This window comes from Xanthomonas sp. LMG 12461, assembly GCF_009192935.1.
GTDB classification, from domain to species: Bacteria; Pseudomonadota; Gammaproteobacteria; order Xanthomonadales; family Xanthomonadaceae; genus Xanthomonas_A; species Xanthomonas_A sontii.
This window is the reverse complement of record NZ_NQYT01000007.1, coordinates 1-47878: the sequence shown is the minus strand read 5'-3', so window position 1 is coordinate 47878 and position 47878 is coordinate 1. Positions and strand designations below refer to the sequence as shown.

Annotated in this window: 38 protein-coding genes and 1 CRISPR repeat array; of the genes, 24 read left to right on the top strand and 14 right to left on the bottom strand. The window is 68.9% G+C overall.

Annotation, left to right across the window (positions count from 1 at the left end):
- Positions 1-73 precede the first annotated feature (73 nt).
- Positions 74-2836, top strand: a complete 2763-nt coding sequence (gene metH, locus CEK68_RS02095; protein ID WP_152238385.1) for a methionine synthase — start codon at positions 74-76, stop codon at positions 2834-2836.
- Between the two features lie 73 nt (positions 2837-2909).
- Positions 2910-3821, top strand: a complete 912-nt coding sequence (locus CEK68_RS02090) for an NAD(P)-dependent oxidoreductase (protein ID WP_226977733.1) — start codon at positions 2910-2912, stop codon at positions 3819-3821.
- 250 nt (positions 3822-4071) lie between these two features.
- Positions 4072-6801: direct repeats of the CRISPR family, unit length 31 nt; unit sequence GTCGCGCCCTCACGGGCGCGTGGATTGAAAC.
- 121 nt (positions 6802-6922) lie between these two features.
- On the opposite strand, the gene CEK68_RS02085 is transcribed toward CEK68_RS02090, so the two are convergent.
- The 7 genes from CEK68_RS02085 to CEK68_RS02055 form a co-directional block, all read right to left on the bottom strand.
- Complete coding sequence (locus CEK68_RS02085) at positions 6923-7780, bottom strand: transporter (protein WP_226977732.1); 858 nt, start codon at positions 7778-7780, stop codon at positions 6923-6925.
- A gap of 39 nt (positions 7781-7819) precedes the next feature.
- Positions 7820-9967 carry an acyltransferase family protein gene (locus tag CEK68_RS02080; RefSeq protein WP_152238384.1) on the bottom strand — a complete coding sequence of 716 codons (2148 nt, stop codon included), beginning with the start codon at positions 9965-9967 and terminating at the stop codon, positions 7820-7822.
- Positions 9968-9969: 2 nt separating this feature from the next.
- Positions 9970-10665, bottom strand: coding sequence for a DUF2058 family protein (locus tag CEK68_RS02075; protein ID WP_043092168.1), 696 nt, complete (start codon positions 10663-10665; stop codon positions 9970-9972).
- Between the two features lie 27 nt (positions 10666-10692).
- Positions 10693-10929 (bottom strand): SlyX family protein, encoded by a 237-nt coding sequence (locus CEK68_RS02070; RefSeq protein ID WP_017908102.1) that lies wholly within the window; start codon positions 10927-10929, stop codon positions 10693-10695.
- Positions 10919-12265, bottom strand: a complete 1347-nt coding sequence (locus CEK68_RS02065; protein ID WP_017908103.1) for a UDP-glucose/GDP-mannose dehydrogenase family protein — start codon at positions 12263-12265, stop codon at positions 10919-10921. Before CEK68_RS02065 ends, CEK68_RS02070 begins: the two co-directional genes overlap by 11 nt.
- A gap of 15 nt (positions 12266-12280) precedes the next feature.
- Entirely contained in the window at positions 12281-13231 is a 951-nt protein-coding gene (locus CEK68_RS02060; RefSeq protein WP_148827766.1) for an FKBP-type peptidyl-prolyl cis-trans isomerase, read from the bottom strand.
- Between the two features lie 100 nt (positions 13232-13331).
- Entirely contained in the window at positions 13332-13898 is a 567-nt protein-coding gene (locus tag CEK68_RS02055; protein WP_152238383.1) for a glutathione peroxidase, read from the bottom strand.
- Between the two features lie 130 nt (positions 13899-14028).
- Between CEK68_RS02055 and CEK68_RS02050 the strand changes: the two genes are divergently transcribed.
- From CEK68_RS02050 to CEK68_RS02025, 6 genes are read left to right on the top strand one after another with little or no spacing between them, the layout of a single operon-like run.
- Positions 14029-14271: a hypothetical protein gene (locus CEK68_RS02050; RefSeq protein WP_010344229.1), complete on the top strand. Its 243-nt coding sequence runs from the start codon at positions 14029-14031 to the stop codon at positions 14269-14271.
- Between the two features lie 2 nt (positions 14272-14273).
- The gene (locus tag CEK68_RS02045) at positions 14274-14636 is read left to right on the top strand and encodes a GntR family transcriptional regulator (protein WP_152238382.1); all 363 of its coding nucleotides are present in this window, start codon (positions 14274-14276) and stop codon (positions 14634-14636) included.
- On the top strand, positions 14633-15514 hold the full coding sequence (locus tag CEK68_RS02040) for an ABC transporter ATP-binding protein (protein WP_148827764.1): 882 nt from the start codon (positions 14633-14635) through the stop codon (positions 15512-15514). The genes CEK68_RS02045 and CEK68_RS02040 overlap by 4 nt, the downstream gene beginning before the upstream one ends.
- A complete protein-coding gene (locus CEK68_RS02035; protein WP_043092173.1) occupies positions 15511-16503 on the top strand; it encodes a hypothetical protein in 993 nt (330 codons plus the stop codon). Before CEK68_RS02040 ends, CEK68_RS02035 begins: the two co-directional genes overlap by 4 nt.
- A gap of 43 nt (positions 16504-16546) precedes the next feature.
- The gene (locus CEK68_RS02030; RefSeq protein ID WP_017908109.1) at positions 16547-17368 is read left to right on the top strand and encodes a DUF2807 domain-containing protein; all 822 of its coding nucleotides are present in this window, start codon (positions 16547-16549) and stop codon (positions 17366-17368) included.
- 45 nt (positions 17369-17413) lie between these two features.
- Complete coding sequence (locus CEK68_RS02025) at positions 17414-17974, top strand: DUF2884 family protein (RefSeq protein ID WP_152238381.1); 561 nt, start codon at positions 17414-17416, stop codon at positions 17972-17974.
- A 100-nt stretch (positions 17975-18074) separates the two neighbouring features.
- On the opposite strand, the gene CEK68_RS02020 is transcribed toward CEK68_RS02025, so the two are convergent.
- The gene (locus CEK68_RS02020) at positions 18075-18938 is read right to left on the bottom strand and encodes a DMT family transporter (RefSeq protein ID WP_026143342.1); all 864 of its coding nucleotides are present in this window, start codon (positions 18936-18938) and stop codon (positions 18075-18077) included.
- Between the two features lie 160 nt (positions 18939-19098).
- Between CEK68_RS02020 and CEK68_RS02015 the strand changes: the two genes are divergently transcribed.
- On the top strand, positions 19099-20466 hold the full coding sequence (locus CEK68_RS02015) for a PLP-dependent aminotransferase family protein (RefSeq protein ID WP_152238387.1): 1368 nt from the start codon (positions 19099-19101) through the stop codon (positions 20464-20466).
- 79 nt (positions 20467-20545) lie between these two features.
- On the top strand, positions 20546-20986 hold the full coding sequence (locus tag CEK68_RS02010) for a hypothetical protein (protein ID WP_017908113.1): 441 nt from the start codon (positions 20546-20548) through the stop codon (positions 20984-20986).
- A gap of 217 nt (positions 20987-21203) precedes the next feature.
- Here CEK68_RS02010 and CEK68_RS02005 read toward each other — a convergent pair whose 3' ends face one another.
- The 3 genes from CEK68_RS02005 to CEK68_RS01995 form a co-directional block, all read right to left on the bottom strand.
- Entirely contained in the window at positions 21204-22637 is a 1434-nt protein-coding gene (locus tag CEK68_RS02005) for a class II fumarate hydratase (RefSeq protein WP_152238380.1), read from the bottom strand.
- A 389-nt stretch (positions 22638-23026) separates the two neighbouring features.
- Positions 23027-24031, bottom strand: coding sequence for a YiiG family protein (locus CEK68_RS02000; protein ID WP_152238379.1), 1005 nt, complete (start codon positions 24029-24031; stop codon positions 23027-23029).
- Complete coding sequence (locus CEK68_RS01995; RefSeq protein ID WP_152238378.1) at positions 24028-24264, bottom strand: hypothetical protein; 237 nt, start codon at positions 24262-24264, stop codon at positions 24028-24030. Before CEK68_RS01995 ends, CEK68_RS02000 begins: the two co-directional genes overlap by 4 nt.
- Before the next feature lie 164 nt (positions 24265-24428).
- Between CEK68_RS01995 and CEK68_RS01990 the strand changes: the two genes are divergently transcribed.
- The 9 genes from CEK68_RS01990 to CEK68_RS01950 all read left to right on the top strand — a co-directional run bounded on the left by CEK68_RS01990 (position 24429) and on the right by CEK68_RS01950 (position 36982).
- Entirely contained in the window at positions 24429-25748 is a 1320-nt protein-coding gene (locus CEK68_RS01990; RefSeq protein WP_017911492.1) for a hemolysin family protein, read from the top strand.
- 37 nt (positions 25749-25785) lie between these two features.
- Positions 25786-27153, top strand: a complete 1368-nt coding sequence (gene purB, locus CEK68_RS01985) for an adenylosuccinate lyase (RefSeq protein ID WP_043092179.1) — start codon at positions 25786-25788, stop codon at positions 27151-27153.
- A gap of 182 nt (positions 27154-27335) precedes the next feature.
- A complete protein-coding gene (locus CEK68_RS01980; protein WP_052250739.1) occupies positions 27336-27938 on the top strand; it encodes a DUF3060 domain-containing protein in 603 nt (200 codons plus the stop codon).
- 285 nt (positions 27939-28223) lie between these two features.
- On the top strand, positions 28224-29465 hold the full coding sequence (locus CEK68_RS01975; protein ID WP_152238377.1) for a cupin domain-containing protein: 1242 nt from the start codon (positions 28224-28226) through the stop codon (positions 29463-29465).
- Positions 29466-29472: 7 nt separating this feature from the next.
- Entirely contained in the window at positions 29473-30369 is an 897-nt protein-coding gene (locus tag CEK68_RS01970) for a GNAT family N-acetyltransferase (RefSeq protein ID WP_152238376.1), read from the top strand.
- A gap of 185 nt (positions 30370-30554) precedes the next feature.
- Positions 30555-33380: a 2-oxoglutarate dehydrogenase E1 component gene (locus CEK68_RS01965; protein WP_148829755.1), complete on the top strand. Its 2826-nt coding sequence runs from the start codon at positions 30555-30557 to the stop codon at positions 33378-33380.
- A gap of 47 nt (positions 33381-33427) precedes the next feature.
- Entirely contained in the window at positions 33428-34642 is a 1215-nt protein-coding gene (gene sucB, locus CEK68_RS01960) for a dihydrolipoyllysine-residue succinyltransferase (RefSeq protein WP_152238375.1), read from the top strand.
- Positions 34643-34791: 149 nt separating this feature from the next.
- Positions 34792-36243: a dihydrolipoyl dehydrogenase gene (lpdA, locus tag CEK68_RS01955; RefSeq protein ID WP_148829753.1), complete on the top strand. Its 1452-nt coding sequence runs from the start codon at positions 34792-34794 to the stop codon at positions 36241-36243.
- A gap of 145 nt (positions 36244-36388) precedes the next feature.
- Entirely contained in the window at positions 36389-36982 is a 594-nt protein-coding gene (locus tag CEK68_RS01950; protein ID WP_017913415.1) for a TIGR00730 family Rossman fold protein, read from the top strand.
- A 716-nt stretch (positions 36983-37698) separates the two neighbouring features.
- On the opposite strand, the gene CEK68_RS01945 is transcribed toward CEK68_RS01950, so the two are convergent.
- Positions 37699-40584 carry an EAL domain-containing protein gene (locus tag CEK68_RS01945; protein ID WP_152238386.1) on the bottom strand — a complete coding sequence of 962 codons (2886 nt, stop codon included), beginning with the start codon at positions 40582-40584 and terminating at the stop codon, positions 37699-37701.
- A gap of 219 nt (positions 40585-40803) precedes the next feature.
- Here CEK68_RS01945 and CEK68_RS01940 point away from each other — a divergent pair, with 219 nt between their 5' ends.
- The 5 genes from CEK68_RS01940 (at position 40804) to CEK68_RS01920 (ending at position 45258) form a co-directional block, all read left to right on the top strand.
- The gene (locus tag CEK68_RS01940; protein WP_152238374.1) at positions 40804-41358 is read left to right on the top strand and encodes an RNA polymerase sigma factor; all 555 of its coding nucleotides are present in this window, start codon (positions 40804-40806) and stop codon (positions 41356-41358) included.
- Positions 41355-42509 (top strand): hypothetical protein, encoded by a 1155-nt coding sequence (locus tag CEK68_RS01935; RefSeq protein WP_152238373.1) that lies wholly within the window; start codon positions 41355-41357, stop codon positions 42507-42509. The genes CEK68_RS01940 and CEK68_RS01935 overlap by 4 nt, the downstream gene beginning before the upstream one ends.
- 61 nt (positions 42510-42570) lie before the next feature.
- Complete coding sequence (locus CEK68_RS01930; protein WP_152238372.1) at positions 42571-43164, top strand: YigZ family protein; 594 nt, start codon at positions 42571-42573, stop codon at positions 43162-43164.
- A complete protein-coding gene (locus CEK68_RS01925; RefSeq protein WP_152238371.1) occupies positions 43161-44927 on the top strand; it encodes an ABC transporter transmembrane domain-containing protein in 1767 nt (588 codons plus the stop codon). Before CEK68_RS01930 ends, CEK68_RS01925 begins: the two co-directional genes overlap by 4 nt.
- Before the next feature lie 118 nt (positions 44928-45045).
- Complete coding sequence (locus CEK68_RS01920; protein WP_010344257.1) at positions 45046-45258, top strand: hypothetical protein; 213 nt, start codon at positions 45046-45048, stop codon at positions 45256-45258.
- A gap of 349 nt (positions 45259-45607) precedes the next feature.
- Here the strand turns inward: CEK68_RS01920 and CEK68_RS01915 are convergent, their stop codons facing one another.
- Together CEK68_RS01915 and pdxY are read right to left on the bottom strand one after the other, a co-directional pair.
- Complete coding sequence (locus CEK68_RS01915; protein WP_152238370.1) at positions 45608-46720, bottom strand: prephenate dehydrogenase; 1113 nt, start codon at positions 46718-46720, stop codon at positions 45608-45610.
- The gene (pdxY, locus tag CEK68_RS01910) at positions 46717-47637 is read right to left on the bottom strand and encodes a pyridoxal kinase (RefSeq protein ID WP_152238369.1); all 921 of its coding nucleotides are present in this window, start codon (positions 47635-47637) and stop codon (positions 46717-46719) included. The genes CEK68_RS01915 and pdxY overlap by 4 nt, the downstream gene beginning before the upstream one ends.
- Positions 47638-47878: the final 241 nt, after the last annotated feature.

Below are 47878 nucleotides of genomic sequence, written 5' to 3'. Positions count from 1 at the left end.
CCCGCGCAGTCCTGCGCGGGCACGCTGCCGCCTGCGCGTGCGCCGGCACCTCCCCGTTTTCGGAACGCTGACCATGTCCTCCGCCCGTCACACCCGCCTGTCCGGCCTGGAGCCGCTGCTGCTGACCCCGGACCTGCTGTTCGTCAATGTCGGCGAGCGCACCAACGTCACCGGCAGCGCGCAGTTCCGCAAGCTGATCAAGGAAGAGCGCTACGAGGAAGCGGTGGAGGTGGCGCGCCAGCAGGTCGCCAATGGCGCGCAGATCCTCGACGTCAACATGGATGAGGGCCTGATCGACTCGGAGAAGGCGATGGTGCGCTTTCTCAACCTGATCATGTCCGAGCCGGACATCGCACGCATCCCGGTGATGGTCGACTCCTCCAAGTGGAGCGTGATCGAGGCCGGGCTGAAGTGCCTGCAGGGCAAGAGCGTGGTCAACTCGATCTCGCTCAAGGAAGGCGAGGCGCCGTTCGTCGAGCACGCGCGCAAGGTGCTGCGCTACGGCGCCGCGGCGGTGGTGATGGCCTTCGACGAGGTCGGCCAGGCCGACACCTGCGCGCGCAAGGTGGAGATCTGCACCCGCGCCTACCGCATCCTCACCGAGCAGGTCGGGTTCCCGCCGGAAGACATCATCTTCGATCCGAACATCTTCGCCGTGGCCACCGGCATCGAGGAGCACGACAACTACGCGGTCGACTTCATCGAAGCCACCCGCGAGATCAAGCGCAGCCTGCCGCACTGCCATGTCTCCGGTGGTGTGTCCAACGTGTCGTTCTCGTTCCGCGGCAACGAGACAGTGCGCCAGGCGATCCATTCGGTATTCCTGTACCACGCCATCGCCGCGGGCATGGACATGGGCATCGTCAACGCCGGCGGCATGCCGATCTACGACGAACTGGACCCGGAGCTGCGCGAGCGCGTGGAGGACGTGATCCTCAACCGCCGCCGCGACGCCACCGAACGCCTGCTGGAGATCGCCGAGCGCTTTAAGAAGGCCGGGACCCGGGACTCGGGACCCGGGACCCGGGAGAAGCTGGCGTGGCGCGAGAAGACGGTGCGCGAGCGCTTGAGCCATGCGCTGGTGCATGGCATCGACGAGTTCGTCGAGGTCGATACCGAAGAGGCGCGGCAGCAGGCCGCGCGGCCGCTGGACGTGATCGAAGGCCCGCTGATGGACGGCATGAACGTGGTCGGCGACCTGTTCGGCGCCGGCAAGATGTTCCTGCCGCAGGTGGTGAAATCGGCGCGGGTGATGAAGAAGGCGGTGGCCTACCTGCTGCCCTACATCGAGGCGGAGAAGCTGCGCAGCGGCGATACCGGCAAGTCCAACGGCAAGATCGTCATGGCCACGGTCAAGGGCGACGTGCACGACATCGGCAAGAACATCGTCGGCGTGGTCCTGGCCTGCAACAACTTCGACGTGATCGACCTGGGGGTGATGGTGCCGACCCAGACCATCCTCGACCGCGCCCGCGCCGAGAACGCCGACATCATCGGCCTGTCGGGGCTGATCACCCCGTCGCTGGAGGAGATGACCCACGTCGCCCGCGAGATGCAGCGGCAGGGCTTCTCGATGCCGCTGCTGATCGGCGGCGCCACCACCTCGCGCGCGCACACCGCGCTGAAGATCGACCCGCATTACGCGGCGCCGACGGTGTGGGTGAAGGACGCCTCGCGCGCGGTGGGCGTGGCGCAGTCGCTGATCTCGCGCGAACTGCGCGCGGCCTTCGTGGCCGCCAACGACGCCGACTACGCCGAGATCCGCCAGCGCCACAAGAACCGCGGCGACGCCAAGCGCCTGGTCTCGCTCGCGCACGCGCGCGGGCAGCGCTTCGACGGCGGCTGGGACGCCTACACCCCACCGGCGCCCAGGCAGCCCGGCCTGCACGTGTTCGACGACTACCCGCTGGACGACCTGGTCCCGCTGATCGACTGGACCCCGTTCTTCCAGGCCTGGGAACTGGCCGGCAAGTTCCCGGCGATCCTCACCGACGAGATCGTCGGCCAGCAGGCCAGCGAGCTGTACCAAGACGCGCGCGCGATGCTGCAGCGGATCGTGGAGGAGAAATGGCTGACCGCCAAGGCCGTGTTCGGGCTGTGGCCGGCGCAGTCGGTGGGCGACGATGTTGTGGTCCTGACGGACCGGGAATCGGGAGACGGGAATGGGGAATCGTCAGGCGCGACCGCGCCGCTCGACCATTCCCGATTCTCCATTCCCCATTCCCTGCACTTTTTGCGACAACAGGTCGACAAGCCCGCCGAGCGCCCGGACTTGTGCCTGGCCGACTTCATCGCCCCGCGCGACAGCGGCAAGCAGGACTGGATCGGTGCGTTCGCGGTGACCGCCGGCATCGGCATCGAACCGCACGTGGCGCGCTTCGAGGCGGCGCACGACGACTACAACGCGATCCTGCTCAAGGCCCTGGCGGACCGCCTGGCCGAGGCACTGGCCGAGCGCCTGCACCAGCGCGTGCGCACCGAGTTCTGGGGTTACGCCGACGACGAGGCGCTGGACAACGAGGCGCTGATCGCCGAGCGCTATCGCGGCATCCGTCCCGCGCCCGGCTATCCGGCCTGCCCCGACCACAGCGAGAAGCAGACCCTGTTCGCCCTGCTCGATGCCGGTCGCAATGCCGGCATGTCGCTGACCGAGAGCTTCGCGATGCTGCCGACCGCCGCGGTGTCCGGCTACTACTTCAGCCACCCGCAGAGCCAGTACTTCGTGGTCGGCCGGCTGGGCAAGGACCAGCTCGCCGACTACGCCCGGCGCAAGGGTGTCTCGCTGCAACAGGCCGAACGCTGGCTGGCCTCCAACCTGGACTACGATCCGGAGTGAGCCCACGCCGACCGCAGGCGCCCCCATAGCGCCTGTGCCGCCCCACGCGCCTTCGAGTGCATCGCCGATGCCCATGTCCACTCCGACCCCATTGAAGATCGTGGTCACCGGCAGTGCCGGCCGGGTCGGCCGCGCGATCCATATCCGGCTCGCGCGCGAGCACCACGTCAGCGGCCTCGACCGGACGCCCTGCTCCACCGCCGACTGGGTCGGCGACCTCGACGATGCCGCACTGCTGGCGCGCGCACTGCAGGGCGTGGACGCCGTGATCCACACGGCCGCGCTGCATGCGCCGCACGTCGCGCATGTGCCGGCGGCGCGCTTCCGCCAGGTCAACGTTGACGGCACGCGCCGCGTCCTGGACGCCGCGGCGGCGGCCGGCGTGCGCCGCATCGTGTTCACCAGCACCACCGCGCTGTATGGCGACGCAGCCACTCCCGACGGCAGCGCCGGCTGGGTCGACGAGACGCTGGCGCCGCAGCCGCAGACCATCTACCACCACACCAAGCTGGAGGCCGAGGCGCTGCTGCGCGAAGCGGCCGACCAGGGCGGTCCGAGCGTGCGCATCCTGCGCATGTCGCGCTGCTTCCCGGAACCGGTCAACGTGATGGCGGCATTCCGCCTGCATCGCGGCATCGACGCGCGCGACGTCGCCGAGGCCCATGCGGCGGCATTGCGGCATGCCGGGCCGGCAAGCGCGACGTTCGTGATTTCCGGCGCCACCCCGTTCCTGCGCGAAGATTGCGCCGAACTGCACACCGCAGCACCGGCGATCCTGCACCGCCGCGCGCCGACGCTGGTGGCGGCGTTCGCGCAACGCGGCTGGGCACTGCCGGAACGGATCGATCGCGTCTATTCGCCGCAACGGGCGCTGGACGCACTGGGCTGGCAACCGCGCCATGGTTTCGCGGAGGTGCTGCACCAATACGACACGCACGTGCCCGAGGTGCTGCCGCCCAACGACGGGCGCGCCGTCAGCGACTGAGCGCCTGGCGCTGATCGGCACACCGGGTTCGGATGGCGGAGCAAGGATGTGCGCCGTCGGCGCGAACCGGAAGCGCCCGGGGTTTTACCGGCCGGTTCGCGAATCCCGATAAGCACTTGATCGAAAAAGCGAAATGCCTGGGCACCATGAAACCGGGCAAGGCAGCCCCGCCCCCTCCACGTCGCCGCACGCCCGTTTCGCGAAATCGGCACTTTTTCCTTAGTCCCGGCCGGCAGTTATGCTGAGGGCTGTCGCGCCCTCACGGGCGCGTGGATTGAAACTGTCCAGCCCGCAGCGCAGCCGCAGGCCGAGCAGAGTCGCGCCCTCACGGGCGCGTGGATTGAAACACCTGTCAAGGGCTTACCTGATGAGCGCCGTAAAAAGTCGCGCCCTCACGGGCGCGTGGATTGAAACCGCCGAAACGCAAGGCACAGCAGCAGGATCACCGCGTCGCGCCCTCACGGGCGCGTGGATTGAAACATTCTCTTTGATTGAGGGGAATTACGTCAGCGGGACGTCGCGCCCTCACGGGCGCGTGGATTGAAACCTTGCCCTGGTACTTGGCGATGCCGTCGGGGTTGGTCGCGCCCTCACGGGCGCGTGGATTGAAACGCGTTAGGGGGCTTATATAGGGGAAGCCTCGTCGTCGCGCCCTCACGGGCGCGTGGATTGAAACGTGAACCGCGTGCCATTGGCATCTGCTGGCACCAAGTCGCGCCCTCACGGGCGCGTGGATTGAAACGGAAGGTCTGTGTAGCCCTTGTTCCTGGCCCAGTGTCGCGCCCTCACGGGCGCGTGGATTGAAACCTTTGTCTTGGCGATGCAGTACACGCCGATGATCTCGTCGCGCCCTCACGGGCGCGTGGATTGAAACCGTTGCTGGATCCGGATTGCTTGTTCACAGCCTCGTCGCGCCCTCACGGGCGCGTGGATTGAAACTCAAAGTCAGCAAACAACCTCGATGCAATTGCTGGTCGCGCCCTCACGGGCGCGTGGATTGAAACTCAAAGTCAGCAAACAACCTCGATGCAATTGCTGGTCGCGCCCTCACGGGCGCGTGGATTGAAACGGCTTCTCTGGCGCCGCGCTTGCTTCACCGACCACGTCGCGCCCTCACGGGCGCGTGGATTGAAACGGCTTCTCTGGCGCCGCGCTTGCTTCACCGACCACGTCGCGCCCTCACGGGCGCGTGGATTGAAACAACGGCCTGCCGTTGATGATCAAGCACATCGCCCGTCGCGCCCTCACGGGCGCGTGGATTGAAACGTCAAGTCGTCGTTGATCGCGACGTCAATCGAGATGTCGCGCCCTCACGGGCGCGTGGATTGAAACCAGTTCAGCGATCCCATTGCCTATGGCGTGGACGGTCGCGCCCTCACGGGCGCGTGGATTGAAACTTGCCGCTGTTGTCCGGCGCCGCGAACATTTCGACGTCGCGCCCTCACGGGCGCGTGGATTGAAACACAGACATCGCAGTGTCCCTGCAGGCCGGGCAGAAGTCGCGCCCTCACGGGCGCGTGGATTGAAACACCATCGCCAAGATGATGGACGCCGACCTGCTGGCGTCGCGCCCTCACGGGCGCGTGGATTGAAACCCCCTCGCTTTTTCCACCACCGCCACCTACCGCGGTCGCGCCCTCACGGGCGCGTGGATTGAAACTTGAGGACGGTAAAGGCATCGGCCACGGTCGGCGTCGTCGCGCCCTCACGGGCGCGTGGATTGAAACTGGACCGGCACGCTGCTGGAGGACCCGCTGGGCCGTCGCGCCCTCACGGGCGCGTGGATTGAAACATCTTCGGGGACTACCTGGCCGAGGGCCTGGCCCCGGTCGCGCCCTCACGGGCGCGTGGATTGAAACAGGTCCTCACCCAACCACTTCTCGCACTGGTCCTGTCGCGCCTTCACGGGCGCGTGGATTGAAACTAACCATGGGCGGCCTTCGGGCCGCCCCGCACAGGTCGCGCCCTCACGGGCGCGTGGATTGAAACAACCAGGAGGACGTGGCTCGCCATGGCGGCCCCGGTCGCGCCCTCACGGGCGCGTGGATTGAAACGTAAGTGGGTAGCACATGGCTAGCGCCATCGCGATCGTCGCGCCCTCACGGGCGCGTGGATTGAAACTGCGCACGATGGGCACGATCGCCACCGGTACCTAGTCGCGCCCTCACGGGCGCGTGGATTGAAACAGTGGAGCGGTGAAATGAACCGCCGGCACCTGCAGGTCGCGCCCTCACGGGCGCGTGGATTGAAACCCGCGCAAGGTGATTGACGACGAAGTCGCCGAATTGTCGCGCCCTCACGGGCGCGTGGATTGAAACAATGAGGGTTATATGACGGTTAGGCGGCACGGGGCGGTCGCGCCCTCACGGGCGCGTGGATTGAAACCGGGCCTACGGCTACGAGACCGCCGAGACCACGCACGTCGCGCCCTCACGGGCGCGTGGATTGAAACTTCAGGCCCGCATCCACCAGCTGCAGCGCAAGGTGGTCGCGCCCTCACGGGCGCGTGGATTGAAACGCCGCCGACGCGCTGCGCAAGATCAGCCAGACCGGGTCGCGCCCTCACGGGCGCGTGGATTGAAACCCGTTGTCCACGAAATAGCTGGCGCCGCCGCTGCGTCGCGCCCTCACGGGCGCGTGGATTGAAACACGATGTTTCGGTCCGGCATAAATCCCGCGATCTTGTCGCGCCCTCACGGGCGCGTGGATTGAAACCTGAAGTCGCGCGGCAAGCGGGTGATCTTCTACCCTGTCGCGCCCTCACGGGCGCGTGGATTGAAACTTCTACAACCTGTTCCTGATGCTCCAGCAGCTCGGCGGTTGCGCCCTCACGGGCGCGTGGATTGAAACTCGATCTTGTTCTTCATTGCGGCTTCCTCGCCTTGTCGCGCCCTCACGGGCGCGTGGATTGAAACTCGCCACGCCGCACCTGTGCGCCGGCCGCTACAGGTCGCGTCCTCACGGGCGCGTGGATTGAAACTCCTTGCCGGCTGGGACTCGCTCACGCATGCGTTTCCCGCCATCCAAGGCGCCTGGGTGAAACCGTTCCAGGCCCTTGGTTGCGCGGAGGCGCGATTCACGCCATCACCGCACCATGGACCTCAGCGCAGCAGCACCGAAATGCCGAGGCCGCCCTGCCAGTCCGGGGTCTGCGACGACAGGCCGCGCAGCACCGACAGATCCAGTTGCACGCGGTTGGCAAACAACCAGGTGACGCCGCTGCCGAGCGCGCGCATCTCGTCCTCGCCGCCGCCGATGCCGGCCTCGACGTAGGCGCTCAGCGTGTCGCCGGCGTAGAACGTGTAGCTCGGCGAGACGCTCCAGCCGGAGCCGTCCTCGCTGTCGCTGACATTGCCGTACAGCGCCAGGCTACGCCCATCCGGCAGGTCCCAGCCGGCACTCACGCCCAGGTCGTAGCGGTGGCCGGCATCGCCGTACGGCGCGCGCCCGACCGGCAGACTGGCGCTGCCGAGCAAGGCCCAGCTGACGCGGTCGCTGGCGCTGGGCAACGCCTGCTTCAAGCCGATGCTGGCGTCGCCGCCACTGTGCCCGCGCTGGTCCTGCCCGCCGCCACGCACGCGCTGCCACACCTGGCTGTCGATCGCCAGCTGCAACTCGGTGCGTGCGCTCAGGCCGAACCGCAGCCGGCTGTTGGCGACGTATTCGGTGCTGCGCACGTCGCCGACGCGGTCGTAGCTGCCATCGAAGAACGCCTGCTCCCAGGCCAACTGTCCACGCTGCAGGGTGGTCGAGGCGAAGCCGATACCGGGCCGGTCGAACGCCGGTGCGTCCTCGGCGCAGGCCACGCCGGCAGTGCCGGTAGTGGCCGCCAGCAGCAGCGCCCCGCGCAGCAGCGCATCGCCGCGGCGGCGCAACTGCGGCCGGCGGCCATGGTGGGTGGCGACGAACGACGGCACCGCCCGCGATCGCTGCGGCGCGAGAAAAGGCAGAACAGGCATGCGCGAACTCCTTGCGATGCGGGAGCGGAGGGCTGCGCCTCAAGGCGCCGGCGGCGAGTGTGCCTGGATCGCCGCAATGTGCGATGTGAAGCCCGGCAGCAGCACCCGGTTGCCGTAGCCGCTGAGGTGATCGGCATCGAAGAACAGCGGGCGCCCGTCGCGGCTGCCGCTGCAGCGCTGCGCGTCGCACAGCAGCGGCAACGGATCCCACACCGAGGCATGCGGCAGCTGCGCGGCGATGCGCTGCAGGCTCTGCAGCACCGGCGCACGGTAGCGCTCCATCGTCGCGCGTGCGATCGGGATGCCGCGCGCGCAGATCGGATTGCCGCGGTTGAACCAGTCCGAACAGCGATACGGCGGCGCACGCAGCACCGGCTTGGGCGCTTCGAAGACGATGCGCACGCCGCGCTGCGCCAAGGGCTGCAGCAGCGCGACCGCAGCCGCTTCGCCAGCGCTGCGCGCGGCCTGCGCCTCGGCACCCTCCTGCTCGGCCATCGCCGCGGTCTCGTCGAACAGGCGGTCCTGATCGGCCAGCCGCAGCACGCGCAGGGCGGGCAGAAACAGTACATCGCCGTCGCGCGCGTGCGCGGCGACGTCGGCCAGGGTGCTGCGCTCATAGGCCTGGCAGCCGGGATTGCTGGCCTGCCAGGCCTGCAGGCCGACGATCGGGCAACCGCCGACGCCATACAGCCGCACCGGCACCCCGCTCTGCAGCGCGAAGCGCCGCAGCAGTTCGTTGTAGGCCAGCGCATGCGAGTCGCCGGCCACGAACACCTGGCCGCCGTCATCGCGGTTGGGCAGCGTGCAGGCGCCACGCTCGAACAGCTTGGCGCTGCCCACCTGCACCGGCACCTGGCGGGTCTGCAGCGCGCACTGCGGAAACTCCCGGCGCAGGCCCTTGGCATAGGCGTACCAGTCCAGCGGATGCCGGCTGACCGTGCTCAACCCGTAATAGCGCTGGGCGTTCTGCAGCAACGCATGGGTGCCGCCGGCGAGCAGCACCAGGCCCAGCCCGGCGACGATGGTCCGCGCCGGCGTGCGTGCGCGGCCGATGCGGCCATGCCGCCACGGCAGCTCCACCCAGCGGTACGAGGCAAGGGCCAGCAAGGCGACCAGCAGCAGCGCCGCGGCTCTGGTCGGCGCCGATTCCAGACCGACGGTCCAGCGGAACAGCACGAACACCGGCCAGTGCCACAGATACAGCGAATACGAGACGCGGCCGATCGCCACCGGTGCGCGGTGCGCCAGCGCGCGCCGGGTCCAGCCGGCCGGGGCGCCATGCAGCAGCGCCAGCAAGGCGAGTGTGCCCAACACCGGCCACAGTCCATCCGGCCACGGCGAGTGGCCGGGACGCGCGCACCACAGGCCGACCACCACCGCCGCCAGCGCCATCGCCAGCAACGGCGAACGCCAGCTCCAGGCGCCCGGCGGCGGCGCCTGCGTCCCGGCCTCGAAGCGTCCGCGCAGCGCCAGCACCTGGTACAGCAACACGCCGCTGCCCAGTTGCCAGAAGCGTGCGGTGGTCAGGTAGAACGCGGCCGCCGCATCGCCGGCATCGCGGCTATGCCGCCAGGCGAACGCCAGCGAGGCGGCCGAGGCCAGCGCCACCAGCAGCGTCGACCACACCCGACCGCGGCCGCCACGGTTCCAGGCCAGGAACAGCAGCGGGAACAGCAGATAGAACTGCTCCTCCACGCCCAGCGACCAGGTATGCGTGTACGGATTGAATTCGGCCTTGGGCGAGAAGTAATCGTTGCCGGTCGCGGCCAGCACCCAGTTGCTGAGGCCGACGAAGGCCATGCGCCCGGTCCTGGCGCTGGTCTCGCTGAGCCAGGACTCGGGAATGAACAGGCCGCTGGCCAGGGCCGTGACCAGCAGGCACACCACCAGGGCCGGCGCGATGCGGCGCAGGCGCCGCGCATAGAACTGCGCGAACACGCCCAGCTGTCCGGCCGCCGGCAGGCGCTGCAACGACGCGCTGACCACGAAGCCGGAGATCACGAAGAACATGTCCACGCCGGTAAACCCGCCCGGCAGCCATGCCGGATCGAGGTGGTAGGCGATCACCGCCAGCACCGCGATCGCGCGCAGCCCGTCCACGTACGGCAGATAGCCGCCGCCGGCCTGCGCGTGCGGCGGCATGTGGCCGCGCCCGGCGGCCAGCGTGCCCGTCCCTGGCAGCGCCACGTTTACCAGACCAGATCGTCGGGGATCTGGTACTTGGGATCGGCGTAGGGGTCTTCTTCCGCCGTCGCGTTCGGATCGACCCGCAGCGCCACCGCCGCCGGGAAGATCGCTTCGGCCTGGTCCAGCAGCGCCGCGGTCACCAGCAGGTAGCGGCCGTTCTGCTGCAGCACGCCCAACTCGCCGGCGTTGAGCGCCTTGAGCTGGTCGGCGGTGACGTAGATGCGCTTGATCTTGCCGCCATAGGGGAAATGGCGGGCGATGTCGGCCTCGGCGTGGTTCAGCGCCTGGCCCTTGAGCAGTTCGTCGAGCTTGGCCCGCGCTTCACGGCGCAGGCGCGCTTCTTCCTGCTTCTGCCGCTCGGCCTCGATGCGCTCGTCCTTCTCGCGCTGGGCACGGATCGCATAGGCCTTGGCCAGGTCGATGTCCTCGCGGCTGCGCGGCGGTCGCCCCGGCTGGCCGCCCGCGCCCTGCGGCTTGCCCTGGCCAGGGCCGTTCCCGTGCGGACGGCCGCGCCCGCCGCCGGGCTTGCCGGCGTTGGGCGCGCCGCCGGGAGCGCGCTCACCGCGCGCCCCGGCCGGTGCCGGGCGCTGGCCCGGCCGTCCCTGCGGCCGCGGCGCGGCAGGCGGGGCTTTGCGTTCGGGTTTCGGCGCGGGCTTGAAGCCCAGGCCCAGCAATTGCTCGCGGAGGGTATCGCTCATCGGGACGGCATCGGTCGGTTCGGGGGATCAGTAATGCGGCGGCGGCGGTTCATCGGCCGGATCGGCGTAGAGCGTGCTGCGCACCTTGCCCAGATCTTCGAGCAGGTGACGCAGCAACTCGGCGTTGCGCTGGCTTTCGATACGCGCTTCGGCCAGGGCATCGCTCATTTCCGACAGCGCCTGCTCCTGGAAGGAGAGGCGCGTTTCCAGCTCGATCAGGCGGTTTTCCAGCAACCGATCCTGGGTGGAAAAATCATGCTGCATGGATCGAACGTCCGCGGCCGATGCCGTAATACGCCAGGCCGAAGCTCTCGATTTCCTGCGGATCGTAGAGATTGCGGCCGTCGAACACCACCGCATCGCCGATCAGCTCCTTCATGCGGGTGAAGTCGGGGCTGCGGAACTGCTTCCACTCGGTGACCACCGCCAGCGCATCGGCGCCTTCCAGCGCGTCGAAGGCATCGTCGCAGAAATGCAGATCGGCGCGTTCGCCGAAGATGCGCTTGGCCTCGTCGGTCGCCTCCGGATCGTAGGCACGCACCGTCGCGCCCGCCTCCCACAGTTGCGCCAGCAGGCGGCGGCTGGAGGCGGCACGCATGTCGTCGGTGTTGGGCTTGAAGGCCAGGCCCCACACCGCGAAGGTCTTGCCCTTCAGCGACTGCGCCGCGCCGTAGTGGCGCTGGATCAGTTCGTACAGGTGGCCCTTCTGCGCCTCGTTGACCGCTTCCACCGCATCCAGCAGCCGGGGCGCATGCCCGACCTGCTGCGCGGTGCGCGCCAGCGCCTGCACGTCCTTGGGGAAGCACGAGCCGCCGTAGCCGGCACCCGGGTAGATGAAGTGCCAGCCGATGCGCGGATCCGAGCCGATGCCCTGGCGCACCTTCTCCACGTCGGCACCGACGCGCTCGGCGATGTTGGCGATCTCGTTCATGAAACTGATCTTGGTCGCCAGCATCGCGTTGGCCGCGTACTTGGTCAGTTCGGCCGAGCGCACGTCCATTTCCACGATGCGGTCGTGGTTGCGGTTGAACGGCGCGTACAAGCGACGCAGGCGCGCGGCCGAGCCGGGCTTGCTGCTGCCGATGACGATACGGTCCGGGCGCATGCAATCGGCGACTGCATCGCCTTCCTTCAGGAACTCCGGATTGGAGACCACGTCGAACTCGATCGCCTCGCCGCGCGCTTCCAGCTCGGCGGCGATCGCCGCACGCACCTTGTCGGCGGTGCCGACCGGCACCGTCGACTTGTTGACCACGATGGTCGGCCCCTGGATGTGCTGGCCGATGGTGCGGGCCACCGCCAGGACGTACTGCAGATCTGCGCTACCGTCCTCGTCCGGCGGCGTGCCGACGGCGATGAACACGATATCCCCATGCGCGATGGCGCTGGCCGCATCGGTGGTGAAGAACAGCCTCCGTGCGGCGTGATTGGCCTTGACCATCGGCGAGAGGCCAGGCTCGTAAATCGGGACCACGCCCTTGTTGAGCCCATCCACCTTGGCTTGGTCGATGTCTACGCACACCACATGGTGGCCGACTTCGGCCAGACAGGTTCCGGTGACGAGCCCGACATAGCCGGTGCCGAATATCGCTACGCGCATGTAATCTCCTTTCGGTTATTGAAGGATGTTCAAAAGTTCCACGTCGAAGGTCAACATCGCATCCGGGCCGATCGGGCTGCCCGGCATTCCCTGCGGGCCGTAGCCCAGATTGGACGGAATCCAGAAGCGGTACTTGGACCCCACCGGCATCAGCGCCACGCCCTCGCTCCAGCCCGGCACGACCTGGTTCAGCGCGAACTCGGCCGGCTGGCCGTTCTTGTAGGAGCTGTCGAAGACGGTGCCGTCGAGCAGCTTGCCCTCGTAGTTCACCCGCACCTTGCTGCTGGACGTGGGCCGCGCGCCGCTGCCTTCGCGCAGCACCATGTACTGCAGGCCGGACGGGGTGGTGATCACGCCCTTCTGGTTCTTGTTCTGCGCCAGGAAGGCATTGCCTTCCTGCTTGTTCTTGGTCGCCACCGCGGCCTGCTTGGACGCACCGAAGGCCTGCAGCGTGGCCATCGCCTGCTCCTGGGTCATCGCGGTCTGGCCCTTGGCGAACACCGTGCGCACCGCGCCCATCAGCGTCGGCAGATCGATGTCGTTCTGGATCCGCGCCAGCGACGGACCGACCGCACGGTCGCCCAGCATCAGGCCCACGTTCTCCTTGGACACCGGCGGCGGCTGCGTGCCCGGCGCCATGCCCGGCACCGGCTGGCCGTTGCGCGCGGCCAGCTGCGTGCGCAGCGCGGTATCGGTGGCCTGGGTCTGCTCATCGGACAGCAGCGGCTTGCCCTGCTTGAAGGCGTTCTCGATCGCGCGCTGCATCGCGTCCACGTCGATGTCCTGGGCGATGGGCTCGAACGAACGCGCCACATCCATGCCGATCGCGTAGCTGACCTTCTGCTTCTCGGTGCTCAGCGTCGTCGCCGTGCCGCCGGCCGCCGGCGCCTGCGCGGACGCGTGACCGGCGACCATCGCCATCCCCACCACCAGCGACGCCACAGCGCCGCGCATTCCCATCTTCATTCGCTACTTTCCCTGGAAGTGAACTGTGAACTGGACGCGCCGAACTGGCGCAGACAGAGGCCGGCATTGTCGCATGCGCGGCCGAGATGTTGACCCGCTTTCAGTGCGACGCCGGCTGCGCTTTCAGTTCGCGTTCGATGGCACTGCGCAAGGCCGGATCGTCCGGCGTGACCTTGCTCGGGAATTGCGCGACCACGCGCCCATCGCGCGAGATCAGATACTTGTGGAAATTCCAGCCCGGCGCCACGCCTGTGGCCTGGGTCAGTTGCTTGTACAGCGGCGTCGCATCGTCGCCGATCACGTGCACCTTCTCGAACATCGGGAACTTCACTCCGTAGGTGAGCGTGCAGAATTCCTGGATCTGCTTCTCCGATCCGGGCTCCTGGCCCTTGAAGTCGTTGGACGGGAAGCCGAGCACGCTGAAGCCCTGCGCCGCGTACTGCTGCTGCAGCTTCTCCAGGCCGTCGTACTGCGGGGTGTAGCCGCACTTGCTGGCGGTGTTGACCACCAGCAGCACCTTGCCGCCGTAGGTCTTGTTCAGGTTCACCTTCTCCTTGCCGGCCAGCGGACGGTAGTCCCGGTCCAGCAGAGAGCCGGCCCAGGCACTGCCGACGGTGCCGGCAGCGGCCAGGATCGCGAGGAAAAACAGACGCTTGGGAAGTTTCATGGGGCACCGTCGAGAAGAAGTAAGGAAGTGGCACGCGACCAGGTCGGACGTTGGGTCAGCAGCGTGTTGACATGCCGTGTAACGGTGTTATAGTTAAATACAACACCACTCACCCAGAGCAGGTCCCACGATGAATCTCAAACGCCTCCAGCGCAGTCTTCCGGCCCTGGTCATCGTCGGCACCCTGCTCTGCGCGAGCTGGATCGGCGCCCAACGCCACCAGGGACGGCCGCTGGATTATGGCGCCAGCACGCCGCACGACGACAGCGCCGCCGGCGCCGCACCTTCTACCGTCCCGGCGGTGCGGCGTCTGCGGGCTTCGCTGTCCGTGCCTTATTTCTCCTTCGCGCGCACCCTGCGCCCACGGAGCTGACCATGAGCGATATCCAATGGAGCGACGGCGCTCCGATCTACCGCCAGCTGAAGGAGCGCGTCATCGCGATGATGCTCGACGGCATCCTCAAGCCCGGCGACGCCCTGCCCTCGGTGCGCCAGGTGGCCGCCGAATACCAGCTCAACCCGATCACCGTCTCGCGCGCCTACCAGGAACTGGCCGACGAGGCCCTGGTCGAGAAGCGTCGCGGGCTGGGCATGTTCATGACCGAGGAAGCGGCGCAGAAGCTGCGCGGCAGCGAGCGCGAGCGCTTCCTCAACGACGAGTGGCCTCTGGTGCTGGAACGCATCCAGCGCCTGGGCCTGACACTGCAAGACTTGTTGCCACCGGGGAAAACGCCATGACTGCCGCTGTCGCCGCATCCGAATCCGTCGTCTACGCGCAGGGGTTGCGCAAGACCTACAACAACAAGCCGGCGCTGGCCGATGCGTCCTTCGCCATCGCGCCGGGCCGCATCGTCGGCCTGATCGGCCCCAACGGCGCCGGCAAGACCACCGCGCTGAAGGCGGTGCTGGGCCTGACCGCCGTGGAAGGCGAACTGCGCGTGCTGGGCATGGACCCGCGCAAGCAGCGCGACGCGCTGATGAACGAGGTGTGCTTCATCGCCGACGTGGCGGTGCTGCCGCGCTGGATGCGGGTCAGCGAGGCGATCGACTTCGTCGCCGGCGTGCATCCGCGCTTCGATCGCGCCAAGTGCGAGCGCTTTCTGGCCAACACCAAGCTCTCGCCCAAGCTGCGGGTGCGCGAGATGTCCAAGGGCATGATCGTGCAGTTGCACCTGGCCCTGGTCATGGCGATCGACGCGCGCCTGCTGGTGCTGGACGAGCCGACCCTGGGCCTGGACATCCTGTACCGCAAGGAGTTCTACCAGCGCCTGCTGGAAGACTACTTCGACGAACAGAAGACCATCGTCATCACCACCCACCAGGTGGAGGAGATCGAGCACATCCTCACCGACGTGCTGTTCATCCGCGACGGCCGCATCGTGCTCAGCGCCGACATGGAGCACATGGCCACCCGTTACACCGAACTGCTGGTGCCGGCCGAGCGCATCGAGGCGGCGCGCGCGCTGCAGCCGATCGACGAACGCGGCCTGCCGTTCGGCAAGTCGGTGTTCCTGTACGACGGCGTGCCGCAGGCGCAGCTGACCGCACTCGGCGAAACCCGCACCCCCGGCCTGGCCGACCTGTTCGTCGCCATCATGAAGGGCACCTACGCATGAACGCTCCCGCCAAATCGATCTCTCCCGTGTCCACCTTCAAGTGGCTGCTCAAGCGCGAGTTCTGGGAACACCGCGGCGGTTTCCTGTGGGCCCCGGTCATCACCGGCGGCATCGTCGCCACCCTGTACACGGTGCTGTCGATCATCGGCAGCATCGCCGGCCGCAACCACGGCGGCGGCGTACGTCTGAACGATGTGCAATGGGAAGGCCAGGCCAACAACGCCCACCAGATCATCGGCGCGGTCGGCGACGGCACCATGCTCGCCGGGGTGATCCTGGCCTGCATCGTGGTCGGCTTCGTGGTGTTCTTCTACGCGCTGGGCGCGCTGTACGACGACCGCCGCGACCGCAGCGTGCTGTTCTGGAAGTCGCTGCCGCTGTCGGACACCGGCACCGTGCTGTCCAAGGCCGCCTGGGCGCTGCTGCTGGCGCCGCTGCTGGCGATCGGCATCGGCCTGCTGATCGGCCTTGCACTGTGGGTGGTCACCGCCCTGACCCTGTCGGTCAACGGTATCCCGCAGAGCACCGCGGTCTTCACCGAATCGCACCCGCTGCGCATCATCGGCATGGTCCTGGCCGCACTGCCGGTGCAGGTGATGTGGTCGCTGCCGGCGATCGGCTGGCTGATGCTGTGCTCGGCCTGGGCGCGCAGCAAGCCGTTCCTGTGGGCGGTGCTGATCCCGATCCTGGGCTGCGTGATGGCCAGCATGATGGGCATCCTGCCGATGCTCGATGTCAACCACAACCTGATCTGGTACACCGTGGTCTACCGCGGCCTGCTCAGCGTGCTGCCCGGCAGCTGGGGTCCGGTGCTGAACGAGCAGGTGGCCGAGACCCACATCAGCGGTCCGCAGGATCTGGTCAATGCGATCCATCTCGGCGACAGCTGGGTGCTGTTCCGCGACCCCGACATCTGGATCGGCGCCGCGGTCGGCGTGGCCTTCATCGTCGCCGCGATCTATGTGCGCCGCTGGCGCGACGAAGCCTGATCGCACCTCCGTCTTTCTTCCCTTTTCCGCAAGGAGTTTTCCGATGCGCAAGACCCTCGCCCTGTGTGCCCTGCTGTCGCTGCCGGCCGTCGCCATGGCCGACGACTGCAAGTATTCCGAACCGCGCGAACTGAAGCTGGATCTGACCGGGGTCAAGTCGGTGCTGCTGGACGTGCAGCAGAACGACCTCAAGCTCAGCGGCGCCAGCGGCGACTCCACCCTGCGCGGCCGTGCCTGCGCCTCCGACGCCGACATGCTCAAGGAGCTGACCCTGCGCCAGCGCCACGACGGCGACACCCTGGTGGTGACGCTGAAGCACGAGGGCAAGATCCACGGCATCAGCGTCGGCAACCGCTACGCCTACCTCAACGTGGCCGGCAGCATCCCGGCCAACCTGCCGGTGCAACTGCAACTGGGCTCCGGCGACGCCGAGATCAGCGGCGTGGCCTCGCTCGACGCCAAGGTCGGCTCCGGCGACCTGCACGCGCAGAACATTCGCGGCGCGGTCAGCGCCACGGTCGGCTCCGGCGACATCGAACTGCGCAATGTCGGCAGCGTGGCCCTGCCGACGCTGGGCTCGGGCGACGTCAAGGCCGACCAGGTCGGCGGCGACGTCAAGGTCGGCACCGTCGGCTCCGGCGACCTGACCGTGCACGGCGTGCGCGGCAGCGTGCAGGTCGACAGCGTCGGCTCCGGCGACGTGCAACTGCGCGACGTCACCGGCAATGTCGCGGTGCAGACGGTCGGCTCCGGCGACCTGGATGTCGGCACCGTCGGCGGCAACCTGAGCGTGCAGAAGGTCGGCAGCGGCGACGTCACCCACCGCGGCGTGCGTGGCAGCGTCAACCTGCCGAAGCCGCGCTGATCCTGCCGCCCGATTCTCCTTCCACATCCACACGAGGACGCGCCCATGCAGTACCGTTCCCTGTCCCTGGCCGGCGTCGCCCTGGCCGTGCTGTTCTCGCTCAGCGCCTGCCAGCGCTCGGCCTCGTCGAACGACCGCGTCGTGGTCGACCACGGTGGCGCGCAAAGCCTGACCTTCCTCAACGGCGACCTCACCCTGAAGGCCGATGGCCAGCCGCCGGCCACCATCACCCGCGACGGCAAGCTGCTGATCGACGGCAAGCCGGTCGCGCTGGACGCCGAGCAGCAGCGCCTGCTGCTGGCCTACCGCAGCCAGATCGAAGCGGTCGGCAAGCAGGGCGTGGAAGTCGGCAAGGCCGGTGCGGCGCTGGGCGTGAAAGCGGCCGGCGATGCGATCAGCGGCGTGCTCAGCGGCGACACCGACCATATCGGCGAGCGGGTCGAGGCGCAGGCCGACAAGATCAAGCAGGCCGCGCTGAAGATCTGCGACCAGGTCGCGGCGCTGCGCGCCGCGCAGGATGCGCTGATGCAGAAGGTGCCGGCGTTCCGCCCCTACTCCACCCTCGACGACAGCGACGTCAGCGACTGCAAGCACTCGGCCGCGTAATCGGCGGCAGCCACGCTGCCGCGACCATCGTCCACGAGCGCCCGCTGAGTCCGCGCTCCACCCGGCAGGCGTGCAAACGCCTGCCGGGCGGGTCGCGGTCTCAGCGGGCGTAGTGTTTCGCGCCGGCCACGCAGACCATCGCGACCAGGGTCACCGCCAGCATCGTCCAGCTCACGGTTTCGTGCAGCAGCAGCGCGGCCAGGCCCAAGCCGATGAAGGGCTGGAACAACTGCAGTTGCCCGACCGCCGCGATCCCGCCTTGCGCCAGGCCGCGGTACCAGAACACGAAGCCGATCAACATGCTGAACAGCGAGACATAGCCCAGGCCAAGCCATGCCGGCATGCGCACGGTGCCGAACGACGCGGGCTGCGTCAGCAAGGCCAGGGACACCATCAGCGGCAGCGACAGCACCAGCGCCCAACAGATGACCTGCCATCCGCCCAGCGTGCGCGACAGGCGCGCGCCTTCCGCATAGCCCAGCCCACACAGCACCACCGCGGCCAGCATCAGCAGATCGCCCTGCCACGAGGCGTCGATCCCGCCGATCGCCGCATAGCCGACGACGCTGCAGGCACCGGCCAGCGAGAACACCCAGAACGGTGGACGCGGGCGTTCGCCGGCGCGCAACACGGCGAAGACGGCGGTGCACAACGGCAGCAGGCCCACGAACACGATGGAATGCGCCGAGGTCACATGCTGCAGCGCCAGTGCGGTCAGCAGGGGAAATCCGGCCACGACCCCCAGTGCCGTCATCGCCAAGGCGGGGAGCTCGGCGCGGCGCGGACGCGGTTGCCGAAACCCGAGCAGGAGCGCCAGCCCCAGCGCGGCGGCAATGCTGGCGCGGGCGCAGGTCAGGAACACGGGGGAGAAATCGGCGACCGCGACGCGCGTTGCGGGCAACGACCCCGCAAAAATCATCACGCCGATACATCCATTGATCCAGCCACCGGTGGTTTTTTCCATGCGCGTCTCCTTCTGCATCGCCGTTGAGTAGACGCCTCGCGGGACCGATCCGGCCAGATACGATCCAATACGGTTTCGCAGTACTGTTATGGCTCAAGACCCAGTACAGCTGACGACAGTGGACAGACCCGTAGCACCCGGCACGCGCATCGATGCGGTGATGGCCGACATCCGCGCCCGCATCGCCAACCGCACCAGCCTGCCGGGAGCGCGCCTGCCCTCCGTGCGCGCGCAGGCGCGCGCGCTGCGGGTGTCGGTGTCGACGGTGGTGGAAGCCTACGAGCGGCTGGCGGCCGAGGGCGCGATCGCGGCGCGCCCAGGGTCGGGCTTCTATGTGGCCGGGTCGGTGGCCCCACTGGCGCTGGCGCAACTCGGCCCGAAGCTCGACCGGCAGATCGATCCGCTGTGGGTGTCGCGGCAGTCGCTGGAAGCGGATGCGCGCGTGCTCAAGCCCGGCTGCGGCTGGCTGCCACCCGAATGGCTGTACGGCGCGGGCATGCGCCGCGCACTGCGCACGCTGGCGCGCGCCGACACGCAGGAACTGACCGAGTACGCCACGCCCCTGGGCTACCCCGGCTTGCGCCAGTTCCTGTCGCGACGGCTGGCGGGCAATGGCGTGCAGGCGCCGCCCGAACAGATCCTGCTCGCCGAATCGGGCACGCATGCGATCGACCTGATCGGCCGTTTCCTGCTCTCGCCCGGCGACACGGTGCTGGTCGACGACCCGTGCTACTTCAATTTCCATGCCTTGCTCAAGGCGCATCGCGTGCAGGTCGTGGGCGTGCCCTATACGCCGAACGGACCGGACGTGGCGCACTTCGAAGCGGCGCTGCGGGCGCATGCGCCGCGGCTGTACATCACCAATTCGGGGATCCACAACCCCACCGGCGCGACCCTGTCCGCGGCGACGGCGCACCGGCTGCTGCTCCTGGCCGAGGGCTCGGACCTGGTGATCGTCGAGGACGACATCTTCGCCGACTTCGAGACCAGCCCCGCCCCGCGGCTGGCGGCCTTCGACGGCCTGGCGCGGGTCATCCAGATCGGCAGCTTTTCCAAGACGGTGTCGGCGTCGCTGCGTTGCGGCTACATCGCCGCACGTGGCGACTGGATCGAAAGCCTCGCCGACCTGAAGATCGCCACTAGCTTCGGCGGCGGCCGGCTGGCGGCCGAGGCCGTGCGGATCGCCCTGACCGACAGCGGCTACCGCCGGCATCTGGAGACCTTGCGGCGGCGCCTGGCAGAGCAGATGGCCAGGACGGCAGAGCGGCTCCAGGGTCTCGGCGTCCGACCCTGGCTGATTCCACGGGCCGGCCTGTTCCTTTGGTGCAGGCTGCCCGCGGGCATGGAGGCCGCAGCGATCGCGCACGCCTGCCTGCAGGAAGGCGTGGTGCTGGCGCCGGGCAATGCCTTCAGCCAGTCGTTGAGCGCAGGCGATTTCCTGCGTTTCAACGTCGCGCAATCCACCGACGAACGGATGTTCAGCGTGCTCGCGCGTGCCATGCAGTCCGCTTCGACCTCACGCCGCTGATGCGCGGCCAGCGCGCCTCGCCACGACCGCAGCCGCCGCACGTTCTAGAATGCCCGCACTCCCCCACTGCATCGCCTCCATGAAGAAGACGCTGTTCGCCTGGTTCTCGCTGCTGTCGTTGTGCCTGCTGCTCGCCGCCTGCGGCGGACGCGGCGGCGAGACCACCTCCTCGCGCGCCGAGCGCAGCAAGCCGCGGGTGGCGGTGGACAGCATGAACGTGATGCTGCGCCGCGCCCCGGCCGCCAATGCCACCATCGGGCCCGACGGCAGCCTGCGCATCGACGATATCGAACTGCCGCTGCCCGCCGCGCAGCGCACCGAACTGCAGCAGTTGTTCATGCACCTGCAGATGCAGCGCCAGCGCACCCTGGAGACCGCGGCGCCGGACCCGAACATGCGCTCGGTGGGCTTCGCGCCGACCCCGGAGATCACCGAAGCGCAGACGGCCGTGCTGCGCGACATTCCCTCGTTGCAGCCGTATCGCGACAGTTTCGGCAACCTGCAGGCCGAACGCCGCTGAGACGTGCCGGCGCGCGGGCGCCGGCATGAGAGCCCTCAGTAAGAGTTGGTCCCTTCCTTTAGGAGCGGCTTCAGCCGCGATGGGCTTTACCGGGAAGGCCCGTCGCGGCTGAAGCTGCTCCTACGCAGCTTGCGATGAGGTGTCTGGGCGCGATGTGGGAGGGACTTCAGTCCCGACTGCTGCCACATTCAACCGCCAGCATGCGCTCCGTGATGGCTCAGCCGCCGCCCCCCGCGCCGGCATGGATGCCGCCCTCGGTCAGTGCGGCAGGGTCCAGCAGCCGGCGCAGTTCGTCCTCGCCGAGGCCGCTGTCCTCCCTGGCCACCTCCAGCACCGGCCGGTTCTCCTTGTAGGCACGCTTGGCGATCGCCGCGGCCTTCTCGTAGCCGATGATCGGATTCAGCGCGGTCACCAGGATCGGATTGCGGTCCAGCGCCTCGCGTACCCGCTCCTCGCGCACCTTGAGGCCGGCGATCGCCGAATCGGCCAGCAGCACCGACACGTTGCCCAGCAACTGGATCGAGTCCAGCAGGTTCGCCGCGATCAGCGGCAGGGTCACGTTCAACTGGAAGTTGCCGGTCTGCCCGGCCACGGTGATCGCGGTGTGGTGGCCGATGACCTGCGCGCAGGCCATCACCGTGGCTTCGGGAATCACCGGATTGACCTTGCCCGGCATGATCGAGCTGCCCGGCTGCAGCGCAGGCAACTCGATCTCGCCGAGGCCGGCCAGCGGCCCGGCGTTCATCCAGCGCAGGTCGTTGGCGATCTTGATCAGCGCCACCGCCAGCGCGTTGAGCTGGCCGGACAGTTCCACCGCATCGTCCTGCGCGGCCAGGCCCTCGAACTTGTTCTCGGCGCTCTCGAAGGTATGGTCGGTCAGCGCCGACAACGCCTTGGCGACCTTGCCGCCGAAGCGCGGATCGGCGTTGATGCCGGTGCCGATGGCGGTGCCGCCCAGCGGCAGCCGGCGCAGGCGCTTGAGGCTGTCGTCGATGCGCGCCTGCGCCGACACCAGCTGCGCCGACCAGGCACCGAACTCCTGGCCGAAGGTCAGCGGCATCGCGTCCATCAGATGGGTGCGCCCGGTCTTGACCACACCCTGCAACTGCTTGGCGCGCTTGTCGATCGTCTTGCGCAGGTGCTTGAGCGACGGCAGCAGATGCTCGCGCGCCGCGAGCAACGCAGCGACGCGGATCGCGGTGGGGACCACGTCGTTGGAACTCTGGCCGAGGTTGACGTGGTCGTTGGGATGCACCGCCGGCCGTGTCTTGCTGCCGTTCTTGCCCTCGCCCTTGGCGGCGCGGTTGGCCAGCGTGGCAATGACCTCGTTGGCGTTCATGTTCGACGAGGTGCCGGACCCGGTCTGGTAGATGTCGATCGGGAAGTGCGCGTCGTGGCGGCCGTCGGCCACCTCCAGCGCCGCGGCCTGGATCGCCTTGGCGACGGCCTTGGGCAACAGCTCCAGGTCGGCGTTGACCCCGGCCGCGGCGGCCTTGATCAGGCCCAGCGCGCGGATGAAGCCGCGTGGCATCGGCTGCCCGGACACCGGAAAGTTCTGCACCGCACGCTGGGTCTGCGCTCCCCACAAGGCCTCTGCAGGCACCTGCAGTTCGCCCATGCTGTCGTGTTCGACCCTGAATGTGTCACTCATCGCACAATCTCCGCATCTGCAAAAGGGAATCCATCGGCGCCGTCGTCGGACGTCCGGGGAGGCAGGCTGGCGGGATTGCGGCTGGCGCGCGCATTATCCGTGGCGCAGCGCCCGGCGTCAGCAGTGTGCGCCGGCGGATGTTAGGAATGTCTGGAGGCGAGGGATGCGCGGCGGACCGCAGAAGTCGGCAGGCGTACATGATCGAGGATCGATCCACTGAGCCCCGCAACGTGTACGCGGAATGATGCTCGCCCTGCAAGCGCACCAGCGGCGTGCTGCCGAAGGAGCACACCGCGCCCGTTTGTCGGCGAAAGACGGGACGACGGCATGCCGCCCCGCCGTGGCGACGGCACGACGGGGCCAGCGGCATGCGCAGCCGGCCCGCACGCTCAGCGCTGGCGATTGCTCTGGAACACCAGGTCGTTGTAGCTCTTGAGCAAGCGTGCCGGCGAACCCTCCGGCGCGACGATCGGATTGTCCAGCGAGCGCTGCTCGAACTCGCTGTACGGAATCTTCTCCGCCACCCGCTTGATGCGCGCCTTGGATTCCTTGCGGAAGTTCTCCGCCGCGGTCTCGAAATCGCTCCAGTCGGACTTGCCCGGCTCCTGGTTGGCGACCTTGGCGTGCGCCTCGTCGGACAGGCTGTTGAAGCCGGCCACCAATGCCGTGGCCTTGGCGGTGTCGAAGTCGTCGTCCTGCATCAGGCCGACGATGTCCTTGGCCTCGAGCATCATCGACAACCGATAGAAGTCGCGGGTGCGGCCCTCGGCCTTTTCCATCGCCTTCAGTTGCTCGCGCTGCGCGGCGTCGTTCTGCGCCTCCAGTTCGTGGCTGAAGGCCTCGCTGGCCTCGTGGAATTCGGACAGCGCGGCCATCAGCGGCGCATGCAGTTGCTTGCCCTTGGCGAACTGGTCGTCCTGGTAGTCCTCGCGGTCGTAGTAGTCGCGCGCCTGGTTGGCCAGCGGCTGCAGCGTCTTCAAGGCGGCCAGATAGCGCTTCGCCGCGGCATCCAGCGCAGGCAGCGACGGCTTGGCTGCGATCGCCTCGGTCATCGGCGCATCGCACAGCTTCATCGCGTACTCGTCGATCGGGGCGGGCCCGTACACGCTGGTTTCCTTGCCGGTGGGGCCGGCCTTGGGGTCGGCCATCCAGCGCACGTACTGCTGCGCGCCTTCGTGGATGCGCCCATCGACCTTGTTGAAGCATTCGATGTAGGCGTTGAGTTTGCCGGTCAGCGCCTGGTCCGCGTCGCTGGCGCCGGCATCGGCGGATGCATGGTTGGCACCGGCACTGGCATCGGAACCGGCCGGTGTCGCCGCAGGCTTGCCACCGCAGGCGGTGAGAAAAACGGACACAGCGGCGGCCAGCGCCGCCAGACGCAAGGAAGATTTCATGGGGGAATATCGAGATTGAAAACGGTTACAGAAAGTCTAGCAAACGAAAAGATCGTCGCGGCGTGATGGTTGAGTGCGGGGATGATCAGCCATTCGGCTGCTGAAAAGCCGGGGAGTGGGGAGTGGGGATTCGCAACAGCGGTTGCGCGTCCTTCCACGGTATTCGTTGGCGACGCTTTGCCTGTGACGGACTGCGCGAGATGGCGCGCGCCTGCGGCGGCGACGCAGTGCATCGGCTAGACTGCGGCGACGTATCACGATGGAACTCTCACGCCGCCATGGGCGACGATTCAGACTGTAGATGCCGGCGCACGCCGCGCCGGACCACGCACCCCGCCGTTTCCACCCCTCCCGCCCGGCGCCATGACGCGCCAGCGGCGCGCGCCGGGGAACGCACATGATCGGCAACCTCCTGCTGCTGGCGTTGGCGATGCTGCTGGTGCTGCTCAACGGCTTCTTCGTCGCCGCCGAGTTCGCCTTGGTCAAGTTGCGCCACACGCAGGCTGTGGGCCTGGCCGAGCACCACGGTTGGCGCGGCCGCCTGCTGCTCAACGTGCACGGCCACCTCGACGCCTACCTGTCGGCCTGCCAGCTCGGCATCACCCTGTCCTCGCTGGGCCTGGGCTGGGTCGGCGAGCCGGCCTTCGCGCACCTGCTGCAGCCGCTGTTCGACCTGCTGGGGCTGAGCGAAGAGGCGGCGCGCCTGAGCGCCTTCGTCATCGCCTTCAGCGTCATCTCGTTCCTGCACATCGTGCTGGGCGAACTGGCCCCGAAGTCGATGGCGATCCGCCGCCCGGAGCGCATGTCGCTGTGGACCGCCGCACCGCTGTACCTGTTCTACTGGGCGATGTATCCGGCGATCTGGCTGCTCAACACCAGCGCCAACGCGCTGCTGAAGGCCGCGGGCTGGGGCGATGTGGAGCACACCTCGCATCGCTATTCGCGCGAGGAACTGAAGCTGATCGTCGGCCGCCAGCAACCCGCAGGCGGTGCGCCGGATCACGAACTGACCCTGATGAGCCATGCCTTGGAGCTGCCGGAACTGGTGGCCGGCGATCTGATGCGCGCGCGCGACCATCTGCGCGGGTTCCGCGAAGGCATGGCGCTGGACGCGGTGATGGCCGAGTTCGCCGACAGCCGCTACAGCCGCTATCCGTGGTTCGACCGCGACGGCGAGCAGGTGCTGGGCATCCTGCACATGAAGGACCTGCTGGTGGAGATCGCCCGCGGCCGCCGCAGCGACGACCTGCGTCCGCTGCTGCGCCCGGCGAACCTGATCGCACTGGAAACGCCGGTGCCGCTGGTGCTGGAGCGCTTCCGCACCGGTACCACGCACATGGCGCTGTGCGTGGACGAGCACGGCCGCATCCTCGGCTACTTCACCCTGGAAGACCTTCTGGAAGTGGTGGTCGGCGACATCGAGGACGAGCACCCGCACGTGGTCAAGGACGCGCCGACCCGCGGCGCCGACGGCAGCGTGCTGGTGGCCGGCTCGACCTCGATCTTCCGCCTCGAACGCCTGCTCGGCCGCGACCTGCGCGCGCCGGAGCACCTCAACTCGGTCGGCGGGCTGATCGTGCACCAGTTGCAGCGGCTGCCCGAGGAAGGCGAGCAGTTGGAGATCGACGGTCACCTGTTCACGGTCAAGCGCATGGCCGGGCACCGCATCCAGGCGGTGACGGTACGCCTGGCGCCGGCCGAGGCCGCGCCGACGTAGAATGGCGCCCCCGCCGACACCACCCCACGCCCCCACCATGTCCGATTCCGCCCTGCTCGCCCTGTCCCCGCTCGATGGCCGCTATGCCGGCAAGGTCGACGCCCTGCGGCCGATCTTCTCCGAATACGGCCTGATCAAGGCGCGGGTGAAGGTGGAGATCGAATGGCTGCTGGCGCTGGGCGCCGAGCCGGGCATCGGCGAGCTGGCCGCGTTCTCGCCGGCGGCGGCGCAGCGCCTGCGCGCGCTGGCCGAGAGTTTCGGCGTGGAGCACGCGGCGCGGGTCAAGCAGATCGAGCGCACCACCAACCACGACGTCAAGGCGGTGGAGTACTTCATCAAGGAGCAGCTCAAGGACGACGCCGAACTCGGCCCGGCCCTGGAGTTCGTGCATTTCGCCTGCACCAGCGAGGACATCAACAACCTCAGCTACGGGCTGATGCTGGAGCAGGCCCGGCGCGAGGTGCTGCTGCCGACCCTGGACGCGGTGATCGCCACGCTGCGCGCGCTGGCCCATGCGCAGGCCGCGCAGCCGATGCTGTCGCGCACCCACGGCCAGACCGCCTCGCCGACCACCCTGGGCAAGGAGATCGCCAACGTGGTCGCCCGCCTCGAGCGCCAGCGCCGGCAGATCGCCGCGGTCGAGCTGACCGGCAAGATCAACGGCGCGGTCGGCAACTACAACGCCCATGTCGCCAGCTACCCCGACGTCGACTGGCCGGGCTTCGCGCAGCGTTTCGTGGAAAGCCTGGGCCTGGTGTTCAACCCCTACACCACCCAGATCGAGCCGCACGACAACGTCGCCGAACTGGGCGACGCCACCCGCCGCGCCAACACCGTGCTGATCGACCTGGCGCGCGACATCTGGGGCTACATCTCGCTGGGCTACTTCAAGCAGAAGCTCAAGGAGGGCGAAGTCGGCTCCTCGACCATGCCGCACAAGGTCAACCCGATCGACTTCGAGAACGCCGAAGGCAACTTCGGCATCGCCAACGCCCTGTTCGAGCACTTCTCGGCCAAGCTGCCGATCAGCCGCTGGCAGCGCGACCTCACCGACTCCACCGTGCTGCGCGCGCTCGGCACCGCCTTCGGCCATACCCAGGTGGCGCTGGACTCGCTGGCCAAGGGCCTGGGCAAGCTGACCGTGAACCCGGAGCGCCTGGACGCCGACCTGGATGCCGCCTGGGAAGTGCTGGCCGAAGCCGTGCAGACGGTGATGCGCCGCCACGGCCTGCCCAATCCCTACGAGCAGCTCAAGGCGCTGACCCGCGGCCAGGGCATCACCGCCGACTCGATGCGCGCCTTCGTCGAGACCCTGGACCTGCCCGAGGACGCCAAGCAGCGCCTGCGCGACCTGACCCCGGGCGGCTACGTCGGCCTCGCCGAGCGGCTGGCGCGCGGCATCTAGGGCACGTCACTCATTCCCGAGTATGCCGCGTTGGGTCTGGCAGGCGCGCTGCCAGCGGCCAGTCAGGCCCAACCCGAAGGGCCGCGGCGCGGCATGCTCGGGGATTGATGGCACGCCCTAGCCCCGTCCATCCTGGGTTAATCGGCCCGGGGCATGCTGGTGGCTCACAGCAGAGTCCCGCGATGAGACCCACCCCGTTGTTTGTGTTGCCGCTGCTGGTCCTGGCCGGCTGCGCGCAGGCGCCACGCCCGCCGGCCGGCGATGGCGCGCACACCGCCGCCCCACGCACCGTGGTCATGCCGGCCGCGCCGCCAATCGCGGCGGCGCCGTCGGCCGGCGACATCGCCGATGGCGACGAGCGCGACGCCGAGGCGCCGATCCGCATGGCCGCCTCGGCCAGCGGCGACATCGATTGCGACGGTCGCGACCTGAACATCGTCGGCCGCGACGCCACCCTGGTGCTGCACGGGCACTGCGCCACCGTCAGTCTGTTCGGCCGCAACGGCAACCTGCAGATCGAGCGGGCCGACACCCTGCGCGTGCTCGGCGACAACGCGCAGATCGCGATGCGCGGCGACGCTGGGCAGGTCGCCTTGTTCGGCCGCCATGGCCGGCTGCAGATGGCGCGCATCGCGACACTGGACGTGTCCGGCGACCAGAACCAGTTGCAGGCCAGCGAGATCGACACCATTGCCCTGCAGGGCAACGGCAATGCCATCGTCCAGCGCAGCGGCAGCGCCCAGGTCGACGACGGCGGCCGCGACAACCGCATCCTCGTCCAGTAGCGCGAACGGCGCTGCGCCCCCACTGCCCTGACCTACCCGGGGCGTCGCCGTCATCGCCCAGTCCGGATGCGTCTGGCGCCGCCCATGGCCTGCGCGCACGGGGTCACTCACGATGCGCGGTCGCGACACACCGCCAGGGCCTCCGCACGGCCGCCCATCCGCGCACGGCGGCGCACACGAAGACCAGCGCGATGGCCCCACGCGCCAAACCGGCGGACAATGGCGGGGTCTGCCGGCGCCGCTGCGCCTGCCCTTTACCTTCCGCGTCGCAAGGACCCACCGCACATGGCTGCCCGCAAGACCGCCGCTCTCGCCTTCGAACTCCACGCCCGCCCCGGGCAACCGCTGGGCATGCCCGCCGCGACCTTCCTGCGCGATTACTGGCACAAGCGCCCGCTGCTGATCCGCAACGCCTTCCCCGGCTTCGTCTCGCCGATCGAGCCCGGCGACCTGGCCGGCCTGGCCTGCGAAGAGGGGGCGCTGTCGCGGCTGATCGAGCACGACCGCGCCAACGACCGCTGGCGGGTGCGCAGCGGCCCGTTCCAGGAGCACGAGTTCCCCGGCATGCCCGACCACGACTGGACCCTGCTGGTGCAGGACGTGGACAAGTGGGACCCGGACATCCGCGCCCTGCTCGAGCAGTTCCGCTTCCTGCCACGCTGGCGGGTGGACGACGTGATGGTCAGCTTCGCCGCGCGCGGCGGCTCGGTCGGCGCGCACGTGGACCACTACGACGTGTTCCTGCTGCAGGCCCACGGCCATCGCCGCTGGCAGATCGACGCCAGCGTCGCACTGGGCCGCCCGGCGCCGCCGACCGACTTCCGCGACGACGTGGAGCTGAAGCTGCTGCGCCAGTTCGACCCGACCCACGACTGGGTGCTGGGGCCGGGCGACATGCTGTACCTGCCGCCGCTGGTGCCGCACCACGGCGTCGCCGAGGACGCCTGCCTGACCTTCTCGGTGGGCATGCGCGCACCGTCCTCGGCCGAGCTGATCGCCGATTACCTGGACACCCTGATCGACGGCGCCGACGAGGCATTGCGCTACCACGACGAAGACCTGCAGGCGCCGGCCGACCCCTACGAGATCGACGCGGCGGCGATGGGCCGCGTGGTCGAGGCGCTGAACGCCCTGCGCATGAACGACCCGGACAAGCTGGGCGCCTGGTTCGGCCGCTTCATCACCACCTACCGTGCCGCCGGCGACATCCTGCCGCCGGCCGGCCTGCCGCCGGCGGAAGAGATCGCCGCCGCGCTGGAACAAGGCCTGGTCCTGCAGCGGCACCCGTGGGCGCGGCCGGCGTGGCGGCGTGCCAGCCGCGGCGCCATGCTGTTCTGCAGCGGCCAGGAGTTCGCGCTGCCGGTCAAGGACGCCAAGCGCCTGGCCGCGGCCGAGCACATCGACGGCACCGACTACGCCGCGCTGTCGGCGGCCGGCAGGCAGACCCTGCTGGAGCTGATCGAAGGCGGCTTCTACCAGCCGCTGGAGGCCGAGGACGGCACCGACGAGGACGCCGACGCGGCCTGATCCGACCATGCCCGGCCCCGGTTTCCGCATCGCTGCGCTGGATCCCGTCCGCGACGGCGCCGAACTGCGCGCGCTGCGTGCCGCGGCCGGCACCGCCGTGGACCTGGCCGACGCCGCGGCCGCGCTGGACGCGCTGGGCGACCATCTGGTCGCGCGCAGCGACGACGGCCAGGCAGTGGGCGCGGCCCGGCTCGGCGCGGACCGGCGGATCGCCGCGCTGGCGGTGCTGCCGGACTGGCGGGGACGTGGCGTCGGCAGCGCGCTGCTGCGCGGCCTGATCGAGGAAGCGCAGCGCCGGCACTGGCCGCAGTTGGAACTGCAGGCGCCGGCCGCGGCACTGGCGTTCTGCGCCCGCCACGGCTTCCTGCCGCCGCCGGGCGGCGTGGCCGCCTCCGCGGAGGCCGTGCCGCTGCGCCGCCGCTTCGACGGCGCGGTGGCGGTGGAGGACGCGGCGATGGCCCTCGCCGCCAGCATCGCGGTACTGGCGCAGGCCCGCCGCCAGGTGCTGATCCACAGCCGCGCACTGGATCCCGGCCTGCTCGACGATCCCCGCGTGCTGGAGCAACTGCGCCGCTTCGCGGTCGCCGGACATGCCAAGCAGGTGCGCGTGCTGCTGCACGACGCGGCCGCGCCGCAGCGCGTCGGCGCCCCCTTGCTGGCGCTGGCACAGCGCCTGCCCAGCGTGTTCGAGTTCCGCGAAGTCAGCGATCCGGTGGACCGCAGCGACGCCACCGCCTACCTGGTCAACGAGGGCGGCGGCTACTACTTCCGTGGACTCGGTCACCGTTACGACGGCGAGACCGACCTGCTCGGTGGCGGCCGCGCACGCCAGTTGCGCGCCACCTTCGACCGGGTCTGGGAGCGCGCCCGGCCCTGCAGCGAACTGCGCGCCCTGGGCTGGTGAGGCAGCCGCGACCACGCCGCCGCAACTGCCACGGATGAACCGGGATCGGCCTTGACCACGCCGAATGCACACCCCGGCTGGTTCATGGGGGTATAATTTTTGCGCTTGATTACGCCCGCGCGGCCCTCGCGTCCGCCGGTTCCTGCCGCAAGCCACCCCAAACAAAGCGACCGCACCCCACCATCGTGGACAATCTACTCAAGCAGTTTGCGCAGTCATCGCAACTCGCCGGCGGCAATGCCGCCTATATCGAAGACCTGTACGAACAGTATCTGGTCTCTCCCGACAGCATCGATCCCAAGTGGAAAACCTATTTCGACGGCTTCCAGGGCCGCGATGCCGGTGACGTTCCCCACTCGGCGGTCATCGCCCACATCGCCAGCGCCGCGCGCCAGGCCGCCAACAGCGGCACCGGCCCGAGCGGCGACGAGCGCGAGCGCCATGTCGGCCGCCTGATCACCGCCTACCGTTCGCGCGGCCACCTCGGCGCGCGGCTGGATCCGCTGGGCCTGACCCCGCCGGTGAACCCGCCGGACCTGGGCCTGCCGTTCCACAGCCTGTCGGAAAGCGATCTGGGCAGCGAGTTCAGCACCGGCGGCCTCGGCGGCCAGCCGCGGATGAAACTGCGCGACCTGCTGGCGCGGCTGAAGGCGACCTACACCGGGTCGATCGGCAGCGAGTTCATGCACATCTCCGAGTTCGAACAGCGCCAGTGGATCTACCAGCGCCTGGAGAACGCGGGCGGCAACATCGCCGGCGACACCGCCAGCCGCCGCCGCACCCTGGAGCGGATCACCGCCGCCGAGGGCCTGGAGCGCTACCTGCACACCAAGTACGTCGGCCAGAAGCGCTTCTCGCTGGAAGGCGGCGACTCGCTGATCCCGATGATGGACGTGCTGGTGCAGCGCGCCGGCAGCGACACGGTCAAGGACATCGTGGTCGGCATGGCCCACCGCGGCCGCCTCAACGTGCTGGTCAATACCCTGGGCAAGAACCCGCGCAAGCTGTTCGACGAGTTCGAAGGCAAGTTCGAGCACGCCCACGACGACCGCGCCCACACCGGCGACGTGAAGTACCACATGGGCTTCTCCGCCGACGTGGCGGTGGCCGACGGCAAGTCGGTGCACCTGGCGCTGGCGTTCAACCCCTCGCATCTGGAAATCGTCGACCCCGTGGTGGTCGGCAGCGTGCGGTCGCGCCAGGAGCGCTACGGCGACGCCGCGCGCAAGTCGGTGCTGCCGGTGATCATCCACGGCGACGCCGCGTTCGCCGGCCAGGGCGTGGTCATGGAGCTGTTCCAGATGTCGCAGGCGCGCGGCTTCGCGGTCGGCGGCACCGTGCACATCGTGGTCAACAACCAGATCGGCTTCACCACCAGCGCCCGCGACGACGCCCGTTCCACGCTGTACTGCACCGACGTGGCCAAGATGATCGGCGCGCCGGTGTTCCATGTGAATGGCGACGATCCGGACGCGGTGGCGTTCGTGGCCAACCTGGCCTACGACTTCCGCCAGCAGTTCAACAAGGACGTGGTCATCGACCTGGTCTGCTACCGCCGCTGGGGCCACAACGAGGCCGACGAGCCGGCGGCCACCCAGCCGGTGATGTACCAGACCATCCGCAAGCACAAGACCACCCGCGAGCTGTACGCCGCCCAGCTGGAAAGCGAAGGCGTGCTGCAGGCCGGCGAGGCGCAGGCGCTGGTCGACGGCTACCGCAACAAGCTCGACTCGGGCGAATACACCACCGAGCTGGCGACCCGCAAGCCCGACGAATTCGCCATCGACTGGTCCAAGTACCTGTCGGGCAAGCTGTCGGACAAGGTCGACACCACGGTCAAGCGCAAGACCCTGGACCAACTGGCCAAGATCATCACCACCATCCCGGGCGGCGTCGAGCTGCACCCGCGCGTGGCCAAGATCTACGAGGACCGGGTGAAGATGGCCGCCGGCGAACTGCCGGGCGACTGGGGCTTCGCCGAGAACCTGGCCTACGCCACCCTGCTGGGCGAAGGCCACAAGCTGCGCCTGGTCGGCCAGGACGCGGGCCGCGGCACGTTCTTCCACCGCCACGCGATCCTGCACGACCAGAAGACCGACAGCTACTACCTGCCGCTGCGGCAGCTGGTGGAGAACCCAGAAGACGCCACCGTGATCGACTCGCTGCTCAGCGAGGAGGCGGTGATGGGCTTCGAGTACGGCTACTCCACCACCGATCCGAATGCGCTGTGCATCTGGGAAGCGCAGTTCGGCGACTTCGCCAACGGCGCGCAGGTGGTGATCGACCAGTTCATCGCCGCTGGCGAAGCGAAGTGGGGCCGCATCTCCGGTCTGTCGCTGTTCCTGCCGCATGGCTACGAAGGCCAGGGCCCGGAGCACAGCTCCGCACGCCTGGAGCGCTTCCTGCAGCTGTGCGCGCTGGAGAACATGCTGGTCTGCGTGCCCACCACCCCGGCGCAGGCCTTCCACATGATCCGCCGGCAGATGCGCATGTCCACGCGCAAGCCGCTGGTGGTGATGACGCCCAAGTCGCTGCTGCGCCACAAGCTGGCGGTGTCGACGCTGGAGGAACTGGCCGACGGCGAGTTCCAGCACCTGATCCCGGACGCCAAGGCAGACCCGAAGAAGGTCAAGCGCGTGGTCGCGTGCTCGGGCAAGGTCTACTACGACCTGCTCGAGGACCAGACCAAGCGCGGCCAGGACGACGTCGCCATCCTGCGCGTGGAGCAGCTGTATCCGTTCCCGCGCGAGCTGCTGTCGGCCGAACTGAAGCGCTACGGCAATGCCACCGACCTGGTCTGGTGCCAGGAAGAGCCGCAGAACCAGGGCGCCTGGTACCAGATCAAGCACCACCTGCAGGCCTGCCTGGCCGACGGGCAGAGCTTGCACTACGCCGGCCGCGCCCGCTCGCCGTCTCCCGCCGCCGGCCACTTCGCCGAGCACGTGGAAGAGCAACTGAAGCTGGTCGCCGACGCGCTGTTGAATCCGTTCAACGACCAAGTCGCTGAATAAACCCCCTTTCACACTTCAAAAAAGACACCACTAGGACGCCCCCTGCAATGGCCACCGAAGTCAAAGTTCCGGTACTGCCCGAATCCGTATCCGATGCCACCATCGCCAGCTGGCACAAGAAGGCCGGTGAGGCGGTCAAGCGCGACGAGAACCTGGTGGACCTGGAGACCGACAAGGTCGTGCTGGAAGTGCCCTCGCCCGTCGATGGCGTGCTGAAGGAGATCAAGTTCGAGACCGGCGCCACCGTGACCAGCTCGCAGATCCTGGCGATCATCGAGGAAGGCGCGACCGCCGCTGCGGCGCCGGCCGAGGCCAAGGTCGCCGAGGCCCCGAAGGCCGAAGCGCCCAAGGCCGCCGCCGCGGAAGCGCCGAAGGCCGCCAAGGCCGACGCGCTGAAGGCCGCCGGTGATGTATCCAGCCTGCCGCCGGGCGCGCGCTTCAGCGCCATCACCGAAGGCGTGGATCCGTCGCAGGTCGAAGGCACAGGCCGCCGCGGCGCGGTGACCAAGGAAGACATCCTCAACTACGCCAAGAACGGCGGCGCCGGCAAGGCCAGCGGTGCGCGTCCGGAAGAGCGCGTGCCGATGACCCGCGTGCGCAAGCGCATCGCCGAGCGTCTGATGCAGTCGAAGAACTCGACCGCGATGCTGACCACCTTCAACGAGGTCAATCTGGCCAAGGTCTCGGCCGCGCGCAAGGAGCTGCAGGACGAGTTCCAGAAGGCCCACGGCATCAAGCTCGGCTTCATGAGCTTCTTCGTCAAGGCCGCGGCCAACGCGCTGCAGCGCTTCCCACTGGTCAATGCCTCGATCGACGGCGACGACATCATCTATCACGGCTACAGCGACATCTCCATCGCCGTGTCCACCGACAAGGGCCTGGTCACGCCGGTGCTGCGCAACGTCGAGCGGCAGTCCTTCGCCGACATCGAACAGGGCATCGCCGACTACGCCAAGAAGGCGCGCGACGGCAAGCTGAGCCTGGAAGAACTGCAGGGCGGCACCTTCACCGTGACCAACGGCGGCACCTTCGGCTCGCTGCTGTCGACCCCGATCATCAACCCGCCGCAGAGCGCGATCCTGGGCATGCACGCGATCAAGGAGCGTCCGATCGCCGAGAACGGCCAGGTCGTGATCGCGCCGATGATGTACCTGGCGCTGTCCTACGACCACCGCATCATCGACGGCAAGGACTCGGTGCAGTTCCTGGTCGACATCAAGAACCAGCTGGAAAACCCGGGCCGGATGCTGTTCGGTCTGTAAGAGCCGGGAATCGGGAATGGAGAGTGGGGAATGGGACAAGCGCCCATTTCCCTGCCCTGTTCCCGCCTGGACCTGGATGGGAGGCGGCAGGCGCCTGCGCTTTTGCGATTCCCCATTCCCTATTCCCCATTCCCGTGTGAGCGAATGAAATGAGCGAACAATACGACGTCGTCGTCATCGGTGCCGGTCCCGCCGGCTATCACGCGGCCATCCGTGCCGCCCAGTTGGGCCTGAAGACCGCGTGCATCGACGCGGCGCTGGGCAAGGACGGCAAGCCGGCGCTCGGCGGCACCTGCCTGCGCGTGGGCTGCATCCCGTCCAAGGCGCTGCTGGATTCCTCGCGCCAGTTCTGGAACATGGGCCACCTGTTCGGCGAGCACGGCATCAGCTTCAAGGATGCCAAGATCGACGTCGCGGCGATGGTCGGGCGCAAGGACAAGATCGTCAAGCAGTTCACCGGCGGCATCGCCATGCTGTTCAAGGCGAACAAGATCACCCCGTACTACGGCTTCGGCGAGCTCCAAGCAAACGCGGGGCAGCCGGGCAACGTGGTCAAGGTCAAGCAGCACGACGGCAGCGAAGTCGAGCTGAAGGGCACCAACGTGATCCTCGCCGCCGGCTCGGATTCGATCGAACTGCCGTTCGCCAAGTTCGACGGCGAGACCATCGTCGACAACGTCGGCGCGCTGGACTTCACCGAAGTGCCCAAGCGCCTGGCGGTGATCGGCGCCGGCGTGATCGGCCTGGAACTGGGCAGCGTGTGGAAGCGCCTGGGCGCCGAGGTCACCATCCTCGAAGCGCTGCCGGACTTCCTGGCCCTGGCCGATGCCGAAGTGGCCAAGACCGCCTTGAAGGAATTCAAGAAGCAGGGCCTGGACATCAAGCTCGGCGCCAAGGTCTCCAAGACCGAAGTCACCGGCAAGGGCAAGAAGCAGGAAGTGGTCGTCACCTATAGCGACAGCGAAGGCGAGAAGACCCTCAACGTGGACAAGCTGCTGGTGGCCGTCGGCCGCCGCGCCGCCACCAAGGGCCTGCTGGCCGACGGTACCGGCGTCAAGGTCAACGAGCGCGGCCAGATCGAGGTCGATGCGCACTGCCACACCGGCGTCGACGGCGTGTGGGCGATCGGCGACTGCGTGCGCGGGCCGATGCTCGCGCACAAGGGTTTCGAGGAAGGCATCGCGGTCGCCGAACTGATCGCCGGCCTGCCCGGCCACGTCAACTTCGACACCATTCCGTGGGTCATCTACACCGAGCCGGAAATCGCCTGGGTCGGCAAGACCGAGCAGCAGCTCAAGGCCGAAGGCGTGCCGTACAAGGCCGGCAGCTTCCCGTTCGCGGCGATCGGCCGTGCGGTGGCGATGGGCGAGCCCGCGGGCTTCGTCAAGGTCATCGCCCACGCCGAGACCGACCGCGTCCTGGGCATGCACCTGGTCGGCGTCGGCGTCTCCGAACTGGTCCACGAAGGCGTGCTGACCATGGAGTTCAACGGCTCGGCCGACGACCTGGCGCGCATCTGCCACGCCCACCCCACCCTGTCCGAAGCGATCCACGACGCGGCCATGGCGGTGAGCAAGCGGGCGATTCATAAGGCCAATTGAGGCCGGGAAACGGGAATGGAGAGTCGGGAATGGCAAGCGCATTCCCGGCACTGCATTCCCACTGCATAACGCCGGGCCCGAGTCCGGCGTTATGCGTTTCGGCTTTTGATTTTCCCTATTCCCCATTCCCGACTCCCCATTCCCGATGAAAAGCATCTGCGTCTACTGCGGCTCCAACGCCGGCAACAAGCCCGCCTATGTCGAACGTGCCACCGCGCTGGGCACGCGCATCGCCGAACAGGGACTGCGCCTGGTCTATGGCGGCGGCAATGTCGGTCTGATGGGCACCGTGGCCAATGCGGTGCTCGCCGCCGGCGGCGAGGTCACCGGCGTGATTCCCAAGCAACTGGCGGACTGGGAAGTCGCGCACCGCGGCCTCACCGAGCTGGAGATCGTCGGCTCGATGCACGAGCGCAAGTCGCGCATGTTCGACCTGTCCGATGCCTTCGTCGCCCTGCCCGGCGGCTTCGGCACCATGGAAGAAATCTTCGAGATGCTGACCTGGCGCCAGCTCGGCATCGGCAACAAGCCCTGCGCCTTCCTCGACGTGGAAGGGTTCTACGCGCCGCTGATCGGCATGATCGATCGCATGGTCGAGGAGCGCTTTCTGCACCCGGACCAGCGCGCCGACCTGTGGTATGGCAGCGACATCGACACGATGCTGGGCTGGATGCGGGAGTACACGCCGGCGCAGGCGTCGAAGTGGATTGACGAGAAGCGCCGTAACGCGCTGCGCTGAGAGCATCTCTGATCGGCGGTAAGCATCTGGCGCGTGGCGACGCGTTACAGATTCCGGCGCCTCACTGCGTCCATGGCGCGGATTGATGAAAAGCGACGCAACGCGCTGCGCTAGGAGCGTCTGAGGGGCGGCGGGATCAATGCGCGTGGCGACGCGCTACCGACTCCGGCGCCTCACCGCCACTGCGGCGCGGATCGACGAGAAGCGTCGAAACGCACTGCGTTGAGAGCATCCGATCGGCAGTTAGCGCCTCGCGCGTGGCGACGTGTTAGAAATTCCGGCGCATCACTGCTTGGATGGCGCGGATTGATGAAAAGCGCCGCAACGCGTTGCGCTGAGACGCCGAAATCGGCAACGTCATGACGCGTGGCGACGCGCCATGAATTCCGGCGCACGATTGTTCCTGCGGCGCGGATCGACAAAAAGCGCCGCAACGCGTTGCGCCAGGCGCATCCGATCCACGGCAAGCGCTTGGCGCGTGGCGAACCGTTTAGACCGCCGCCCATACCGACAGGACGTGTCCTGCAGGAGCGGCTTCAGCCGCGACGGGCGTGCTCGATAAAACCCATCGCGGCTGAAGCCGCTCCTACGCGGCAACCTGCCATGGCGGCATCTTCAGTCGCTCCAGCATCGGAGGCGCGGATCGAACAAACGCGCCGCAACGCGTCGCGCTGCGAGCAACGGGCGCACGGCGCCGCGCTCCGCACTCGATCGCCTCAAAGCAGCTGCGGCGCGGCGGCCGGGCGCCCGAGCAGATAGCCCTGCCCGTAGTCGCAACCCAGCTCGCGCAATGTCGCCAGTTGCTGCTCGGTCTCGATGCCCTCGCCCACGGTCTCGATCCCCAGGGTGCTGGCCAGGGCAAGGATGCCGCGTACCAGCGCGTGGCTGCCGGTGCTGCCCTCGTCCTGCAGGCCGGCGACGAAGCTCTGGTCGATCTTCAGCACCGAGATCGGGAAGCGGTGCAGGTAGGACAGCGCCGAGAAGCCGGTACCGAAGTCGTCCAGTTGCGCCAGCACGCCGCGCTCGCGCAGCGCCTGCAGGATGGTCAGGGTGCGCGGTGCGTCGTCGAGCAGCGCCACCTCGGTGATCTCCACGCGCAGGCGGCGCGGATCGGCGCCGGCGGTGTCGATCAGCCCGAACAGCCGTTCGGTGAAATCCGGCGAGCGGAAGTGCCGCGGCGAGACGTTGACCGAGACGTAGCCGCCCTCGCTCTGCGCCAGGCGCCGGATCACCTGCGCGTACAGCAGCCAGTCCACCTGCTCGATCAGGCCGCTCTCCTCGCCCAGGTCGATGAACTGGCTCGGCACCAGCAGCCCGCGGCTTTCGTGGCGCCAGCGCAGCAGGGCTTCGTGGCCGATCACCTCGCCGTCGCGCAGGCGCACGATCGGCTGGTAGAACGGCTCGAAGTCGCGGTTGTTGATCGCCCGACGCAGGTCCGCCTCCAGGTCGAGGCTGCGCAGCGCCGCCTCGCGCATGGCCTCGTCGAACACCACGCAGCGGTCCTGCGTCTGCGCCTTGGCCCGGTACATCGCCGCGTCGGCGTCGCGCAACATCTCCTCGCCGTTGTGGTAGCGCGGATGCCAGGCGGCGATGCCCAGGCTGCCGGACGGGAACAATTCGCGGCCGGCCACCCACATCGGCTGGCCAAGCACGTGCAGCAGGCGCCGCGCCAGCTCGCGCGCGCCGTCCAGGCCGTGCTCGCACGGCGTCAGCACCGCGAACTCGTCGCCGCCCAGGCGCGCCACCACGTCCTGGCCGCGGATCGTGGAGACGATGCGCTTGGCGACCTGCACCAGCATCTCGTCGCCGGCGGCGTGGCCGATGCTGTCGTTGACCAGCTTGAACCGGTCCAGATCCAGGAACAGCACGGCGAAGGTCCTGCCGCCGCCGCGGGCACGGGAGATCGCCTCGCTGAGCCGGTCCAGCAGATGCGATCGGTTCGGCAATCCGGTCAGCGCATCGTGCAGCGCCTGGTGGGTCAGGCGCTGCTCGGCACGCCAGCGTTCGGCGATCTGCGCCAGCAGTTGCTCGTTGACCTCGGCCAGCTCGCGGGTGCGCTCGTCCACGCGCTGCTCCAGCTCCGCGTGCGCCAGCCGCAGCCGTTCCTGCGCGCGCTGCCGCGCCAGACCGCTGCCGACGTTGTGCGCGACGAAGGTCAGCAGGCGCTGGTCATGCTCGGTGAACCGCACCTTGGCGATGTAGCTCTGCACCACGATCGCGCCGATCACCTCGCCTTCGTCGAACAGCGGCACGCCCAGCCAGCTGTAGGGGCGCTGGCCGTACTCCTGTACCTCGCCCTGCGCCAGCAAGGCGTCGATATCGGGAAGTTCGAGCAGTTGCGGACGCCGCACCCGCATCACGTACTCGGTCAGTCCGCGACCGCGGCGCCGTTGCGGCCGGTAGGGGGTGAACTCGTCCACCGAGTACACGAACTCCAGCATCGTGTCGTCGTCGGACAGCAGCGCGATGTACAGGTTGCGCGCGTCGATCAGCCCGCCGACGATGGCGTGCACCTCGGTGTAGAACTGCTGCAGGCTCTCCGAGCGGATCGCCAGCTCGGCGATGCGGAACAGCGCCAGTTGCAGCGTCTCGGCGCGCTTGCGCTCCTGGATCTCGTCCTGCAGGTCGCGGTTGGCGCGCTGCAGTTCCTGGGTCCGCAGGTGCACCCGCCGCTCCAGTTGCACCTGCGCATGGCGCCGGTCCATCGCGGTCTGCACGTGCTGCGCCACGTAGGCCAGCAGCGCGCGGTCGGCGTCGGTGTAGCGCAGCGCGTAGTCGTAGTTCTGCACCACGATGGCGCCGCACACCCGGCCCTCGCGCAGCATCGGCACGCCCAGCCAGTCGCGGCTCTCCGGGCCGTGTTCGGCGTTGTAGCCCACCTGCAGGCGTTCGCGCACCTGCTCCGAGGGCCCGCGCACCGCGCGGCCGTGGCGCAGCAGTCCCACGGTGAGGCTGTGCGGCATGTCGCGCAGGAAGTAGGTCTGCTCCGGATCGGCGACGAAGTCGTCGTGGCGGTCGGAGAAGTACAGAAAGCGCATGCTCTGCTGATCTTCGTCGTATTCGACGATGTAGCAGTTCTCCGCGTACATCAGCGATTCCAGGACCGCATGCACGCGCTGCAGCATCTGGCTCATTTCCAGATCGGCGCCGGCCAGATCGGCAATCTCGTACAGCGCCTGCTGCAGCTGCTTGGATTTCTCCAGGCCCTCGATGCGCGCGCGCATGCGCTCGGTGTCGAGCAGGTTGAGGCCGAAGGCGACCGCGGCCTCGCACCAGGCGGCGCGGTACGCTTCGTCCAGCGGCTGTCGCACCTGCGCACCGACGACCACGCAGGCCCCCTCGGCGGTGCGATGCACGTGCAGCACCGTCGGTGTCGTCGACGGTGGCAACTCGGTGGCGGCCAGCGTCTGCGCGACCAGCGCCTGCAGCCACTCCGGCGCCTCCGCGCTGGCGCCGTGTAGGCGCCCGACCACGCCGTCGCCGCAGCCGACCACCACGGCGCTGCCGGGCGGCAGCAGCCTGCACAAGGCCTGCGCCGTGCGGGCGGGCGCATGGCCGCCGGAAGCGTCTTCGCGGGCGGTGGCGGACGAATTGAACAGCATCGACAACGATTCTCCTGCAGGGCCCCCGGAACTGCTCCACGCTCGCCCTTTCACCCCCAGCATACCCGTTGCATGCACCGATCGACGCCCGATCGACCCCGAAGTGCCGCGATACGCGTTTGTCTACCCATGTTGTCCGAATGTCCGCCATCGACGCCCTCTCCCGGGCCCCCGCCTCCCGACTATGCGGCGGACCGGCGAACGCTTAGGCTTGCCGCCGTGGACGCCCCGGTCGACGCGAGCGACGAAGCCCTGATGCTGGCCTATGCCGCCGGCGACGCACGCGCGTTCGAGACTCTGTACCTGCGCCATCGCGGCCGCCTGTACCAATACCTGCTGCGGCAGCTGCGCGACCGGGCGCTGGCCGAAGAACTGTTCCAGGACGTGTGGCAGCGGGTGATCGCCTCACGCCTGGACTGGCAGCCGCAGGCTGCGTTCACCACCTGGCTGCTGCGCATCGCCCACAATCGGCTTGGCGACCATTGGCGCGCGGCCAAGCACCGCCCGCCGGCGCCGGCCGACGCCGACCTGCGCACCGCGCGCGTGCAGGACCCCGACACCCCGGAGCGGCAGTTGTCCGCCTTCGAACAACGGCGCCAGTTGCAACTGGCGCTGGATGCGCTTCCCGAGGAGCAACGCGACGTGCTGCTGCTGCGCCTGGAGCAGGAATTGAGCCTGGACGAGATCGGGCACATCACCGGCGTCGGCCGCGAGACGGTCAAGTCGCGGCTGCGCTATGCGATGGACAAACTGCGTGCGAGGTTGGGCGGATGAGCGCCGACGAACCGCTGACCCCGGAAGAGCGCGCGCTCGCCGAACGCCTGCGCCTGGGCCGGCAGGCATTGCCGCCGCCGGCGCTGGATGCGGCGATCCTGGCTGCCGCGCGCGCGGCGGTCGCACCGGGAGCCGCCGAGGTCCCGGAGTATCCCAGCAGCGCCGCGGAGCGCGCGCGGGCGCAAGCCACCGCGGCGATGCCAGCGTCCGCACCCGCCTCCATCGCGACCGCCGACCCGGCCGGGCCAGGCCCGGCGCCCGCATCGCGTGCCGCCCCGCCGGCGTCGCGGCCACGCTGGCCGACCTGGCTGGGCCTGGCGGCCTCGCTGGTGCTGGTGGCCGGCATCGCCTGGCGCGCACGCCCGCCGGTGCCCTCGGCGCCGATGCCGTCGGCAGCGCCTGCTCCGGCAGCGACGCCCGCCACCGACGCCGCTTCTGCGCCAGCCGCATCGCCGGCACCGCCCTCCGCGGAACCGGCGCCGGATGCCACCGCGCCGGCGGCCCCCAAGGCCACAGCGCCCGCCCCTGTGGCCTCGGCGCGCAGGGAAGCGGAAGCACCTGCCGCGCCACTGCCGGAGGCGCAGGCGCGCAAGCCGGTGCCCGCGAAGAGCCTGGCCCCTCCCGCGTCATCGGCGATGGTGGCGCCAGTTGCACCGCCGGCCCCGGCACCACCGCCACCGGCGATCGCAGCGGATAACAGCGAGCAGGCTGCCGCACCGGCCGCCGAACAGCAAGCCGCCCCCGCCGCCATGGCCTTGCGCGCACCGGCGCGCGCGGCAACGACGCAGGACACTTGGGCACGCAGCGCGCCCACCGACGACGCCCGCCAGGCCAAGCTGGCGGCCGCCGCGCGCGCGCAGGCGGCAGCGACCGGGTCGTCGGAAGCGCTGTCGCTGCAACCTTCGACGTCGTCTGCCGCGCCCACCGCCGCATCGGCGCAGCCACGGTCCTCCGCTGGCGTCTTGGCGGCCGCAGTGGAAGTGGCCGTGGAGGCCGACGCACAATTGCCCCCGCGGCGCTGGCTGCAACGGATCCGCGAGCGCCGCGACGGCGGCGAACTGGACGTCGCCCGCGCCAGCCTGCTGCGCTTCCAGCGCACCCACCCGCACCGCACGGTGCCTGCAGACCTGCGCCCGCTGCTGCAGGACTGAGCCGCGCGCTGCCGGCGCCTGCGCCGCAGGCCGGCAGCGCACCTCGTCTACAATGCCGCCGATGCCCGATACGCTCCCGCACCCCGTCAGCCACAGCGTGGAGATCAAGCACAGCCGCTTCATTGCCCACGCCGCGCCGATCGCCGACGCCGGCGCAGCGATGGCGTTCGTGCAGCAGGTGATGGTGGCCGACGCCACCCACAATTGCTGGGCCTACCGCCATGGCGACGAATACCGCTCCAGCGACGACGGCGAGCCCGCCGGCACCGCCGGCCGGCCGATCCTGGCGGCGATCGACGGCCAGGGCTTCGACCGCGTGGTGGTGGTGGTCACGCGCTGGTACGGCGGCATCAAGCTCGGCGCCGGCGGCCTGGTCCGCGCCTATGGCGGCAGTGCGGCCGAATGCCTGCGCCTGGCGCCACGGCAACCGCTGCTCGCGTTAAGCCTGCTGACCCTGCACTGCGGCTTCGACGACCTGGGCGCGGTGCACGCCGCGCTGAGCGCCTGCGCCGCGGAAAAACTCGATGAACGCTTCGATGCCGGCGGCGCCGAACTGCGCCTGCGCCTGCCCCGCGATCGCGTCGACGCCTTGAAAACCCGCCTGCGCGACGCCACTCGCAATCGGGTCCGCTGTTCGGAACCCGCCCCCGCATGAACACCCCGTCGGCCGACCAGGCCAAGTCGCTGCGCAGACTCGGCAGCCTGCGCACCCTGTGGCCGTTCGTGCGTCGCCGGCGCGGCCTGCTGATCGCCTGGCTGGTGGCGCTGGCGATCTCGTCCAGCGCCACGCTGAGCCTTCCGGTCGCGGTCCGGCAGATGATCGATCATGGCTTCGAGGACGTCGGCCTCATCAACCAGTCGTTCGCCCTGTTGTTCGCGGTCTCGGTGGTGCTGGCGGTGGCCACCGCCACGCGCTTCTACTTCGTGTCGCTGCTCGGCGAAAAGGTGGTCGCCGACCTGCGCGAACGCCTGTACACGCACCTGATCGGCCTGCATGCCGGGTTCCACGACCGCAACCGCAGCGGCGAACTGGTCTCGCGCCTGTCGGCCGACAGCGAACTGCTGCGCGGGGTCATCGGCAGCACCATGTCGGTGGCGCTGCGCAGCACGGTCACCGCGGTCGGCAGCGTGGTGATGCTGTGCGTGACCAGCCCGCACCTGGCCGCCTACACCCTGCTCGGCATCCCGCTGGCGGTGCTGCCGATCGTGCTCGGCGCGCGGCGCCTGCAGAAGATCTCGCGCGCCAGCCAGGATCGCGTCGCCGACGCCAACACCCTCGCTGCCGAGACCCTGGGCGCGGTGCGCACGGTGCAGGCCTACGCGCGCGAAGGCTACGAACGCGGCCGCTTCGGCGAAGCGCTGGCGCAGACCGTGGCGGTGGCGCGGCGCCGGGTCCGCGCACAGGCGCTGATCACCGCCGCGGCCATCGTGTTGATCTTCGGCGCCATCGTGCTGGTGCTGTGGTTGGGCGCGCACGAGGTCGCCGCCCACGAACTCAGTGCGGGCGCGCTCGGCCAGTTTTTGCTGTATGCGATGTTCGGCGGCGGTTCGGTGGCCTCGCTGGCCGAAGTCTGGAACGACCTGCAGCGCGCGGCCGGCGGCATGGGCCGCATCGCCGAATTGTTCCAGGAACGTCCCGAGATCGTCGCCCCGACCCAACCACGTGCGCTGCCGCAGCCGCTGCGCGGCGAGGTGCGCTTCGACAACGTCAGCTTCCGCTACCCGCAGCGCCCCGATCACCCGGCGCTGGACGGCTTCGATCTGCACGTGCGGCCCGGCGAGAGCGTGGCCCTGGTCGGCCCCTCCGGCGCCGGCAAGAGCACGGTGCTGGCGCTGCTGATGCGCTTCCACGATCCGCAATCGGGCAGCGTGCAGGTGGACGGCCTGGATCTGCGCACGCTGGACCCCTTGCAACTGCGCGCGGCGATCGGACTGGTGCCGCAGCACCCGACCCTGTTCGCCGCCAGCGCCGCCGACAACATCCGCTACGGCCGGCTCGAAGCCAGCGAAGCCGAGGTCGAGGCCGCCGCGCGCGCGGCCGAAGCCGACGCGTTCCTGCGGCAATTGCCCGACGGCTATGCCAGCGAACTGGGCGAACGCGGTGCGCGCCTGTCCGGCGGCCAGCAGCAGCGCATCGCCATCGCCCGCGCCCTGCTCAAGGACGCGCCAATCCTGTTGCTGGACGAGGCCACCAGCGCCCTGGACGCGCAGAGCGAACACGCCGTGCAGCACGCGCTGGAGCGGCTGATGGCCGGACGCACCACCCTGGTGATCGCGCACCGCCTGGCCACCGTGCTGAAGGCCGACCGCATCGTGGTGATGGACCATGGCCGCATCGTCGCCCAGGGCACCCACGCCGAGCTGCTGGCGCAGGACGGGCTGTACGCCGAACTCGCTCGCCTGCAGTTCATCGACTGAGCACGCCGCGCTAACGGCGGCGGGACTACGGTCGAGCCGCGTCTGCTGCGGTCCGCGCGCCCGCGACCGCACGCTCCGGCGTCCCGCATTCGATGCAGCGTTCGACAGGAGGCTTCCGATGTCCTTTCGCCAATTGCCCGCCCTCGGTCCCGACGGCGAGGCCTATCTGATCACCGAGTTCCAGGACGATGCGCCGCGCCAGCAACAGGCGCAGCACGACCCGCACGCCGACAGCGGACTGCGCTACGAGCTGGCCGATGGCCGCAAGCTGATCCGCCGCGGCCAGCAGTTCGTCACCACCGGCGGCGAGTTGACCCTGACCGCGGTCTAGCGTCGCCACCACGCTGTGCCCGCCATGCCCTGTCATCGCCACTGGCGTTCGGGGTGCTGGCGGCAAGCTGGTGAATTTTTCGCCACACGGCTTGACAGGCTTGCCCCGCAAGGCGCGCCGACAGTTATCCACATGTTTGCGCAGTGGCCATCCACATGCGCTGTGGATGAATCTGGAGGTGGGCGTCGTGCGTCCATGTGTTCTGGAGCGCAGCTGAAGCCGCGACGAGCGAAGCGGTGCGCGTTCCGATCGCGCACCGCGTCGGGACTGAAGTCCCCCACAGTGCCCCAGCCCACTCGCCGCAAGTTCCTGCAGGAGCGGCTTCAGCCGCGACGGCGTTCGATGCAATTCACCCCGCCAGCACCCGCCCAATCCCACTGGCATCGATCTCCGCCGCAGCCCTGCGCACGGCGCCGGCATCGCTGGCCGGATCGAAGCCGAGCCGGAAATGCAGCTCGCCCGCCTGCGTGCGCGAGGAGTGGATCGAAGCGAGATTCACCCCATGGCGCTCGAACACGTGCAGCAGCGCACGCAACGAGCCGGCGCGGTCTTCCGGCAAGTACACGCTGAGCGTGGCCTGCTCGGTCAGATCGGCGAGCAAGTACCCCACCCGTTCGTAGCTGTAGTTGCCCTGCGCGATCGCCGCCTCGCCCAGCGCCTGCCGGTTGGCATCGAGAAACTCGGCACGAAACTGCGCGCGTGCGGCATCGTCGCCGCGACCGACCTGGTCGCGCAGCCGCGACAGCTGCGCGATCAGCCCGTCCAGCACATCGCCCACATGCGGATTGCCGAACTGGATGTCTTCGTAGATGGCCGGATTCAGGGCCAGGATGCGCGCGATGATCGCGGTATCCAGTTCGAACGAGGCCGAGCGGTACGGCAGCAGCGCCTGCAACGGCCCCAGCGCCGGCGCATGCTCGCGCAGCACGCCGGCCTGGGCCAGATGCGTGGCGTGGACCATCGCCTGCACCAGCGCCATCACCCGGTCGTGGTGCTCGGGCGTGGTGCGCACGCACTCGCCTTCCAGCGCCGTGTACAGCTGCTGCAGCCAGGGCTGCCACTGCGCCACCCGCGCCTCGCAGACCACCAGCACGCGGCCCTTGAGCGTGGGCGACTTCGGCGGCGCGGTCATCGGATGCAGCCCGGCCACTTCCGCCTGCGAGGCCAGCATCGCCGCCACCGGCGCAGCCTTGACCGAGGTGACGTCCAGCCAGAGCTGGTCGCGCTCGCGGCCGCCGGCGCGCTGCACGTACTCGCCGATCAACGCCGGCGTGTGCCGGATCGGCGCGGAGAAGATCAGCACCTGCGCCTGTTGCAGCAGCGCCTCCGGCGCCAGCGACTGCGGGTCGGCCGGATCGTGGCCGATCACCTGCAATTGCATGCGCTCGCGGAAGAAGCGGCTCAGCCAGCGGCCATAGGCGCCGGCACTGCCGACGATGCCGACGACCGGGTGCAGGCTCACGCCAGGCGCTCGGCGACGAAGCGCAGCGGCGTGGCCAGCGCAGCCGGCGCCGCCGCCAGCACGTCCAGTTCTTCCACATCCGCGGCCAGGGTCGCCTCCAGCGCCGCGTGCACACCAGCGATGGCGCGGCCGATCGCCGACTCGAAGCTGTCGCCGCGCAACAGGAACGCCACCAGCAGCGCCATCAACACATCGCCGGTGCCGGCGACATCCACTGGCAGCAATGGCGAGCACCAGCGGTAGACCGCTTCGCGGCTCACCGCCAGCGTGACCAATTGCCCGGCATCGCCACCGACGCTGTGAGCAAGCACCCATTCCGGACCGCGCCCCAGCAACACGCGTGCTGCGGCGATCGCGTCGTCCTGCGCCAGTGCCGGCATGCCGGTCAGGCGGCCGAGTTCGAACGCATTCGGTGTCACCAGCCACGCGTGCGGCAACAGGCGCTCGGCGAAGATCGCTTCCAGGCCAGGTTCCACGTAGGGACCGGTATGCGTATCGCCGATCACCGGGTCCAGGCAGTAGCGCAGCGTCGGGCACTGCGGCAGCGTGGCGTCGAGCCAGTCGGCGAAGGCGGCACCATTGCCGACGCTGCCGAAGTAGCCGGACACCAGCATGCGCGCGCGTTGCGGCAGGCCGCGTTCGCTGGCGCCGAGCAGCAGATCGGCGAACCAGTCCGACGGCAGCACCTTGCCGCGCAAGGTCGCATAGAACGGCGCATTGCTCAGCAGCGTGGTCGGGATCTCGGCCACGCGCAGGCCCAGCACACGCAACGGCGGCACCGCCGCGCTATTGCCGGCGTGGCCGTAGACCAGTTGCGACTGTACGGAAATGACGTCGACCGGCACCGGCCCGTCGGGGCGCTGGCGGCGACCATGAATGAGATGACTTGCAGCGGAGCTGTCGGCGGAAGCGTTCATCGCCGTAGTGTAGCGCCGGCGCAAGAGCGCCAAGAGGCGCGTGCATGCGCCGTGTTGCGGGGGCTTTCAGCAACAACGGCCTCAGCTGCGACGCTCCGACGAGAACGCGTCGCGGCTGAAGCCGCTCCTGCAACAGGGGCCAGGATGCGGGAGAAGTCCAAACAACATCCGGAATCAAGAATTTCTATTTCTCACTCCGCTCAGCGGCGAAGCATTCCACTTGTAGATACCGTCTCACCCC

What these genes read in the sequence shown, in the direction of transcription:
- metH (WP_152238385.1), top strand. Translation starts at nt 74, where the DNA reads ATGTCCTCCGCCCGTCACACCCGCCTGTCCGGCCTGGAGCCGCTGCTG.
- CEK68_RS02090 (WP_226977733.1), top strand. Translation starts at nt 2,910, where the DNA reads ATGTCCACTCCGACCCCATTGAAGATCGTGGTCACCGGCAGTGCCGGC.
- CEK68_RS02085 (WP_226977732.1), bottom strand. Translation starts at nt 7,780, where the DNA reads ATGCCTGTTCTGCCTTTTCTCGCGCCGCAGCGATCGCGGGCGGTGCCG.
- CEK68_RS02075 (WP_043092168.1), bottom strand. Translation starts at nt 10,665, where the DNA reads ATGAGCGATACCCTCCGCGAGCAATTGCTGGGCCTGGGCTTCAAGCCC.
- CEK68_RS02070 (WP_017908102.1), bottom strand. Translation starts at nt 10,929, where the DNA reads ATGCAGCATGATTTTTCCACCCAGGATCGGTTGCTGGAAAACCGCCTG.
- CEK68_RS02065 (WP_017908103.1), bottom strand. Translation starts at nt 12,265, where the DNA reads ATGCGCGTAGCGATATTCGGCACCGGCTATGTCGGGCTCGTCACCGGA.
- CEK68_RS02060 (WP_148827766.1), bottom strand. Translation starts at nt 13,231, where the DNA reads ATGAAGATGGGAATGCGCGGCGCTGTGGCGTCGCTGGTGGTGGGGATG.
- CEK68_RS02055 (WP_152238383.1), bottom strand. Translation starts at nt 13,898, where the DNA reads ATGAAACTTCCCAAGCGTCTGTTTTTCCTCGCGATCCTGGCCGCTGCC.
- CEK68_RS02050 (WP_010344229.1), top strand. Translation starts at nt 14,029, where the DNA reads ATGAATCTCAAACGCCTCCAGCGCAGTCTTCCGGCCCTGGTCATCGTC.
- CEK68_RS02045 (WP_152238382.1), top strand. Translation starts at nt 14,274, where the DNA reads ATGAGCGATATCCAATGGAGCGACGGCGCTCCGATCTACCGCCAGCTG.
- CEK68_RS02040 (WP_148827764.1), top strand. Translation starts at nt 14,633, where the DNA reads ATGACTGCCGCTGTCGCCGCATCCGAATCCGTCGTCTACGCGCAGGGG.
- CEK68_RS02035 (WP_043092173.1), top strand. Translation starts at nt 15,511, where the DNA reads ATGAACGCTCCCGCCAAATCGATCTCTCCCGTGTCCACCTTCAAGTGG.
- CEK68_RS02030 (WP_017908109.1), top strand. Translation starts at nt 16,547, where the DNA reads ATGCGCAAGACCCTCGCCCTGTGTGCCCTGCTGTCGCTGCCGGCCGTC.
- CEK68_RS02025 (WP_152238381.1), top strand. Translation starts at nt 17,414, where the DNA reads ATGCAGTACCGTTCCCTGTCCCTGGCCGGCGTCGCCCTGGCCGTGCTG.
- CEK68_RS02020 (WP_026143342.1), bottom strand. Translation starts at nt 18,938, where the DNA reads ATGGAAAAAACCACCGGTGGCTGGATCAATGGATGTATCGGCGTGATG.
- CEK68_RS02015 (WP_152238387.1), top strand. Translation starts at nt 19,099, where the DNA reads ATGGCCGACATCCGCGCCCGCATCGCCAACCGCACCAGCCTGCCGGGA.
- CEK68_RS02010 (WP_017908113.1), top strand. Translation starts at nt 20,546, where the DNA reads ATGAAGAAGACGCTGTTCGCCTGGTTCTCGCTGCTGTCGTTGTGCCTG.
- CEK68_RS02005 (WP_152238380.1), bottom strand. Translation starts at nt 22,637, where the DNA reads ATGAGTGACACATTCAGGGTCGAACACGACAGCATGGGCGAACTGCAG.
- CEK68_RS02000 (WP_152238379.1), bottom strand. Translation starts at nt 24,031, where the DNA reads ATGAAATCTTCCTTGCGTCTGGCGGCGCTGGCCGCCGCTGTGTCCGTT.
- CEK68_RS01995 (WP_152238378.1), bottom strand. Translation starts at nt 24,264, where the DNA reads ATGCACTGCGTCGCCGCCGCAGGCGCGCGCCATCTCGCGCAGTCCGTC.
- CEK68_RS01990 (WP_017911492.1), top strand. Translation starts at nt 24,429, where the DNA reads ATGATCGGCAACCTCCTGCTGCTGGCGTTGGCGATGCTGCTGGTGCTG.
- purB (WP_043092179.1), top strand. Translation starts at nt 25,786, where the DNA reads ATGTCCGATTCCGCCCTGCTCGCCCTGTCCCCGCTCGATGGCCGCTAT.
- CEK68_RS01980 (WP_052250739.1), top strand. Translation starts at nt 27,336, where the DNA reads ATGAGACCCACCCCGTTGTTTGTGTTGCCGCTGCTGGTCCTGGCCGGC.
- CEK68_RS01975 (WP_152238377.1), top strand. Translation starts at nt 28,224, where the DNA reads ATGGCTGCCCGCAAGACCGCCGCTCTCGCCTTCGAACTCCACGCCCGC.
- CEK68_RS01970 (WP_152238376.1), top strand. Translation starts at nt 29,473, where the DNA reads ATGCCCGGCCCCGGTTTCCGCATCGCTGCGCTGGATCCCGTCCGCGAC.
- sucB (WP_152238375.1), top strand. Translation starts at nt 33,428, where the DNA reads ATGGCCACCGAAGTCAAAGTTCCGGTACTGCCCGAATCCGTATCCGAT.
- lpdA (WP_148829753.1), top strand. Translation starts at nt 34,792, where the DNA reads ATGAGCGAACAATACGACGTCGTCGTCATCGGTGCCGGTCCCGCCGGC.
- CEK68_RS01950 (WP_017913415.1), top strand. Translation starts at nt 36,389, where the DNA reads ATGAAAAGCATCTGCGTCTACTGCGGCTCCAACGCCGGCAACAAGCCC.
- CEK68_RS01945 (WP_152238386.1), bottom strand. Translation starts at nt 40,584, where the DNA reads ATGCTGTTCAATTCGTCCGCCACCGCCCGCGAAGACGCTTCCGGCGGC.
- CEK68_RS01935 (WP_152238373.1), top strand. Translation starts at nt 41,355, where the DNA reads ATGAGCGCCGACGAACCGCTGACCCCGGAAGAGCGCGCGCTCGCCGAA.
- CEK68_RS01930 (WP_152238372.1), top strand. Translation starts at nt 42,571, where the DNA reads ATGCCCGATACGCTCCCGCACCCCGTCAGCCACAGCGTGGAGATCAAG.
- CEK68_RS01925 (WP_152238371.1), top strand. Translation starts at nt 43,161, where the DNA reads ATGAACACCCCGTCGGCCGACCAGGCCAAGTCGCTGCGCAGACTCGGC.
- CEK68_RS01920 (WP_010344257.1), top strand. Translation starts at nt 45,046, where the DNA reads ATGTCCTTTCGCCAATTGCCCGCCCTCGGTCCCGACGGCGAGGCCTAT.
- pdxY (WP_152238369.1), bottom strand. Translation starts at nt 47,637, where the DNA reads ATGAACGCTTCCGCCGACAGCTCCGCTGCAAGTCATCTCATTCATGGT.